Consider the following 54,333-nt stretch of genomic DNA (forward strand, 5'->3'; position numbering starts at 1 on the left):
GCGCGGTGGCGGCGCAGGGCGGGGCGGCGCTCGATCACTCGGCGCTGGTCAAGGCGCTCGAGCTGCTCGCCGGCCATGCCGTCGCGCCGGATGCGTGAGGCGCGTCACTGCCGGCGGCGCAGAACCGCCGCCGGCAGTCTCGTCGGTTTCTACAGACCCAGCCGCTTGGCGTGCCAGGCGATGTGGTCGGCCATGAAGGTCGAGATGAAGTAGTAGGAGTGGTCGTAGCCCTCGCGCAGGTTCAGCGCGAGCGGAATGCCGGCCGCCTTGCAGGCATCGGCAAGGATCTCCGGACGCAGGCCGGTCTTGAGGAACGGGTCAGCGGCGCCCTGGTCGACCAGCAGCTCCGGGAAGCGCTTGCCGTCCTCGATCAGCGCCACAGCGTCATAGCTGCGCCAGGCCAGCTCGTCCTTGCCGAGATATTTCTCCAGCGCCGGCCGCGACCAGTCCGCCGTCGAGGGCTGCACGATCGGCGCGAAGGCCGAGCAGCTCTTGAAGCGGTCTGGGTGCTTCAGCGCGATGGTCAGCGCGCCGTGCCCGCCCATGGAATGGCCGAAAATGCCCTGCCGGGCCATGTCGGCGGGAAACTCGGCGGCGATCAGCGCCGTCAGCTCCTCGACGATGTAGGAATACATCTTGTAGTTCGCGGCATAGGGCTCCTGCGTCGCGTCGACATAGAAGCCGGCGCCGGAGCCGAACTGCCAGTTGTCCGGCTCGTCCGGCACGGTCTCGCCGCGCGGGCTGGTGTCGGGCGCGACGATGATGACGCCGTGCCGGGCGGCGGCGGCGCGGTACTCACCCTTTTCCATGACATTGGCATGGGTGCAGGTGAGGCCGGACAGATACCACAGCACCGGCACCGGGCCACTGGCCGCCTGCGGCGGCACGAACACCGCGAAGGTCATCGGCGTGCCCGTGATCTTGGAATCGTGCCGGTAGACCCCCTGCACGCCGCCATGCGACTTCGCCTTGGAGACGGTCTCCATCGCCCCGGCCATCAGTAGATCACCACCGAGCGGATCGACTTGCCCTCATGCATCAGGTCGAAGGCGGTGTTGATCTCGTCGAGCGGCATGGTGTGGGTGATCAGGTCGTCGATGTTGATCTTGCCCTCCATGTACCAGTCGACGATCTTCGGCACGTCGGTGCGCCCGCGCGCGCCGCCGAACGCCGAGCCGCGCCAGTTGCGGCCGGTGACCAGCTGGAACGGGCGGGTGGAGATTTCCGCCCCGGCCGGCGCCACGCCGATGACGATGGAGGTGCCCCAGCCGCGATGGCAGGCTTCCAGCGCCTGGCGCATCACGTTGACGTTGCCGGTGCAGTCGAAGGTGAAGTCGGCGCCGCCATCGGTGAGGTCCTGGATCGCCTGCACCACCTTGTCGTTGCCGACCTCGAGCGGGTTGATGAAGTCGGTCATGCCGAACTTCCTGGCCATCTCGACCTTGGCCGGATTGATGTCGACGCCGATGATCTTGTCGGCGCCGACCATGCGGGCGCCCTGGATCACGTTCAGCCCGATGCCGCCGAGGCCGAACACCACGACATTGGCGCCCGGCCACACCTTGCCGGTGTAGACCACCGCGCCGATGCCGGTGGTGACGCCGCAGCCGATGTAGCAGATCTTGTCGAAGGGCGCGTCCTCGCGCACCTTGGCGAGCGCGATCTCCGGCAGCACGGTGAAGTTCGAGAAGGTCGAGCAGCCCATATAGTGGAAGATCTCGCCGCCTTGGCCGCCTGTCCGCTCGCAGGAGAAGCGCGTGGTGCGGTCGGGCATCAGGCCCTGGCCCTGGGTGGCGCGGATCGAGGTGCACAGGTTCGAGCGCTGCGACAGGCAGGTTTTGCACTGCCGGCATTCCGGCGTGTAGAGCGGGATGACGTGGTCGCCGACCTTCAGCGAGGTGACGCCGGCGCCGACCTCGCGCACGATGCCTGCGCCCTCATGGCCGAGGATCGCCGGGAACTTGCCCTCCGAATCGAGCCCGTCCAGCGTGTAGGCGTCGGTGTGGCACACACCTGTCGCCATGATCTCGACCAGCACCTCGCCGGGCTTGGGGCCGCCGATCTCGATGGTCTCGATGGTGAGCGGCTTCTTGGCTTCCCAGGCGACGGCGGCGCGCGACTTCATGGAGCGGTTTCTTTCTCTTCGCGATGGCAGGGCGACATATGTCGATCAACGCCCCTTGATAGGGGATGTCGGCCCCATCATCCATCCCCGACGCGCGGCCCGCCCACATGCCGAAGGTGCGCCATGTCCGCGCGGTCGGGAGGCGCGGCCGGAAGCCCGGATGCCGGCACTTAAACCGTTCGAGGTCGTCCGCAGACCTCCGATCGTCGGCTGACAGGCCTTCCGCACCGGTGGCCGGACTTCCGAGGAGAAGCTACAGATCAGAATAATTATAAAATAGCGTCCGCAGGCACTTTTTATAGCCGTTACAACGTTTGTCCGGCGATCTTACTTCGGGTTTCCTCCCATGTTAGAGGTCGATCCCATACGTATTCGTGATGCGGATGGCGGGTGCCGATTTCATGCAGCCAGACCTGTCGCTCGTCTTCTCTGCGCATGGGACCGAGCTGAGGCGCTACCTCAATCGCCGGCTGGGCGATCAGCACATGGCGAGTGACCTCGTGCAGGACACATTCGTCCGTGTCATCGAGCGGCCGGAGACCCGCGTCCAGGATTTCCGCGCCTATCTCTATACCGTCGCGCGCAATCTGCTGCTCAACCACCTGAAGCAGGAAGCCCGCCGGCGCACCGACGTCGTCGCGCCGGAGGCGTTCGGCGAGATCGCCGCCGACCAGCCGACCCCCGAGGACGCCGTCGATTCCCGTCTGCAGCTCGAGCGCATCCACCTGCTGGTGCAGGAGATGCCGCGCCGCACGCAGCAGATCTTCGTGCTGAACCGCATCGACGGTCTCACCCATGCCGAGGTCGCCCAGCGCCTCGGCCTCTCGGAAAGCGCGGTGCAGAAGCATCTCGCCATGGCCATCGCCCATATGACGCGGCGCCTGCGGGCCCGCTGAGGCGATTTTTACGGTCGTACCCCCATTCGGTTGTCGTATAGGGCGGGTGCGACATGTCATGGAACGAGCCGTGAGCGAGAGCGGGCAATATGCGGAGGATGTCGAGCAGCGGGCTGCCGAATGGGTGGCACGGCTGGATGGCTCGCCGCTGAGCGATGGGGAGAAGGGAGCCCTGCGCGCCTGGCTCGGCGCAGACCCCGAGCATCGCGCCGCCTTCGAGGAGGCGAGCGCCACCTGGCGCGAGCTCGGCGCCCTGCGGCACGATCCCGGTCCGCTGCGGACGGTGCTGACGCCGCCGCGGCAGGCCTCCGCCGCGCGCAAGGCGGTGCGGATCGGCGCGCTGGTCGGGCTATTGGTGCTCGCCGCCGGCGCGGCCCGCTTCCAGTTCGGCGATCCCTGGCTGATGCTGGCGGCCGACTACCGCACCGCGCCGGGCGAATTGCGCACGATTTCGCTGCCGGACGGCAGCACGGTCGAACTCGGTCCCTCCAGCGCCATCGCGCTCGCCTATGGCGAGGACGAGCGCCGGGTGCGGCTGCTGGTGGGAGAGGCGTTCTTCACCGTCGCGCCGCGTGCCGGCGACGAATCCCGCCCCTTCGTCGCCGAGGCTGCCGGCGGTACCACTACCGCGCTCGGCACCAAATTCGTGATCGAGGAGAGCGGCGACGCTGCCGACGTGCTGGCCGTCGAGCATCAGGTGGAGGTCGCCTCCGGCGCCGCGACGCGCGACGGCGTCGTGCTGTCACCCGGTCAGGAGGTGCGCTACCGCAGCGACGGGCGCATCGGCCGCATCCGTACCCGCGACATCGCGACGGCGACGGCGTGGCGGCGGGGGATGCTGGTGTTCAATGGCGCCCGGCTCGGCCATGTGGTGGAGACGCTCAATCGCTACCGCCGCGGCCGTATCGTCATTCTTGAAACCGAACTGGCGCAGCGCCGGGTCAGCGGCGTGTTCCCGACCAGCGACCTCGACGACGCGATCGACACCATCACCACCGAGCTGGGCATCGGGTCGCGTTCGATTTATCCATTGATCACAGTGCTTTACTGAAAAAGTTCAGAAATCGTGAACTTTTTTTACGGTCACGGGTCCGTGAGTTGTCTTCCTTCCTGCGAGCCCGCGCGAGCGGGCGGCCGTGCCCTGCGCACGATCTGGGATGTGAGGAAGGACGATCCATGAGGCTCGGGGTGACTAGCGACGCGCGGCGTCTGCGGCGGCATTATCTTGGCGGTACGGCGTGTCAGGCCCTGGCCCTCGGCCTCGTGGCGACCGCGCTTGGCGTATCGATGTCGCCGGCCCTCGCTCAGGCCCAGACCCAGCCGGCGGCGAGCGTCGCTCCGGCCCGCATCGCCTTCGACATTCCCGCGCAGGACCTCAACGGCGCCGTTCTTTCCTTCGCGCAGAAGGCCGGCGTGCGGGTGTTCTTCGATACCGCGAAGTTCGGCGGCCGGCGCTCCTCGGCCGTCTCGGGCAGCATGAGCCCGCCGCAGGCGCTGGAGGCGCTGCTGCGCGGCACCGGCCTGACCTATCGCTTCACCGCGCCGAACCGCGTCACCATCGTCGATCCGGCCGCCACGACGGCGACCTCCGGCGAGACGGTCGGCATCGAGCTCGATACCATCGCGGTGCAGGGCTCGGGCGACGGCACGGTCGGCTATGTCGCCACCCGCAGCACCGCCGGCACCAAGACCGACACGCCGCTCCTCGAGACGCCGCAATCGGTTTCGGTCGTCACCCGCCAGGAACTCGACGACCGCAACGTGCAGTCGCTGACCCAGGCGGTGGCCTACACCCCCGGCGTGCGCACCGGCCAGAGCGGCTACGACCCGCGCTTCGACGTGTTCACCATTCGCGGCTTCGACACCACCTATAACGGCATCTATCGCGACGGCCTGCGCTGGCCGGGCGCCAACATGTCGGTGTTCAAGATCGAGCCCTATGGCGTCGAGGACATCACCGTGCTGCGCGGCCCGTCTTCGGCGCTTTACGGTCTCGGTTCGCCCGGTGGCCTCGTCGATGTCACCTCCAAGCGCCCGACCGAGCAGGCCTTCGGCGAGGTCGAGGTGCAGGGCGGCAATTACGACTGGTGGCAGGGCCAGTTCGACATTGGCGGCCCGCTCGACAAGGACGGCACGCTGCTCTACCGCCTCACCGGCCTGTTGCGCGATGCTGGCTCGCCGAACACGCTCGGCGGCGGCGTCAACGACATGACCTATATCGCTCCGGCGCTGACCTGGAAGCCGAACGACCAGACCAAGATCACCTTCCTCGGTGAGTACCAGAAGTCCGAGACCCCGGCCTCGCTGCCCTTCTATGGCTGGGACGGCACCGGCACGGAGACCTTCAGCCGCGCGCCCGGCGACTATAACAGCCAGCCGCAGGAGCAGTGGCGCGTCGGCTATTCGGCCGAGCACGAGTTCAACGACGTCTTCACCTTCCGGCAGAACCTGCGCTACGGCAACGCCGATACCACGGTGCGCTACACCAGCCTGTACGGCATCGACCCGGACACCAATATCGGCACGCGCGGCACCGGCTATGTGCACGATATCCTCGACAGCTTCGCCGTCGACAACCAGGTGCAGGCCGACTTCGTCACCGGCGCGATCGCGCACAAGGTGCTGTTCGGCCTCGACTACACCTATCTGTCGCTGGATGGCGGCATCGGCTTCGGTACGGCGGCCGATTTCGACTTCAACACCGGGCAGCCGCTGGGCCCGACCTACGATCCCGGATTCAATTACTCCCGCTACAAGCAGACGCAGAACCAGACCGGCCTCTATATTCAGGAGCAGGCGAAGTTCGACCGCTGGATCCTGACCCTGACCGGCCGGCAGGACTGGGTCGACAGCAAGGATGACGACCTGCTGAACGACACGTCGGAAGACAATGACGACAGCGAGTTCACCGGCCGCGTCGGTCTGACCTATGTGTTCGACAACGGCATCGCGCCCTACGTCACCTATTCGACCTCCTTCGCGCCCAATCTCGGCGTCGACATCAACGGCGACGCCTTCTCTCCGACCACCTCCAAGCAGATCGAGGCGGGCGTGAAATACGCGCCCACCGGCTTCGACGGCTACTTCACCGCCGCGGTGTTCCAGATCAACCAGGAGAACGGGCTGGTCACCGACGACACCAACCCGCTCTTTCAGGTGCAGACCGCCGAGGTGCGCGCCCGCGGCTTCGAGCTCGAGGCGGTCGCCAATCTCGGCGCCGGCCTCAGGCTGCGCGGCGCTTACACCTATCTCGACCTGACCAATGTCGCCGGCGACCCGACGACGATCGGTCTGGCCCCCTCCGGCCAGCCGCAGAACGCCTTCTCGCTGTGGGCCGACTACCAGTTCCAGTCCGGTTCGAAGCTCGCCGGTCTCGGGATCGGTGCCGGCGTGCGCTACACCGGCGCCACCTGGGGTGACTCGCTCAACACCTTCGAGAACGACGCCTACACCCTCGTCGACGCCAAGCTGAGCTACGACTTCGAGTTCCTCAACCCGAAGCTCAAGGGCTGGAGCGCGCAGATCAACGCCCAGAACCTGCTCGACGAGGAATACGTCACCTGCGACGCCGGCTACTGCTATCTCGGTGCCCCGCGCACCGTGCTCGCCGGTCTGAAGTATCGCTGGTGACCGTGCCTGCGCTTGTCTCCCGCCGGGCCGTGCTGCGCGGCGGGTTCTGTCTCGGTGCGCTCGCCCACCCGCTGCTGCCGGGTGCCGGGCGCGCCGAAACGCCGGCTCGACCGCCGCACAGGATCGTTTCGCTGGATTTTGGCCTCGCCGAGACCCTGATCGAAATGGGCCTGCCGCCCATTGCGCTACCCAACCCCGGTACGTGGGCGGACTGGGTGGTCGAGCCGGCATTGCCGGCCGGCATCGTCAATCTCGGCACCGATCGCGAGCCGAATCTGGAACTGCTCGCCTCCCTGCGGCCGGATCTCATCATCACCACGCCCTATCTCGCCGGCATCCGCCGCCTGCTCGAAGGGGTGGCGCCGACCCGCGAGTTTTCCATCTACGCCCCGCCGGTCGGCCATCCCTATGACCGCAGCGTGACTGCCACCCGCGAGCTCGCCGCCATCCTCGGGCGGGAGCGGGAAGGGGAGGCGCTGATCGCCCGCGCCGAGACGACCATGGCGGCGACACGTGAGCTCCTCGTCGCGCGCGGCGTCGCGGCCCAGCCGATCATGGTGGTGAGCTTCCTCGATACTCGCCATGTCCGCGTCTACACGGCAGGTGGCCTGTTCGGCGACGTGATGGAGCGCTGCGGCCTGACCAATGGCTGGACGCGGCCGGGCAATTACTGGGGCTTCAGCACCGTCGGCATCGAGGCGCTGGCGGAAAGCCCCGCCAGCCGGCTCGTCTATCTCGAGCCGATCTCCGCCGACACGCTGGACACGCTGGCGGCGAGCCCGCTGTGGAACAGTCTGCCCTTCGCGCGGGCCGGGCAGGTCTACCGCCTGCCGGCCGTGCTGATGTTCGGCATGCTGCCCTCCGCCATGCGCTTTGCCGACCAGATGGCCCGTCTGTTCACCGGGGAGGCGGCCAATGGCTGATGTCGCCCTCGTCCAATCGCCCGTCGTCGGCGGCCTGCGTCGTCTCGGTCCAACTGGCCTCATCGTACTTCTCATCGTACTCGCCGGCTGCGCGACGATCGGCAATCTCGCCGACCAGTTGCCGGTGTCGGCGTGGTGGGCTGCGCTGGTGTCGCCGGACGTCGATTCGCCGGCGCAGATGCTGGTCGCCTACAGCTTCGCGCCCCGCCTGACGGTGAGCCTGCTCGCCGGGGCGGCGCTGGGGCTCGCCGGTGCGCTGCTGCAGCAGGTGCTGCGCAACCCCATCGCCTCTCCCACCACGCTCGGCATCGAGGCCGGCGCCAATCTCGCCTTGGCAGCGGGCCTCGTCTGGGCCCCGGCGCTGATCGGCTTCGGCCGCGAATGGGTGGCGCTCGGCGGCGGCCTTCTCGCTATCGGCCTGGTGTTGCTGCTCTCCCGGCGCAGCCATTTCGCGCCGCTGGTGGTGATCCTCGCCGGCATGGTGACCAGCCTCTATAGCGGAGCGCTCGCCGCCCTTATCTCATTGTTCAATAGTCATTATCTCGCCGGCCTGTTCCTGTGGGGAGCCGGCTCGCTGAGCCAGCAGGACTGGTCGGAGCCGGCTTTCCTCGCCCCGCGCCTCGCCGTGGCCGGCCTCGCCGCTGCCCTGTTGGTGCGGCCGCTGACGTTGCTGGGTCTCGACGATGCCAGCGCCCGCAGCCTCGGCCTGTCGCTCGCCGCCGCCCGGTTTGGCGCGCTGGTTGTGGCGGTGGCGCTTACCGCCTGCGTGGTCGCGGCGGTCGGTTGCATCGGCTTCGTCGGGCTCGCCGCGCCGGCGCTGGCCCGCATCAGCGGCGCGCGCCGGGCAGGGGGACAGATGTTCGCCTCCGCTCTCCTCGGCGCCGCGCTACTATGGGCGACCGACCAGGCGGTGCAGCTCGTCGGCGACGTCTCCGACGAGCTGCTGCCGACCGGCGCGGCCACCGCGCTGCTCGGCGCGCCGCTGCTGCTGTGGCTGGTGCCGCGCCTGCGCCTGCCGCCGCATGCGGGCGCCGGACTGCTGCCGGCGAGCGCCGATGCCGGCCGCGCCCATCCGCATAATCGACTGGTTCTACTCGGTTTTTTTGTGATTCTTGCGGTCCTCGTCTCGGGAGGCATCGGGCCCGGCCTCGACGGTTGGTCGGTGACGTGGCCCGGCGATCCGGCATCGGTTGGGGACGCATCGGTCTGGGAGATGCGGCTGGCCCGCGCGTTCGCCGCGCTGGCGGGAGGGTCGCTGCTCGCCGTGGCCGGTTGCGTGCTGCAGCGTATGACCGGCAATCCGATGGCCAGCCCCGAAGTGCTGGGGGTGAGTGCCGGTGCCGCCTGCGGGCTCACCGTGGCGCTATTCCTGCTGGCGGATTTCGGCCGGGTCGAGCAGGCGGTCGCGGCCTCGCTCGGCGCCTTTCTCGCACTGCTCGTGCTGCTGGCGCTCGGCCGCGCCTCGCGAGGGGCGCCGGAACGGGTGATCCTAGTCGGTATCGCCGTCGGCGCGTTGCTCGATGCGCTGGTGAGCGTGCTGATGGCGAGTGGCGATCCGCGCGCGGTGCTGCTGTTCAACTGGATGACCGGCTCGACCTACGGCATGACGGCGGCAACCGCCACGGCAAGCCTCGTAGCGGCCGGGCTGGTGCTGGCCCTGCTGCCCTTGCTGGCCCGCTGGCTCGACATGCTGCCGCTCGGCGAGGCGGCGGTTCGCGCCCTCGGCGTGCCGCCGGCGCTCAGCCGGACGCTGCTGCTCGTGCTCGCGGCGGTGGCGACGGCGATGGCGACGTTGCTGATCGGCCCGCTCTCCTTCGTCGGGCTGATGGCGCCGCATCTGGCGCGCCTCCTCGGCTTGCGCCGGCCCCTCGCGGAGCTTTACGGAGCCGCGCTGATTGGCGCGCTGATCATGGTGCTGGCTGATTTCACCGGCCGCGTGGTCGCCTTTCCCTGGCAGATGCCGGCGGGCCTCGTCGCCTCGATGATCGGCGCGCCGGTCTTCCTCTGGCTCCTGTCCCGCAAGCAGAGTGCGTCATGAACCCCACCTCCATTCCCGATACCGTCACCTTCGACATCGCCCCGGCGGCGGGCGGCGAACCCTGGCGCATCTTCCTCTATCGCCCGCCCGGCGAGGCGCCGGAGGGCGGCTGGCCGGTGATGTACTATCTCGACGCCAATGCGGTCGCCGGCACGGCGGCGGATATCATGCGGGTGCAGGCGGCCTGGCCGCTCGCCACCGGCCTCGACTGGGGCGTGATGGTCGGCATCGGTTATCCCGTCGAGGGGCCTTATGACGGCATCAGGCGCTCCTGGGATTTGGCGCCGCCGCCCGGCCAGGCCTACCCGCCGTTCACGCCGGACGGGCCGGAAGTGCGCACCGGCGGCGCCGATCACTTCCTTGCCTTCATCGAGGACGAGTTGAAGCCGGAGATCGCCCGTCGTGTCCCGGTCGATTCGGCCCGGCAGGCGATCCTCGGCCATTCCTTCGGCGGTCTGTTCGTGCTGCACACCCTGTTCCGCAAGCCGGAGGCGTTCTCCCGCTGGATCGCGGCTAGTCCCGCCGTGTGGTGGGAGGGGGGCGGCGTCGTGAAGGCCGCCGAGACCTTCATCGCCGAAGGCCGTGAGGCGAACGGGCGGGCGCTGCTGATCGTCGGCGAATACGAGCAGGCGCTCGCGCCGTTCCAGGTCGGGGCGGAGGACGAGGCGAAGCGTGTCGCCGCCTTCGAGGACAGCCGCATCGTCGACAATACCCGGCTGATGGCCGAGCGCCTCGCGGAGGTGAAGGGGGTCGGCGCCGACTATGTGCTGCTGCCGGGCGAGACGCACATGTCCGTGCTGCCCGCCAGCCTCAACCTCGGCATCCGCTTCGCCTTCGGCCGGGGATGATGTGCGGGGGGACGGGGCGGCCCGGAACGCGTGCCGCCCCGACGACCGCTCGGCTCAATGGCTGGCGCTGCGGATGCGGCGCTCGATCCGCAGGCTGAGCAGCGACATGGCATAGCAGCAGATGAAGAAGACCAGCGCGGCGAAGGCGTAGCCCTCCCGGCCGAGGCCGAGCCAGTTCGGGTCCTTGATCGACTGGCCGACCACGCCGAGCAGATCGAACAGGCCGATGATCGACACCAGCGTGGTGTCCTTGAACAGGTCGATCACCGTGTTGACGATGCCGGGCACCACCAGCCGGAACGCCTGCGGCAGCACGATTAGCCGGTGCGCGCCCCAGAAGCCGAGGCCGATCGCCGCCGCCGCCTCGTACTGGCCCTTGGGGATGCCCTGCAGGCCGGCGCGGATGATCTCGGCGAAATAGGCGGCGACGAACAGCGACAGGCCGATGATCGCCCGCACCAGCCGGTCGAAGGTGACGCCCTCCGGCAGGAACATCGGCAGCATCACCATCGCCATGAACAGCACGGTGAGCAGCGGCACGCCGCGCAGCACCTCGATGAAGGCGGTGCAACTCCAACGGATCACCGACAGCTGCGAGCGCCGGCCCATGGCGAGCACGACGCCGAGCGGCAAGGCCAGCACCACCGTGGCGAAGGTGAGGATGATGTTGAGCGACAGTCCGCCCCACTGGTCGGTCGGCACGAAGGGCAGGCCGAACACGCCGCCGATCAGCAGCACGGTGGCGATGGCCGGGCACAGCGTGACCAGAAGCAGCACCGACAGCGCCCGGTGCGGATTGCGCGACCACAGCGACAGCGCCGCGAAGCCGGCGAGGAGCGCCAGTGCGATGTCGACCCGCCAGCGCTCGGCCGGCGTGTAGCGGCCATAGGCGAACTGTTCCAGCCGGTCGGCGATGAAGGCCCAGCAGGCCCCAGCGCCGCAGACGCTGCGATTGGAGCCGTCGAAAACGGCGTCGAGAAACGCCCAACGGAACAAAGGCGGCAAAGCGAAGCCGAGCAGCAGCAAGGTGAGCACGCTGAGCGTGCCCATCAGCGGCGATGAGAACAGATTGGTGCGCAGCCAGCGGCGCGTCCTCGCTGTGGCGGTCGCGCGGCGCTTGGCTACTGCGCTCGCCTCTCTGTTCGCGGCCGCATTGGAAGTGATCGCGCCGTTCAGGGGCGCATCGACGAGGGGCGAACTCTCGATCGTGCTGGTGCCGGCGACAGCGATCTTCTCGGTCATGGCTCAGCGCTCCTTCAGCGCGACGCGCTCGTTCAGCTGCGCGAGAGCGGCGGAGGCGGCGAGGTTGATGATCAGGAACACGCCCATCACGATCACCATCACCTCGATGGCGCGGCCGGACTGGTTGAGCACCGTGCCGGCGAAGATCTGCACGATCTCGGGATAGGCGATGGCGGCGCCGAGCGAGGAGCTCTTGATCAGGTTGAGATATTGGTTGGTCAGCTGCGGGATCATCAGCCGCAGTGCCTGTGGCAGCACCACCAGGCGCAGCGTCAGCCAGGAGCTCAGCCCGAGGCTGTTCGCCGCCTCGACCTGTCCCTTGCCGATGGCTTCCACCGAGGCCCGCACGATCTCGGCGACGAAGGCGGCGGTGTAGAGCGACAGGCCCGCCCAAAGCGCCACCAGCTCCGGCGGCAGCACCATGCCGCCGGCAAAGTTGAAGCCCTTCAGAGCCGGCAGGCTCCAGCCCTTCAGGCTGAAGGCAAGGGCGATGAGCAGCACCGGCGGGACCAGCCAGAGCAGGCTGCTCCGGCGCGGGTGCAACGGAAGGTAGCGGCGGGCCAGAGGTGCCAGCGCGAGGCTGAGAAAGAAGGTAATGAGGAGCAGGCTGCTCCACGAACCGCCGATCGGCGCCGGCAGGAACAGGCCGCGAATGTTGAGAAAGGCGACGTCGCCGAAGGACAGGCTCTGGCGGGCTTGCGGCAACACTTGCAGCACGCCGACATACCAGAACACGATCTGCAGCAGCTGCGGCGTGTTGCGCACCAGCTCGACGATGGCGCCGGAAACGGTGGACAGCAGCCAGTTCTGCGAAAGCCGCATCACCCCGAGCCCGAGGCCGACGACGGTGGAGGTGACGACGCCCATGGCCGAGACCAGCAGCGTGTTGGCGAAGGCGGTCACCAGCGCCATGAAATAGGTATCGGTCGGGCCGAAGGACAGGATCTGGAACGGCATGCTGAAGCCGGCCGGGCTTCCGAGGAAGCCGAAGTCGAGCTGCATGCTGCGGCGGGCGAGATTGCTGGCGGCGTTCTGCGCGAACCAGGCGATGACGAGCCCCCCGATAAGGAGAGCCACGCCCTGCATCAGCAGGGCGTGGGAGGCTTTCATCGGCCAGAGCGAAGAGCCGCCCTTACGCGACTTTCCGGCCATGCGCGGATCTCAACGGAACGGCAGCGGGTAGTGCAGGCCGCCCTGGTTCCAGAGATTGTTGATGCCGCGCGGCAGGCCGAGCGCCTTGGGGCCGAAATAGGCGTCGTAGATCTGGCCGTAATTGCCGACCGACTTGATCGCCCGATAGAACGCCTCGTTGTCGAGGCCGAGCTTTTTGCCGAAATCGCCTTCAAGGCCGAGCAGGCGGCGCACGAAGGGATCGCTCGAGCTCTTCTTCTCGTCGACATTCTCCTTGGTGATGCCGAATTCCTCGGCGGTCTTCAGGCCGGCATCGACCCAGAAGACGATGTCCGACCAGCGATAATCGCCGTCGCGGGTGTGGAGGCCGAGCGGTTCCTTGGAGATCACGTCCGGCAGGATCACCCAATCGTCCGGCACCTTCATGGTCGAGCGGGCGGCGGCGAGCGAGCCGGTATCGTCGGAATAGCCGTCGCAGCGTCCGCTCTCGGCGGCGGCGAAGGCTTCCTCGGACTTCTCGAACAGCAGCGAGTTGATGGTGGTGCCCTTGGAGCGGGCGAAGTCGGCGATGTTGAGCTCCAGTGTCGCGCCGGTGAGCATGCACATGGTGGCGCCGTTGAGCTCGGCCGCCGAGTTCACGCCGAGGCTCTTGCGCACCATGAAGCCCTGGCCGGCATAGAAGTTCACCGCCACCTCGGTGAGGCCGAGATCGATGTCGCGGGCGAAGGTGAGGGTAGAATCGCGCACCAGCACGTCGATTTCGCCGGATTGCAGCACGGTGAAGCGTACCTTGGCGGTGGTGCCGACATATTTCACCTTGGCCGGATCACCCAGCACCGCCGCTGCCAGCGCCTTGCAATAGTCGACGTCGAAGCCTTTCCAGACGCCGCTGGCGTCCTGGAAGGCAAAGCCGGGAATGCCGGCATCGACGCCGCAATTCAGCTCGCCGCGCTTCTTGATCGCCTCGACGGTGGGGCCGGGGGCCGGGATGCTCTGGGCCATCGCGGAGGCGCTGACCAGAACGCTGCCGGCGAATAATGCCAGGGTCTTGAGAAGAGTACGGCGGGCTTTCGTCACGGCGACAATCCTCTGGAAGGTTGGAAAGGTCTTGTTTCTTGGGAAGGTTCCTTGAAAGGCGTTCTTGAGGGCGTGGTTCCGGCTCGGTGCCGGGAGATCAGACCGTGGTGTAATCGACCGGCTCGCCGTGCCAGCCGGCCTTGCGCTTCTCCCAATAGGTCTCGCGCAGCTTCTGGGTGAGCGGGCCGGGACGGTCGTTGTTGAGGATGCGCCCGTCGAGCCGGCTGACGCCGATCGGGCCGCCGGCGGTGGAGGACACCAGGATCTCGTCGGCGTCGCGCAGTTCCTCGAGGCTGACGTCGCGCACCTCGCAGGGCAGGCCGAGTTCGGCACAGAGTTCGATCACCGACATCCGAGTGATGCCGCCGAGCACGTTGCGGTCGGGCGTAGCGACCACGCCGTTGGTGATGCAGAAAACGTTGTAGCCCGGCCCCTCGGTGACGTTGCCGGCGGCGTCGAGCAGGATCGGGTTGTCGGCGCCCTGCGCATCCGCCTCGAACAGCGCCGCGGTCATGTCGGCCCAGTGGAAGTTCTTCGCCCGGGCATTGACCGAGGCCTCGGGAATGCGCGGCGTCGAGGCGATGACCATGTGGGCACCGCGCTCGATGATCTCCGGCTTCATCAGCCAGATGAACGGGATGGCATAGGCGATGAGATAGGGGCGGGCGTTCTTCGGGTGATATTGCGTGCCCGGCGCCGGGCGCCCGCGCACGCAGTCCATCGCCACATAGGCTTCGCGCAGGCCGGCGAGGGCCACCAGCTTGTGCAGGATAGCGCGGATCTCGTCGTCGCTCTCGGTCGGGATGAGGTGCGAGAACTCCATCGAGGCGCGGAAGCGCTTCAGATGGTCGTCGAGGCGGAAGAACGTCCCGTCCCAGACGCTCACCACGTCATAGACCACGTCCGAGCGGCGATAGCCCCAGTCGGTGACTGGGATGCGCGCCTCGCTCAGCGGCATGAACGCGCCATCCATATAGGCGGCGCCGGCGGCGAAGGCGGAGGTGTCGGAGACCGTCGGGGACTGGATCGGGAGGTTCATGTCGCGGTCCGTTTCGCACGAGGGTTGACGTCGCCGGCCCGGACGCCACGCGACATCGCGGGCGCCGTTGCCCGGCGGCAGCAGCGGAAAATGCGGGAGCTTTGGCGCAATCCCTATGTGATCACAGGGGCAGCGAGGGAAACTATAGGGCTGCTCAAAACGGTGTCAATTACTGCGTATGACCATAAAATATGCGATTAAGGATGCAAAGCTGAGCATGCATCTCTCTGGTTGTGTGCGGAGTAGGGCGGTGAGGCGTCTTGTGTGATCACATTCGGCCCGCGACATCGGGCCGGCCATTCCGGCAGCAAAATCCGTGATATAGCGGCAATGGCCGATGATGCGGCTGCCGAGATGGTCGGGGAGTGGGCAATGGTGGATCTGGAGGCGAGCAGGGCGGGGCACACTCTCTCCGGGCAGATCGCCGACGCTCTGCGTCACCGGTTGCTGATGGGCGAGTTTCTGCCGGGTGCGAAGCTGTCGCTGCGTTCGCTGGCGGCCAGCTACGGCACCAGCATGCAGCCGGTGCGCGATGCGTTCTCGTCTCTCGTTGCCGAGGATGCGCTGGAGATCACGCCGACGCGGGTGATCCAGGTTCCCGAACTCAGCCGTCAGAACTGCGATGACATCTTCCGCATGCGTGCGCTCATCGAGGGCGACGCTGCGGCGCTGTTCGTGCGGCGCGCGAGCGAACAGGAGTTCGCCGATTTGCAGGCGCTGTCGGAGGCCGTGCGGCCGGCGCAACTCGGCATGGCCTTCACCGACCACATGCGGGCGCACATAAGGGGCTTCAACGACTGGTCGTTCTTCGTTGGCGACCGTTGTGGCTCGCCGTTGATGATGACGCTGATCCATCGTCTGCGGGTACGAATGGCGCCGGCGGTGGCGCTCGCGCTGTGCCGCGATGCCGATGAGGACTACTCCTTCCTCGAATTCTCCACCCACATCATGATGGAAATGGCCTGGGCGGCGCGCTCGCGTGATGGCGAGCGGATGCGCGACCTGCGCCGGTCCGACATCCTCACCTACCAGCGCTATCTCTACCGGCGCCTCGGCTGGTCGCTTGAAGGTGCGTCGCTCTAGTCGGGGTCATTCGTGATCACAGGCGCGCGCCGGGCGCTATGGTGTGGCGCGCGAGTGGCGTCTCGGTGCGTTTCTATTCTTTCGAATACTCGCGACGACATTCCCGCTTGACCACCGTCGCGCTGCGCCCTTAGCCTTGCGCCATCTGTGATCACACAAAGCGAGAGGCGCGACGATGAACGTCCTGGCGCGGGGCACCAATCTCCCCGGCAATTCGGCTCTGCTGCCGTTCTCCAACCTGCAGAAGCTGCGGGAGGAGCGCCCGCTGATGTTCGTGCGGGGTCAGGGCATCTACACCTTCGACGAGCAGGGCAAGGACTACATCGAGGCGGTCTCGACCTTCTATTGCGTCAATCTCGGCTTCAGCGACGAGGAGCTGATCGAGGCGGCGGTCGAGCAGCTGCGCGCCCTGCCGATGTATCCGTCGGGCATTCACCGGACGGTGCCGGTGGTGCTGGAGCTGGCCGAGCGGCTGGCAGCGGTCGCCCCGGTGCGCGGCGGCCATGTGATGTTCGCCACCACCGGCTCGGAAGCGAACGACCAGCTGGTCAAGTTCACCTGGTACGCCAACCGCGTCGCCGGCGAACCGAAGCGCCGCAAGATCATCTCGCGCCGCGCCAGCTATCACGGCGGCACCATCGCCACCACGGCGCTGGGCGGCAGCGCCGGGCTGCAGGAGGCGTTCGGCATCCCGACCGGCGACAGCCTGTTCGTCTCGCATCCGACCTGGCCGATCGGCGCGCTGCCGGGCGAGACCGAGGTCGCCTACGCCGATCGCCTGGTCGAGGAGCTGCGGCAGACCATCGAGGACGCCGGGCCGGAGACCGTCGCTGCCTTCATCGCCGAGCCGGTTTCGGTGTCGTCGGGCATGTTCCCGCCGCCGGTCGGTTACTTCGCCAAGATCAAGGCGCTGCTGGATGGCTACGGCATCCGCCTCTATGCCGACGAGGTGGTGACCGGCTTCGGTCGCACCGGCAAGATGTGGGGCAGTGAGACGCTCGGCATCGAGCCCGATTGCATCAGCTGCGCCAAGGGACTGTCCGGCGCCTATCAGCCGATCTCGGCGGTGGTGATGTCGGACGATTTCTATCGTCATCTCGAGGAGGGCGCCAACGCGGCCGGCATCTTCAACCATGGCGGCACCTATGGCGGCCATCCGGTGTCCGCCGCCGTGGCCCTCAAGGTGCTCGACATCTATGAGCGGCGCAACATTCTCGGCCATGTGCAGTCGGTGATGCCGGCCTGGCAGAAGGCGCTGGCGAGCCTTGAGGACCACCCGCTGGTCACCGCCACCCGCTGCTTCGGCATGGCCGGCGCCGTGCAGATCGCACTACCGGGCGAGGGCGGCCCGGCCGCCGCCTCGCCCTCGCTGGCGCCGGGCGGGCTCAGCCAGCAACTCTATATGGCCGGTCTGGCGGCCGGCGTGGTGGTGCGTCCGCTGCAGGGCTGCGTGGTGCTGTCGCCGCCGCTGATCATCACCGAAGCGGAGATCGGCGAGCTGGCCCGCCGCCTGCGCCTTGCCCTCGACGCGACGCTCGCCGCGCTGCCGCGCTGAACCGCCGTCATCCGCGCCTGCCAAGGGGGCGGCGATGGTCGCCCCCGGGTCCGAGTTCCGACATGTCCCTGACCGACAAGCTTCTGGCCGCGGCGGTGGTCGCCTGCTGGTCCGCCAATCTCGTGCTGGTGAAGCTCGGGGTGGCGGAAATTCCGCCGCTCCTGATGAGCCTGCTTCGCTTCATGCTCGTGGCGGCGCTGCTGGTACCGTTCCGGCCCATCTCGCGCCAGCAGCTGCCATGGATCCTGCTGGTGTCCATCACCTTCGGCGCCATGCATTTCGGCTTTCTCTTCATAGCCCTCGGCCTCACGGAGGCCGGCACCAGCGCGGTGCTGGTGCAACTCGGCGCGCCGATCGCCAGCCTGCTCGCCTGCCTGGTCTTTCGCGAGCCGCTTGGCGTCGTGCGCGCGGCGGGGCTCTTCATGACGGTCGTCGGCGTGGTGGTGCTGGCGCTCGGTCCCACCTTTCCTGGTCCGCTGGTGCTCGGCCTGCTGGTCGCCAGTGCCATCGGCTGGGCGATCACCAATCTGGTGGTGAAGCTGATGCCGCCCATCGACGCGATGGCGCTGACGGGCTGGTCGGCGCTGTTCGCCATTCCGCAAATGGCGCTCGCCACCGCGCTGTTCGAGGATCACGCCTGGGCCAGTCTTTCTGGCGCCGGCTGGCACGGCTGGATCGCTGTTGTCTACAGCGCGCTGATCTCCTCGGTGCTGGCCTATGGCATCTGGTACCGGCTCCTGGCGCGCAACGCTGTGAATGCCGTCGTGCCCTATTCCATGCTGAATCCGGTATTCGCCATCGGCCTCGGCGCCCTCGTCTTCGGCGAGACCGTGCCGGCGTTGAAGCTGGTCGGTACGTTACTCATCCTCTCCGGCGTGGTGCTCGTGCTGTTGCCACGCCGAATCGCCGTCGATGCCGGCTGATGAGGATAACGGAGCGATGGGACCTCTCTTAGTGGCAGTCTGCGAATAGCGGCGAATACGCCGCCGCATCGCGAACCTTCGGCGTGCTGACGGAGCTCGACCGCCAACTCGTTCAGGGCATTACGGTGCCGCAGTTCGGGTCGAGGGTCTGGCCCGTGAAGGCATCTCCATCGGCGGAAGCGAGAAACACCACCGAGCGGCCGACATCGCGCGGATGCCCCCAGCGCTTGAGCGGGATCTTCTCGCGTACCGCGTCCGTGTATTCCGGCCCGGCGCGGAAGCGGCCGGTAGCCGTCGGCCCCGGCGCCACGCAGTTGACGGTGATCTCGGGGGCCAGCGCGAGGGCGAGCGACTTCGACATTGCGATCACCCCCGCCTTGGCCGCCGCGTAGTGCGGCAGATGCGGGTCGCCGATATAGGCCTGCTCGGAGGCGATGTTGACGATGCGCCCGCCGCCGCGCGCCCGCAGATGCGGGATCGCCGCCTGCGCGAGGAAGAACGGACCGCGCAGGTTCAAGTCCAGCATCTCGTCGTAATCCGCCTCGGTGATGTCGAGCAGCGGCTTGTGGCGCGAATAGCCGGCATTGTTTACCAGGAGGTCGAGACCCCCCAGCGCCCGCACGGCCTCTTCCATGAGGCGCCGGCAGTCGGCGACCACCGAAACATCCCCCGCCACCGGAAAGGCGCGCCGGCCCAGCCGCTCGATCTCACCGACGACCTCGAGACTTTCCTCCGGCCGGTTGAAGTCGGCGACGGCGACATCGGCACCTTCCTCCGCGAGGCAGATGGCGATCGCCCGGCCGATGCTTTCGCGGCGTCCGGCGCCGGTCACCAGCGCGAGCTTTCCCTCAAGCCGTCCCATCGATCATCCTCCAAGCTGCGTTACGACGCAGTGCCGCCAATCGCCGCCGGCTTCAGGGCGAAAGGTCCGCCCCAGCGGGTCAGCCCGGCCGGATCCTGTCCTGCCAGCACGAGGCATTTCCACAAAGTGACCGAAATGGAGTCCAGCACGGCGATGCGGAGCTCGCGCTCGAGCGTCGGCGCGATCGCCGAGCCCTTGAGATTGGTACAGACGATGGCGACGACGTCGCAGCCTTCCCGCGCCACCTCGCGCGCCATGCGGGCGATCTCGTCCTCGTCGACCTCGCCGAAGGCAAAATTGTCGCTGAGGTCGAGGTGGCGCTCCGCCGTGACGGCAAAGCCGGCTGCTCCCCAGTTCGCCTGGATCCGCGCCTGCACATCGGCGGTGTAGGGCGTGACCAGCCCGATGCGGCGGAAGCCGCCGAGGCGGAACAGGTCGCGGAAGGCGAGCACCGCCGTGCAAGCCTCGATGCCGGTGCGCTCCCGGATCGCCGCGCACAGCGCCTCGTCGCGCTCGAAACCGAGCCAGGCGGCGGAGGTGCCGTTCCAACCGATGACGTCGACCTTGGCGTCGGCCAGCAGGTCGGCGGCGGCGAGAATGCCCTCGGGGGCGAACTGGCCGAGGGCGGCCGGGGACAGGCCGATCTCGGTGACGCGAAAGCGTGAGAAATGCGCGCTCGCATTGTCGAGGTCGGCGAGCATGGCCGAGGTCAGCGGCTCCAGCACCGTGTTGGACGATGGTGTCAGCATGCCGAGCCGTGCGACGGGGCTCAGGGGAGAAGGTGTTGTCACGACAGTCTCGCTGGGAAGGTCGAAGCATCGATCGGATGGCAGGCGCAGCGCGCCCGGATGCGCCGGAGGGCGGGCTCCATGCGGGCCACTTCGGCCTCGGCACGGTCGTAGAACGGCGCGAGCGAACGGAATTCCTCGCGCGCCTCGGCGAGCAGGGCGGGCTCGTCGAGGCGGGTCAGCCTTCCCCCGCGCATGACGATCGCGCCGTCGACCACGACCGTGTCGATGGATTGGCCGCGCTCGGCGTGAACCAGTTGCTGGAGCAGGTTGTTGGCTGGTGTGAAGCCGACGCCGTCGAGACGGTACAGGACGAGGTCGGCCGTGGCACCGACCTCGACTGTCCCGAGATCCTCGCCGCGGCCGAGCGCGATGGCCCCGCCGCGTGTCGCCGCCCGCCAGGCCTCCTCGGCACCGACCCAGTCTTCGGGTTCCTCGCCGCGCAGGGTGTGCAGTGCGGTGGCCAGTCCGACCGAATTGAGCATGTTGGCGGTATCGGTGGAGGCGCAGCCGTCGGTGGCGAGGCTGACATTGACGCCGGCATCGAGGAGGGCACGCAGGGGGGCGATGCCGGAGCCGAGGCGCAGATTGCTCCACGGATTGTGCTGCACGGTGGCGCCGCTGCGCGCGATCAGCTCGATATCGCGCGGCATCAGCCACACGCAGTGGATCAGCGTCGTCTTCGGCCGCAGCAGGCCGAGGCGGTCGAGATACTCGACATAGGTGCAGCCGTGCTCCAACTGCGCGGTGACCACCTGCAACCGGGTCTCCTGCACGTGGATGATCAGCGGCAGGTCGTGGCGGTTGGCGAGCTCGCGGCAGCGCCGCAGGAACGCTTCCGAGCAGCGCTGCGGCGCCGACGGCGCGACGACGAAGCCGACGCGGGAACGCGCCGGGTGCCGCTCGGCCGCCAGTTGCTCGGCCAGCGCGAGCAGGTCCTCGCCCGAAGCGCGGGGCGCGGCGCGCAGCTCGTCGAGGAGGGCGAGCTCGAATTCCTCCTGCACGAAGGGCAGCGCCTCGAAGAAGGGCTTGTCCATCATGCTCAGCCCGACGAGGGCGCGGATGCCGATATCCTCGTAAGCCTGGTGAACCGCCGCCAGATGCTCGCGGTTCAATGCCGCCCCGAGATTGAGATCGTCGACGAGGGTGGTGGCGCCCGACCGCAACGTCTCGATGGCGCCGATCAGCGTGCGCAGATAGACCTGCCGCGCGGTGAGCGGGACGGGCTGCGGCGGTCGCACGAAATTCATCCACAGTTCCAGCGGCAGGTTGCGGAAGCGCCCCTTCTGGAAATGCTCGTGCGAATGGACGTGGCCGTTGATCATGCCGGGCGCGAGCAGCCCGCCAGCGCCGTCCACGAGATTGCCGCCATAGTGGCCAGGATCCAGGCTGCCGGCCGGGCCGATGGCGGCGATGCGCCCGGCTGCCACGGCGAGGTCGGCAGGCTCACTGACGCTGCTGTCCCCGAGAATCCGGCAGTTCTGGATGAGAAACGGGTTCAATCGTGGCCACCTGCTGTCCCCAAGAGGCTTAGTCCCGAGGCGTCGCAACTGTCAATATTGAATGCAATCTATGTGTGTTGAATTCATATGCATGATATCGAATTTTGTTCAAAAATCATGCACGCAAAATCAATGAGATGGAGGCAAGTGGCGGGAGTGGTAGACGAAACAATGGTAGCATGTATTTTCCTGCCAGAGATTCGAGCAGCCCTTCCCCTTCAGAGGTAACTTCGCCGATGGCCACGCTTCTGAATCGCCGGGATCCGGGACAGGGCAGCGCTTCCGAGCGCTCTCCGCTCCATGATGATGTCGTTGATCAGCTGCGGCAGATGATCATCCGTTGCGAACTCGTGCCGGGCGAGAGGTTTACCGAGCAGAAACTGGTCGAGAAGTTCGGCGTCTCGCGCACGCCGCTGCGCGAAGCCTTGAAGATCCTGGCATCCGAAGGGCTGGTGGAGATGCGCCCGCATCGGGGCAGCTCGGTGTCTCCCATTTCCATCGAGGAGATATCGGAGACTTTCGCCGTGCTCGGGACGCTGGAGGAAATGGCCGGCCCGCTGGTCTGCGATCGGGTCTCGAATGTCGATATTGCAAGGCTCGAGCGCATCAAGGACGAGATGAGCAGCAAGCGCGACGCGACCGATCGCAACAGCTATTTCGAGCTCAACGTCGCCTTCCATCAGTCGATGATCGCGCTCAGCGGCAATGCGGTGCTGTCCGCCACCTATAACCAGCTGTTCGGCAAGCTTCAGCGCGCCCGCTATCTGGTGAATGACGACCAGAACCGCTGGAGCGAGTCCGCGCGCGAGCACTCCTGGATCATGGAAGCGCTGCGCCAGCGCGACGGCGCCGAACTCTCCAAGCGGTTGAGGGAGCACAATTCCCGCACCGCGCAGGCCGTGCTCGACAAGCTGCGCGGCTGACCCGCCGCGCCGGATCGGGCGGCGCTGGCATCCTCCTTGCTGAGAAGGGCAGGGCCCAGAGGCGGCGCGCCGGTCGCGTCCGTCCATGGCTCCCCGCCTGCATCGCCCTGCCTCTCGGGGCATGCCCCCGCATTCGGTGACGCGAGCGCCCCGTTGCCCGCGCGAAGGACGATCCATGTCTCAGCCTATGTCTCAGCCGACGCCTAAGCCCTTGCATCTTCATATTGATAACCGATCCGCGCTCGGCCCTGTCTTCCAGGCGACGCCCGAGCGCGTCGAGGCGGCGCTGGCCAAGCGCCCGGACCTGCGGGCGCAGCTGAACATCACCATCGGGACGGACGGGGCGGAGTTCAAGCGCGCCATGCAGACCGCCGACATCCTGTTCGGCTGGCAGTTCGACCGCGAGCTGATCGCGCGCGGCGAGGCGCCCCGGCTGCGCTGGGTCCACGCCCATGGCGCCGGCATCAACCATTTGCTGCCGCTCGATTGGCTGCCCAAGCGTGCCGTGCTGACCAACAGCCGCGGCATCCACGCCGAAAAGGCCGACGAATACACGGTCATGGCGCTGCTGATGCTCAACAACCGCCTGCCGGAAAGCGCCACCCACCAGCGCGCCGCGCACTGGGAGCAGGTGTTCTCCTCCTCCATCGTCGGCAAGACCGTGTTGATCATCGGTGTCGGCCATATCGGTGCCGGCGCGGCGCGCTGGGCCAAGCGCTTCGGCCTGCATGTGGTGGGTATCCGCCGCAGCGGCCGGCGCCATCCGCACGTCCACGAAATGCACACGCCCGACGCGCTGCACGCCCTGCTGCCGCGGGCGGATTTCGTGCTGGTGACCGCGCCGCACACCGACGAGACCACCCACCTGATCGGCGCTGCCGAGCTCGCGCTGATGAAGGACGGCGCGGGGCTGGTGAACTATAGCCGCGCCAATCTCGTCGACTATGACGCGCTGCGCGCCGAGCTGGAGGCGGGACGGCTGAGCGCCGTGCTCGACGTCTTCGATCCCGAGCCGCTGCCGGCCTCCTCGCCGCTCTGGCAGACGCCCAACCTGATCATGACGCCGCATTGCTCGTCCGACGATACCGAGCTCTACACGCCGAAGACGCTCGATCTCGTGCTGCGCAACGTCGAGCGCTTCATCGCCGGCAAGCCGTTGCTGAACAAGGTCAATCCCGCCCGCCAGTATTGACGGACCGCTCTGGGGGAGGCGTTGAAATTTAATTCAGCGCCTTCCGTTTGGGGACAAGGCACACCTCTTGCATTCATTTCTGGCTGACGCAGGCGGCCCCGTCCAACCCCGCCCGCTGGAGGATATACGGATGACAGGTTTCAAGCTTCTGGCTCGTCGGTGGGTGCTCGCAGCGCTGGCGCTGACGGCCGCCGGAACGGTGGTCGGCACGCCCGCCCGTGCCGCCACGCTGGAGGAGATCAAGGCCCGGGGCTACATGGTCGTGGCCACCGAGGACGACTACAAGCCGTTCGAATTCCTCGAGGACGGCAAGCCGACCGGCTTCGACAACGAGCTGCTGGTCGAGCTGCGCAAGTTCGTTCCCTTCGAGATCCGCCAGGAGATCATTCCGTGGTCGGGCATCCTCGCCGGCGTCGCCAGCGGCAAGTACGACATGGCGCTGACCGCGGTGATCATCACCAAGCCGCGCATGGAAACGCTGGCCTTCACCACGCCGATCGCCGACGCGACGCATTTCTACGTCAAGCGCAAGGACGACGCCTCGATCAAGGAGATCAAGGACCTTGCCGGCAAGAAGGTCGGCGTGCAGACCGGCAGCGCCCAGCTCGACAAGCTGCCCGAGCTTCAGGTCATGCTCGACAAGACCGGCGGCAAGCTCGGCGAAGTGGTCCAGTACGGCTCCTATCCCGAGGCCTATCAGGATCTCGCCCTCGGGCGTCTCGACTATGTGGTGAACACCATCATCAACCTGCGCTCGCTGGTGAAGGACAAGCCGGAGGTGTTCGAGCTCGGTCAGGCGGTCTCTGGCCGCACCGTTCCGGCCTGGGCGATCAAGAAGGGCAACACCGAGCTCGTCGAGCTGATCAACGCCTTCCTCGCCGAGCAGAAGAAGAACGGCAACCTCGCCAAGCTGCAGGAGAAATGGTTCGGCCAGTCCTTCCCGGACCTGCCGGTTCACTTCGAGCCCTGACGTTCCCCGCCGGTCGCCTCGCGCGGCCGGCGGCCTGGTGTTCCTCTTGCCGGCCGCCTTGGGTGGCCGGCGGCCTGATGTTTCCGGTGCCGGCTGCCTCAAACGGCCGGCGGATGGCCGCTCATGACATTAAACGCCTTTCTCTCGCTGCTGCACGGCGCCGGCGTGACGATCTCGGTCTCCATGGCCGGGATCGCGCTGGGCGTCCCGTTCGGCCTGGCGCTGGCGCTGCTGCGCTGGCAGCGCGTGCCGCTGCTGGCGCCGCTCGCCACCGTCTATGTCAGCCTGCTGCGCTCGACGCCGGCGGTGACGCTGTGCCTGCTGATCTTCTTCGCGCTGCCGGTGATCGGCATCGAGATCGACGCGCTGAGCGCGGCGGTGGCGACGCTCGCCCTCAACACGGCGGCGTTCAATTGCGAGATCTGGCGCTCCGGGCTGATGAATTTCTCGCGTGACCAGATCGAGGCGGCGCGCACCTTCGGCATGAGCGGGCCGCTCACCTTCCGGCGCATCATCTTCCCCCAGCTCTGGCGAACCTGCCTGCCGAGCCTCGTCAACGAGATGACGCTGCTCATCAAGTCGAGCACCGCCATCGCGGTGATCGGCGTGGCCGAGATCACCCGCGCCGCCATCCGCATCGGCGCGCAGACCTATGATCCGCTGCCGCCCATGCTGGTGGCGACCGGCATCTACATCGTGCTGGTGCTGGTGTTCGTCGGGCTCCAGCGCTTCACCGAGCGCGTCTACGGGCACGCGGGAGGTGCGGCATGATCCGCGACTTCTCCCTGATCTGGCAGAGCGCCGACCGCCTGCTCGACGGATTGATCAACACCGTCCTGCTCAGCCTCGTCGGCGCCGTGCTGGCGCTGGCGCTCGGGGCGCTGCTGGCGATCCCGCTGATGGCGTCGAACCCGGTGCTGCGGCTGGTCAGCCGCGGCTTCGTCGACCTGATGCGCTGCGTGCCGTTCCTCATGCTGACCTATCTCGTCTATTACGGCCTGCCGCGGCTGGGGCTGCGCTTCGACAACTGGACGGCCGGCCTCGTCGCCATCGTCGTCTACAACACCGCCTACATGGCCGAGATCATTCGCGGCATCTGGAGCCGGCTGGAGCGCGAGACCATCGAGGCGGCGGTCGCCTTCGGCTTCCATGGCTGGCGACTGGTCTCGCGCATCATCCTGCCGCAGATCGTGCTCGCCGCCGGGCCGATGATCGGCAATCAGCTGATCCAGATCATCAAGGATACGGCGTTCCTGACGATCATCGCGGTGCCCGAACTGACCCACGCCGCCAACAGCATCCAGGCGCAGTATTTCATCCCCTTCGCGACCTTCATCACCGCGGTGCTGCTGTACTGGGCGCTGTGCATGCTGGTGGAGGTCGGGGTCTATGCCGTCGAACGTATCGCGGAGAAGCGACGCTGATGACTGACACTGCTTCCGAAACCCGCGACGCCCCGGTGCTCGCTCCGGTGCTGGAGATCGGCGGGCTCACCAAGACCTTCGACGACAAGGTCGTGCTCGACGGCGTCTCGCTGACCGTCGCGCGCGGGCAGACCGTCTGCCTGCTCGGGCCGAGCGGCTCGGGCAAGTCGACGCTGCTGCGCTGCGTGAACTGGCTGGAGAAGCCCGACCAGGGCACCGTGCTGCTCTGCGGCGAGCGCATCGGCATGCGTCCGGGCGGCGTGGTGCCGATGGGCAATGCCGAGCTCGCCAAACTGCGCATGCGCATGGGCACGGTGTTCCAGCATTTCAATCTCTGGCCCCACCTGACGGTGTTGCAGAACATCATCGAGGCGCCGGTTTATGTGCAGAAGCGGCGGCGCGACGAGGTGATCGCCGAGGCGGAGGCGCTGTTGGAGAATGTCGGCCTCGCCGACAAGCGCGACGCCTTTCCCAGCCGGCTGTCGGGCGGGCAGAAGCAGCGCGTCGGCATCGCCCGCGCGCTGGCGATGAAGCCCGAGCTGCTCTTGTTCGACGAGCCGACCTCGGCGCTCGACCCCGAGCTGGTGGGCGAGGTGGTGGCGGTGATGAAGAGCCTGTCGCAGGCCGGCAGCACCATGCTCGTCGTCACCCATGAGATGGGCTTCGCCCGCGAGACCGCCGACAAGGTGGTGCTGATGGATGGCGGCCGCGTCGTCGAGGAAGGTGGGCCGGAGGAGTTCTTCGGCAATCCGCGCACCGAGCGCGCCCGCCAGTTCCTGCAACGCTATGTGAGCGCCTGACGGCTTCAGGAGGATCGAATGAACGAGACTACGACAGCCGCTGCGGCCGGGCTCGACGGCGTGGTCTATGACTTCGTGGTGCCGGCGCGCCAGCCATGGAGCCGTGTGATCAAGGCCGGCGAGATCCTGCGCATCATCGACCTCGAAGGCCAGCAGGCGGTGGACTTCCTCTGCTACAACGCCGCCGATCCGGGCGACCGCTACAGCTCGATGAACACCATCAAGGTGCAGGGCAACTCCTATATCGGCAAGGGAACGGTGCTCTACAGCGACGCCGGCGTGCCGCTGTTCACCGTGACCGAGGACACGCTCGGGCGGCACGACACCGTCTATGGCTGTTGCAGCATCCCCAACAACTTTCTGCGCTACGGGGTGAAGACGACCGAGAGCTGCTACTCGAACTTCCTGAGCGAGCTGGCGACGCACGGCATGGACCGCAGCGCCATCGTCTCCAACGTCAATTTCTTCATGCAGGTGCCGATCCTCGACGACGGCAGCGCCGGCGTCGCGGCCGACGTGTCCCCGCCGGGCGGCTTCGTCGATCTGCGGGCGGAGACCGACGTGCTCGCGGTGATCTCGAACTGCCCGCAAATGCACAATCCCTGCAACGCCTACAACCCGACGCCGATCCGCGTCATCGTCCGCACGGCGGACTGAAGAAGCGCCCTCGTGACGGCGCTCGGAGGAGGTCGAGGTGGTTCGCGGCAGTCCAAGCGGTAGGGCGGTCGACCCGCTCACATGACAGACGGCGGCGGAGCAAAGGGCGTGTGACGGGTCATCGAACGTCCCGAGCCCGATCCTGGCGTCCCAAGATTTGCCTTAGCTGGGTTTCCGCATCAAACGCCGACCCGTGGCCGGCTCGTCCATACAGAAACTCATCGAGGTCGGCGGTTTCCCGTCCGCTCAACGGCAGGCCCAGCTCGCGCCGACGACGCAGATAGGGTTCGGCCGCGCGGCGGAGCGCGAGCGGATCCTCGGTCCGGACGGCTCGCTTCAGGGCGCGGCGCGACGGATCGAAGGGGGATAGCTGTCGCAGATTTCGCAGCATGTCCGCTTTCCGACGCCGAGACATCCCGGCGAAGGCCGCGCCGAGGCCAGCCAGCGTGCCGGCTGCGAAGGTGAAGAACGCGGCGCCTGCCTGCCCGGCGGTCAGGTGTTCGGTGCCGCTGCGGTTGTCGCCGAAGCTCGCATAGCCGAACGGAATGGCGGGGATCTCGGCGACACGCATCTGTCGAGTGACGGTATCGAACCAGGGGAGGGCGACGGCCGGGAGCACGCCGGGTTCTCCGGTCTTGGGACGAAGATGCCAATCCCAGGTGACGGTCGTCACCGGCCCCTCGGGTGTCAGCCGCAACTCGCGCTGTTCCGGCGCCGCAAAACTGATCAGCCACGGTTCACGCATGGCCGGGCGAGGCGGCAGCAAATGCGGAAGTGTTCCATCTGCCGTCACCGTGACCCGTCGGACCAGGGTTTCGCCATCGCGCAGTGCGCCGGGTGCGGTCGACAGCGTATCCTCGACGGCAAGGTGGCGGGCGGAGAGCGGCGTAGCCGGGCCCGGGAAGGGCGCTACCGGCAGCGAGATCGGCGGAGCCGTCACGTCCAGCGGCTCGCGCAGATTGTTCGCGCCGACCACGGTCAGATGATGGGTGACAGGTCCGATGGCGAGGGGGCCGGAGTGCCGGGGGAAGACGGCAAGGCGGCGCTCGAACACACGAACGGTCCGGCCGCCGATCTGTTCGTCTCGCCACTGGTCTCGCGCAAGCTGTACCCAGTCATAGGTGTCCGAGCCGGGAAAGGTCAGCGTCTCCAACGTGATCTGACGCGTGTATTCGCCCCTGAGGGTCACCGGGATCATCTCGCCGACGACCGGCTGCATCTCGGGTACGACGAGACGCAGGCTGTCGGCACGGGCACTGCCGGCCAGCAGGATGAGAAGAATGGCAAGCCGGATCACCATCTGTCGCCCTCGTCCGGTCTGATGGTGCCGAGACCGGCTCGGCGTTCATATTCCTTGTGGAGCCGCAGGCGCAGAAACTCGCCGGGATCGTCGGAAAGCGTATCCAGCCAAGCATCCGAGGCCGTGAACCCGCGCGCCTCGATCGGCTTTTTCCAGGCTGGATCCGGCGTGCTGTCCATCGTCTGGCCACTCGACTCGCCCGATGGTGCAAGGCCGCCATGACCGGGCAGCCGTCCCGGTGCGACGCCGTCGCCGCGCGTCTTCGGAACCATCGTGTCAATGAGATCGCGCAACTGCCGGGCCTCGGCATCCCCCGGATTGGCGAACAGCACGGCGTCGAGATAGGCGACCGATAGCGCGTGCCGCCCGGTTGCCGCCAGCGTCAGTGCCCGGTTGAAGGTCTGGCTCCGGCCGGCGTCGGCAAGGGCTGCATCGGCGGCGTCGTAGGCCCGATCGCGGTAGAGGGCGAGGCCCCGCGCCGCGTCGTCGTCGAGAAGCATGGCCGCTCCGGGCAGGCCGGTCCAAAGCGCCAGACGCCCCCATGCGGCGGGACCGGCGAGGAGCATGCAGGCCAGGCCTATCGTCGCCGTGAGCGCGGTGCGAATCATGCGCGCCTCCGGAACAGGCCGAGCACGGGAATGCCCGCCAGTGCGACGAGGAGGGGCCCGAGGTCGTAAAATTCCAGCGCGGCGAGGGCCGGATCCGTCTGCCAGGCGTCGCTCCACCTCGACAGGCGGCGAAGCACGGCGTCGGGCGAGCGGGCAGGGGCGGAGGGCGCACCGAGCGTGTCGAGGACGGCCTCGGGAGGTTTTCCACCTGCCGTACCCGTCAGGGCCAGGATGGACAGGCGGATGCCGTCGCCATCGAGGCGCTGGGCTTCCGCACGCGTCGTATCGTCGACGCCGCCGCCATCGGAGATCAGCACGAGATCGGCGTCTTCGGCGCCCTGGAGCATCTGCCGCGCCAAGGCCAGCGCCGCGGCAGGGCGGCTGCCCGCGCCCGGCATGGTATCGGCGCGGAGGACCGCTATCTGGCTCTCCAGCGTGGCGGGGTCGGCGCTGGGCGCGGCCACATCATAGGCCTCGCCCGAATAGAGCAGGAGGCCCACGGGGCGCCCGTCGGCAGCCGCCAGGATGGCGGCCGCCGCGGCCTGCGCGTCGGCGAGGGCCGGGCTTTCGGCAACCGAAGGCGACATGTCGATGGCGATCAGGATCGCGCCTTTTCCCGCGAGCAGGGGGGCATCCGCGCGGGGCACGGCCGGGCCGCAGAGACCGAGGCCGATCAGTCCGGCCGCCGCCAGCGCGGCGAGGCCGGGCCGGCGGGCCATGCCGTTCAGATGGCCCAGCGCCCGCATGGCGGCGAGCATGGCGGGGGGCATCACGCGTTCCCAGCCGCCGGCGGCGGGGCCCCGCCACCATTGCCACAATGCGACGGCGGCGAGGAGCGGCAGGATGGCGAGCCACCAGGGGCGCAACAGGACGAGGGTGCTCATGTCCGCCTCCGAACGGCGAGGAGCACGGCCAGCACCATGGCCGCGCCGGCCGGCCACACCCACAAAGGACGCCAGTAGTGCAGCGGCGGGCGCTTCATCGGATTGGGCTCGAGCTGGTCCAGGGTCGCGGCCATGGCCACGAGATCGTCCATGCTCCGGACCCGGAAGCTGACGCCGCCACCGGCGTCGGCCATGGCGCGCAGCGCGGCGGCATCGACGGCGTCGCGCGACTCCGGCTCGCTCTCCATATCCTCCGGTCCGAGCGCGATCGTGTGGACACGCATCCCATGGCTGGCGGCGAGCCGGGCCGCGTCGCTTGCCGGCACCTTGCCGGATGTATCGACGCCATCCGACAGCAGCACGATGACCTTGCTTCGGGCGTCGCTTTGCAGGAGTCGTCGCGTGGCCAGGCCCAGCCCGTCGGAAATCGCCGTGGAGCGGCCGGAGATGCCGATCTGGGCGATATCGATAGCGTGGGCCACCGAGGCCACGTCGAAGGTGGGCGGCTGCGCGACATAGGCTCGATCGCCGAAGATCACCAGGCCGATCCGATCCCCCCGGCGAGCGGCAACGAAGCGGGCGGCGACGCGCTTGACGGCATCGAGCCGCGATAGCGGCTTGCCGTCCAGCACGAAATCCTCCTTGAGCATGCTGCCGGACAGGTCCAGCGCCAGCACGATCTCGCGTCCGGAGGCGGTCACGACGTCCTTCGCGGCGGGGATTTGCGGGCCGGCGAGCGCCAGCACCAGCGCCGCCCAGGCGGCGATGATCAGCGCGCTGCCCAGACGATCGCCCCGACCTCGGCCAGGAACGGCGGCGGCAAAGGCGCCGGGCGCGACGCGCAGCGAGGCGTTCGCCGGAGCGCCGGCGGCCGGAAGAAGCCGGATCAGCAGGGGCAGCGGCAGCAACAGGAGCGCAAGGGGAAAGGCGAAATTCATCGGGAGGCGCGCCTCGCCTTCAGCGCAATGCGCTCGATCGCGGCGTCGCCAAGTGGCGGCGCGGCCCCATAGGTCATGTCGCGCAGCTCATGCGGCAGGTATCCAAGAACGCGCGCGATGGCGAGGGACCGCTCTTCCGGCGTCATTCCGCGTGTGGCGCGGATCAGCGCACGTCGCGAGGGCCGGCGCTCGACGAAAGGGGCCGCACACCCGTACAGCAGGGCGGCCAGCAGCAATCCGGCGCCGAAGAGCAACACGTAATCCATGGCGTGAAGCTGCATGAGGGCAGGCGGCAACCGCCCTTCCGGCAGCACGGCGATCAGCTCAGCCTGCGTCATCGGCGATGATCTCGAGGTTCACATTCAGCGCGCGCAGGCGCTGGGACAGCGAGGCGGGATCGAAGGGGCGCAGCCGCGCGGATCGGCTCAGCGTACCGGCGTGAATGGGGAGGGTCTGCGGCGGCGGACCGGTGTCGAGCGGGTCGAGCGGCAGGACCAGGCGCACCCGTCGCCGGCGTGCGAGCCGGGCGAGGGACAGTTCGTCCGAGGGGCCGATGCCTTCCGCATCGGTCGCGATGAGTATCTCGGCGCCCGGAGGGGCCAACCGTCCGGCGCGGGCGAGCACATCGGCGAGGGAGCGGTCTCCACTTCCCGCCTCCAGGGCGTGCCGGTGTCGATCGGCCAGCATATGGCTGATCCGGCTCATCTGCGGCACGCCGCCGCCGAGCGGAACAATGGCCGCACCGGCGGCATCGACTCCGATGGCCGCCAGCGATGCGCCTCGCGCGATCGCCTGCCAGCCCCGCCGGGCGAGTATTCGCGCCGCACGGACGGAACGCAGCGACGTCCCGGTGCCCCAGAGCATGGGCGGACGGAAATCGGCGATCAGCAGCACCGTGTCGTCGCGATCCTCGTGGAAGCTGCGGATATGCGGGGTGCCGGTGCGAGCGGTGGCGGCGTGGTCGATCCGCCGGATATCGTCGCCCTCCGTGAAGGCACGGATCTCCCGTAGATCCATGCCTGCGCCGGTTGGCGGGGCGGGAAGCGCGCCAGGCCGACGTGAGGCGGGGCGGTGGCGACCGGTCCTGAGGTGGCCTTCTCTTAGCGACAGCAGCTCTGCGGCATGAAGCCGGATGCCTGGCGAGTCGAATGCGGCGCTCACCATGGCTCGACCTTGCGCAAGATATCCGCGACGAGGCTGCGCCCGGTGCGCCCCTCGCCGAGGGCGGTCCAACTGGGGATCAGCCGGTGAGCGAGTGCATCGGCCGCAAGCGCGGTGACATCCTCGGGCAGGACGTAGTCGCGCCCTCTCAGCCAGGCGCGCGCCTGCGCGGCCACGGCAAGTGCCAGGGTGCCGCGCGGGGAAATGGGATGCTCGACCCATTCGGCGACGGCGCCGCCGGCGCGCGAGGCCATGACCAGCCGGACGATGAAGTCCTTGAGCGCGGGAGCGAGATGCACCCTCGCGACCTCTGCCTTCGCCTCATGCAGCTTTTCGACCGAAAGCGGAATCGAGGCCAGGGACGGCGGCGCGATCCGCTCGGCCGTCACCAGATCGAGGATCGCCCGTTCCTGCTCGGCCAGAGGCAGGCTGAGGGAGAGATGCAGCAGGAAGCGGTCCATCTGCGCCTCCGGCAATGGAAACGTGCCCTCGTGTTCGATCGGGTTCTGGGTGGCGACGACCATGAAGGGATCGGGCAGGGGGCGGGTCACGCCCGAGGTGGTGACCTGACCTTCCGCCATGGCCTCCAGCAGCGCCGACTGGACCTTCGGCGGGGCCCGGTTGATCTCGTCCACCAGCACCAGCGCGTGGAAGAGCGGACCGGGCATGAAATCGAAGCCGCCGGTTTCCGGGCGGAAAACCTGCGTGCCGGTGAGGTCCGACGGCAGCAGGTCCGGCGTGCACTGGATGCGCGCGTGGCTGCCGGGGAGATGGGCGGCGAGGCGCTTGACGGCGCGGGTCTTGGCGATGCCCGGCGGCCCCTCGATCAGCACATGCCCGCCGGCGAGCAGCGCGATCAGCAGCCGCTCGACCATTTCCTCATGTCCGATCAGGCCTACGGCCACTTCGGCACCGAGGCGGGTGATCGGATGGCTCATGTCGTTCATGCAGGAAGCCTCCCTGTGTCCGCGGAGGATGCGCGCGGGCACCCACGGCCGCCAGAGAGGCTTTCCCGACCGACCCGGGAAGATCGCCCGGGTCAGCGCGGCAGTCGGGCCAGCGCGCGCATGCCGCCCTCGACCGGGGCCAGAGAGAAACTGCCCCCCAGGGCGTCGACCCGCTCCCGGATGCCGAGCAGGCCATAGCCATCCCCAATCGAGCCGTCATGGCGGGGCGAGCCGTCATCCGTGGCGGTAAGGACGATGTCGGCGGCGACCTCGATCCGAAGCGAGACCATCTTCGGCGCGCCATGACGTATGGCGTTGGTCACGCATTCCTGGGCGATGCGGTAGAGGCTGAGCGCCAGTTCGTCCGGCACGGCGTCGATGTCGCCGGTAAGCTCAAGCCCGAAGCGCACGGCCGGTACGCGGCTGCGCCAGTCCGCCACCAGCCGCTCCAGAGCCGGGCGCAACCCCAGATCGTCGAGGTCCGGCGGTCGCAGCCGGGAGAGTTCCGCCCGCAGGCTGTCCATCATCTGGCCGGTTATTTCGGCGATGCGCGCGCCGTCTTCGGCCGTGGATTCTCCGGATTGGGTGATCGCCGCGGCCAAAGCCCGGGTGGCCGTCAGGCACTGGCCGAACTCGTCGTGAAGTTCGCGCGCCAGCGCCCGCCTTTCGCTTTCCTGCACGGTGAACAGCCGTCGGGTGAGATCGGTTCGTTGCGCCTGCGCGTCCTGCAGCGTCGCGGCGGTGTCATTCAACGCGGAACTCAGCTGGTCGAATTCCGCGACGTGCAGATGGGGCAGGCGGGTGGCGAAGTCGCCGCGCCGCAATCGCTCGATCCCGCGCAATATGGTGCGGAACGGTGCCAGCAGGCGGACCACGAGAAGCCCGGTCAGGACGGCGCCGCCGATCGCCATGCCCACCGCGACGCGCATCAGATCGCCCGTGCGGGCCCAGGCCCGCGTGATGATGACGCCCGGATCGGCGATGGCGGTCACATAGGCGTCGGAGACGTACCGTGTCCGGACGGGCACGGCGATCGGCTCGGGTACCAGGCCGACGTGCCGTGCCAGCCACACGAACCATTCCGGAGGCACGGCGGCCGCCAGATAGGGACCGCAGCGCCGTTGTACCGGTTGATCCCGGGGGCCGAGCTCGACGCATATTCCCGGCGCGATCAGGCTCCAGGCTGGAAATTGCTGCCAATCGCGAAACACCGGCATCGGTGCCACGCCACCGAAGGCGAGGCCCTCGAAGCTCGGCCGGGCGGCGATGGCATCGGAAACCAGCGTGGCGGTGGTCTGTGTATCCCGTCGGGCGGCGTTTGCCGTATCCCAGAGCACCCAGCCGGCGGCAGTCAGCACGGTCAGCAGCCCTGCCGCCAATACCCGCAACACCAGCTGGGGCAGCAGTCCGCGCATCATATCGCCGGGACGAGGCCGGCGCGCTGGGCCTTCAGCATGAGCTCGGCATCGCCGGAAGCGCCGAGTTTGGCGCGGATCTGTGACAGGTTGTTCTGCACCGTCTTGGACGAGAGGCCGAGGCTATGGGCGATGGTCCGTCCGTTCATGCCGCGCACCAGGAGAAGAAGGATGTCGCGCTCGCGCGGCGTCAGCCCGGCGAAATCGTCGTTTTCGATGGAGGTGCGTGCGAACTCCTGGGCCATATCGGCCGAGAGCACGCGCCGCCCCGATATCACCGTGGTGATGGCCCGGACGAGTTCGTCCGGCGGACTGCTCTTGGAAACGAAGCCCCGCGCTCCGGCGGCCATGGCCTTCTGCGCGAAGATGGCCCCCTGGTGCATGGAGACGATGATGATGTGGGCTTGCGGGTCGTGCTGGAGGATCGCCTCGACCGCCGCGAAACCGCCGCCTCCCGGCATGGAAAGGTCCATCAGCACGATGTCGGGTCTGTGCTCGGTGAAGGCCGTCAGCGCCGCATCGCCATCGCCGGCTTCGGCCACGACCGAAAAACCGGGCTGGCGTCCCAGCAGCCGGCGGTAGCCTTCGCGCACGATGGGATGATCGTCGACCAGGAGGATGCGGATCGGATCCATGGCGAGAGGATATCGCGAGCCGGCTTCGGGACAAATGGCGATATGGTCGCGGCTGAGCCGAAGAGGCCGCCGCGTATTGTCCGCCGCGCCAGGGCGCGACGGCCGGGGCATGAGCCTCGGCGCTCGCTGTCCGGGACAAGGGATCCGGCTACGCGTTTAGTCCCGCCGGATGGAAGGCGCGTGGCCCGCGGGCCTCGAACGTTGCAGCTACGTCCGCACCACCTTGCCCGGGTTCATGATGCCCGCTGGATCGAGCGCGGCCTTGATGGCACGCATCATGTGGAGCTTCGCCGGATCGCCGTAGCGGTCCAGCAGGTCGAGCTTCACGACGCCGATGCCGTATTCCGCACCGAAGGAGCCCCCCATCGCCACGGCCAGATCGTAGACGCGCGGAGAGACCTCGCGCTCGAGCCAGGACTTGTAGCTGCCCGGCTCCGCTTCGACCGGCGCAACCACGTTGAAATGGACGTTGCCGTCGCCGACATGGCCGTAGATCGACAGGCGTCCGCCCGCGCCGTGGGTCGCCACGATGGCGGAGGCCTCGGTGATGAAGGCGGGCAGAACGGAGGTCGGCACGGAGACGTCGTGCTTCACCGAGCCACCATTCGCCACCTCGGCCTCGGGAATATGTTCGCGCAGATACCACAGCCGGTCGCGCTGCTGCTCGCCGGCGGCAAGCGTGCCGTCGGTAACCAGGCCCTCGCCCATCAGTTCTTCCAGCAGCTGCGCGACGGCTTCCTCCATGGCGAACACCGGCGAACAGGTTTGCGCTTCCAGCAGCACGTAATGGGCAGAGGGTGCCGACAGGGGATGGCGCAGGCTGTCCTGTGCGGCGAGCAGCAGCGCGAGCGAGTGATGGGAGATGTATTCGAACGAGGTGATGTTCTCACCGGTGAACTGCTGGGCTCGCGCGAGGATGGTGGTGAGCGCGTCGATGTCCTCGATGGCGAGGAAGGCGGTGACCGTCTGCGCGGCTTTCCGCGCCAGCTTCAGCGACACGGCGGTGATGACGCCGAGCGTGCCCTCGGCGCCCAGCAGGATCTGCTTCACGTCATAGCCGGTATTGTTCTTGCGCAGCGGCTGCAGGACGTCGAGCAGCTGCCCGTCCGGCAGCACGGCCTCGAGGCCCAGCACCAGGTCGCGGGCCATGCCGTGCTTCAGGACGGAGATGCCGCCCGCATTGGTGGAGAGGTTGCCGCCGATCTGGCAGGACTGACGCGAGCCGAGGTCCAGCGGCAGCATCAGGCCGGCATCGTTCGCGGCTTCCTGCAGGACGCTCAGCACGCAGCCTGCCTCCGCGGTCAGCGAGAGGTTGGCCGCGTCGATGCCGCGCACGGCGTTCAGGCGTTCGAGGCTCAGCACCAGCTCGTCGCCCTGCGTGGAGGGGGTGGCGGCGGCGCAATAGGAGGTGTTGCCGCCCTGCGGTACCAGCGGCACGCCATGCGCCGCGCAGCTGGCAACGATGCGCTGCACCTCCGCCGTGGTGCGCGGCCGCAGGACGGCGCGCGAGCGGCCCGTTCGGAAGCGGCGGAAATCCGTGAGGTATCTAGAAACCACGTCCGGATCGGTGATGTAGAGATCCGCCGGCAGATCGCCGAGAACACTGTCGATTCTATCCATACCCACCTCCGCTTTTGATGCCTCGATTAGCAGGTCGGCCGGGAAGAGTGCTCGGTCAGAAGGGGCTGCGGCAAAATATTCTGTGCTCTCCGCTGACCGACACCATGCCGGAGGGCCCCCTCGCCGGGGATCCCGGCCCTTGAGGTTCTGCGCGTTTCGCCCCGTTTCCAGCCGCTGAAACCGATCGTTGGTATCCGACCGCGCGAGGTGTTCTCGGCGACGGCGCACGGGAGACGCCCTGTAACCCGCTGCCCGGAATCCAGGCGAGGTTGCGGTCGGCCGATCTGGCGCTCTCCGTGGTCGATAGCTCAGGGTGGGCGGCTCGGGGGTGCTCTCGAATCCGGGGCGGGTGGCGGCAGCTGGCACGGACTGGGGCAGAGCCCCCGGTGGACACTCCCGGACGCCACTCATGAATTCACAACATAGGCTTATGCGACGCCGCCGATCTAATCGAGGCCGCCCGCTCACGTTAGGTTAGCGGTGGTCATGCGCGACGGAGGAAAGGTCAGAGGCGTGTCGCGCGGGCTCGCCATGCGATGGGAGCCTGATGCCGTCCCCAGCAAACAGCAGCCTTTGCAGCGCACCTATTGCAACGACTGACGGAAACGGAATGATTTCGAGATTCATTGCCCTCTCTCCTGCTTTTATCCTGACCGCCGCGCTGATGCCGGGCCCGGCTTTCGCCCAGGACGCCGCCGCCGGCGAGCGCCTGTTCCGCCAGCGCTGCGCCTCCTGCCATACCGTCCAGCCGGGGCAGAACCGCATCGGCCCGACCTTGTCCGGCCTTGTCGGCCGCAAGGCGGGCAGCGTCGAGGGCGCCCGCTATTCGCCCAAGATGCGTGAACTCGACGTCACCTGGGACGCGGCGCGGATCGACAGCTTCATCGCCAATCCGCGCGCCATGGTGCCGGGCACCACGATGACGGTGTCGGTCGCCAATGCCGCCGACCGGGCGAACATCACCGCCTATCTCGCGGGACTGGCGGCCGCGAACTGACCGAACCTTCATCCTCAAGCCGGGAGCGCGAGATGACGAAACTCAACGTCAACGGGAAAGTGGTCGAGGTCGATGTCGAGGACGACACGCCTCTTCTTTGGGTCATACGCGAGCATGTCGGCCTGACCGGCACCAAATACGGCTGCGGCGTCGCCCAGTGCGGCGCCTGCACTGTGCATCTCGACGGGGTGGCGACGCGCTCCTGCGCGCTGCCGGTCAGTGCGGTGACCGAGGAGAACAGGATCGTCACCATCGAGGGGCTCGGGGCCGAGACGCCGCACCCGGTGCAGCAGGCCTGGGCCGAGCTCGACGTCGCCCAATGCGGCTACTGCCAGGTTGGCATGATCATGGCCGCCTCCTCGCTGCTGGCGCAGAACCCCAATCCCAGCGACGACGACATCCGTGCCGAGATCACCAACATCTGTCGCTGCGGAACCTATCCGCGAGTGCTGGCCGGCGTGAAGCTCGCCGCCGAGCGCATGACCAATCGCGGTTGAGGGAGGCGTCGATGACCATGCAGGAACGGATCCATTCGCAGAGCGCCGCCGGCCGGCTCTCCCGTCGCGGCTTCCTCACCGGCGCCGGTGCCGCCGCAGGTGCCTTCAGCTTCGGCTTTTCCTTTCCGCTGCCAGCCCGCGCCGTGGCGCAACAGGCGGCCGGGGAGGCGGTCAAGGAAGTTAATGCCTGGGTAGTGATCCAGCCGGACGAGACCGTGATCGTCCGCATCGCCCGCACTGAGATGGGGCAGGGCTCGCTGACCGGCCTCGCCCAGCTGGTCGCCGAGGAACTCGACTGCGACTGGGACAAGGTGCGCTTCGAACTCGTGAAGCCGGGCGAGAACCGGCGGCGCGAGCGGGTGTGGCGCGACCAGTCCACCGGCGGCTCGCGCGCCATTCGCGGCTCGCAGGAATATGTCCGCATGGGGGGCGCCACCGCGCGGGCCATGCTGGTGCAGGCGGCGGCGCAGCAATGGGGCGTGCCCGCGGCGCAATGCAGCGTCGCCAAGGGCGTCATCACCCATCAGGCGAGCGGGCGTTCGACTACTTATGGCGCGGTCGCGGCCGCCGCCAACGGCATCGCGCCGCCGACCGGCCTCACGCTGAAGGACCCGAAGGACTGGACCATTGCCGGCCAGCCGGTGAAGCGGCTCGACACGCTCGACAAGCTGAACGGTTCGCTGGTCTACGGCATGGACATCTCCATGCCCGGCATGCTGGTCGCCATTCCCAAGGCCTGCCCGGTGCATGGTGGCAAGCTGAAGAGCTTTGATGCCTCCGCCGTGGCGAACATGCGCGGCGTGAAGCACGTGCTGCGCGTCGACGACGAGACGGTGGCGGTGGTGGCCGACACCTTCTGGCGCGCCAAGACCGCGCTCGATTCCCTGCCCATCGAATGGGACAACGGGCCGAACGCCAATGTCTCCAGCGAGACCATCGCCGCGATGCTGCGCGAGGGCCTGACCGCCGAGACCGAGTTCGTCGGCAACCGCGTCGGCGACGCCAAGGCGGTGCTGGCCAGCGCCGGCCGGGTGATCGAGGCGGATTACGGCTTTCCCTACCAGAACCATGCGCCGATGGAGGTGATCAACGCCACGGTGCGCTGGACGCCGGAGCGTTGCGAGATGTGGGGCCCGACGCAAGTGGCCGAGGCGGCGCTCGACGCGCTGGCCGCCGCGGCCGAGTTGCCGGTCGAGGCCTGCGAGGTACATGTCGTGCGCATCGGCGGCAGTTTTGGCCGCCGGCTGACCACGGAATACGTCACCATGGCGGCCCGCATCGCCAAGCAGGTTCCGGGCACGCCGGTGAAGATGATGTGGACCCGCGAGGAGGACATGGTGCAGGGGCGCTACCACCCCGTCACCCAGTGCCGCCTGCGCGGCGCTGTGGATGCGGATGGCAATCTCGACGCGCTGCACATGCGCATTTCCGGCCAGTCGATCATGGCCTATATGCGCCCCTCGATCATGACCGCCAATGGCGACCCCGTCACCTTCCAGGGCCTGATGCCCGGCGGGGCGGAGATGGCGATCGGCTACACCATCCCCAACCTGCTCATCGACCACGCGATGCGCAACCCGCATATCCGGCCCGGCGCCTGGCGCGGCGTCAACCTCAACCAGAACGCCGTCTATCTCGAGTGCTTCATCGACGAACTGGCGCAGGCGGCGAAGGTCGATCCGCTGGCGTTCCGCCGCAAGCTGATGGCGAACCATCCCAAGCACCTCGCCGTGCTGGAAGCCGCCGCGAAGGGCATCGGCTGGGAGACCACCAAGCCGCCGGAGGGCGTGCATCGCGGCCTCGCCCAGGTGATGGGCTTCGGCAGCTATGTGGCGGCGGCGGCCGAGGTCTCGGTCAAGGATGGCCGGCTGAAGATCCACCGCATCGTTGCCGCCACCGACCCCGGCTATGTCGTCAATCCGCAGCAGGTGGAGGCGCAGATCGCCGGCTCCTTCGTCTACGGCCTGTCCGCCATGCTCTATGGCGAGTGCACGGTGAAGGACGGGCGGATCGTCGAGGAGAACTTCGACACCTACAACGTCATGCGGCTCGACGAGATGCCGGTGGTGGAGGTGATCACCGTGCCGTCGGGCGGCTTCTGGGGTGGCGTCGGCGAGCCGACCATCGCGGTCGCCGCGCCGGCGGTGCTCAATGCGCTGTTCGCTGCCACCGGCAAGCGCGTGCGCCAGCTGCCGCTGAAGAACATCGACCTCAATCTGAGCTGAGGTGCCCGCGCCGGGTCTGCCACCGCAGGTCCGGCGCATCCTCATCCGTCGCCGTTCAACGCCGCCGGTGTCCCGGTCGGCGAACCGCCGGGCTGTCGCCGGTCTCGGCCAAGGAGATGCCCCATGAAGAAGATCGCAGCTGGGATCGTGCTCTCGGCGCTCGCCGCCACTGGCGCGGACGCCGAGGAGACCAAGCGCAGCCGCGTCGCGCCGCCGGCGGTGTACGACGTCGCGCCCGGCCTCGGCCATTTCACCGACGACGTGCTGTTCGGCGATGTCTGGCTGCGCACGGAGCTCGCGCCGCGCGACCGTAGCCTGATCACCGTCGCCACGCTGATCTCCACCGGCAAGACGGCGCAGATCGGCGGGCATGTCCGGCGGGCGCTCGACAATGGCGTGAAGCCCGGCGAAATCGGCGAGACGATCACCCAGCTGGCCTTCTATTCCGGCTGGCCGAATGCGATCTCCGCCGTCGCCGAGGTGAAGAAGGTGTTCGACGAGCGCGGCATCGGCCCGGTGACGGACAGTGCCGCCGCGCCCATCGAGCTGGAGCCCGCCGCCGAGGCGGCGCGGACGGCGGCGGTGAACAACGGCGTGGCGCCGACCGCGCCGGCGCTCGCCGCATTGACCAACCGCGTGCTGTTCGGCGATCTCTGGCGCCGGCCGGAGCTGGCGCCGCGCGACCGCAGCCTCGTCACCATGGCGGCGCTGATCGCCATCGGCCAGCCCGAGCAGCTTCCCTTCCACGCCAACCGCGCCATGGATAACGGCCTGACACGCACCGAGGCGGCGGAGGTGCCGACGCATCTCGGCTTCTACGCCGGCTGGCCACGAGCGATGTCGGCGGTGCCGGTGCTCGAACGGGTGTTCGCCAGCCGCGAGGCGAGCGCGCAGCCGGCCGCCGCCCAGCCGGTCTCCGCCTCCGCCAATACCGAGCTGCGGATCGTCCGCGCCGATCCGGAGGCGGGCACTCCCGGCCCGGCCGACCGCTTCAGCGGCGAGGTGCGGGTCTCCGGCCCCTATCGCGGCGACGCGCCCGCCCGCATTGGCGGGGCGACGGTTGCCTTCGCCGCCGGCGCCCGCACCGCATGGCACACCCATCCGCTCGGCCAGACGCTGTTCATCGTCTCCGGTCGCGGCTGGGTGCAGAGGGAGGGGAGCCCGCGCGAGGAGGTGGGCCCCGGCGACGTCGTCTGGATCCCGCCGAATGTGCGCCACTGGCACGGCGCGACCGCCGATCAGCCGATGACGCATTTCGCCATCGCCGAGGCGCTGGACGGCAGCGTGGTGACCTGGATGGAGCTGGTCCCGGACGAGGTCTATCGCACCGGCGCGCGCTGAGCCGCATCCTGACCCCGTCACGCCGATCCGATGGAGTGGCGTGACGGGGGATGGTCAGGGATGTCAGGCGGGCGGCTTTGGCGGGCCGGGAACCCTCTCGGCCACATATTTCACGCCATCGGCGGTCGGACGCATCCGGACGCGGAAGCTGTCTTCCGTGCTCATGCGGCCAAGCGGGATTGCCTGATAGCCGATGATCAGCGTCGCCTCGTCATGCACGAACACCAGCACATGCGCGCCCCTTGGCAGCAACTGCCGTGCCCAGCGCGCGAGGTCGCCGCGATAGGGCTGACGCGACCAGGCCCGCGGGTGGCCGGGGTCGACCTGCACATAGAGGAAGCCGTTGCCCGGGAACCGCGTCACCACCATCTTCGAGCGGGTCGGCTTCCAATGGTCGGGGAAGCGCGGCGCGGCGAGCCACTCGCAGTGGAAGGCGCGGCAATAGTCCGGGCGGCTGGCGTAGATGCCGCAGCCCCGGCCCGGCGTGCAGTGCGGGCACCATTGTCCTTCCGGCTTGTCGAGGACCGGGATCGTGTAGACCTTGCAGCACAGGGTGCAGTCGCCGCAGGCGCGCGGCGGCGACGCGAATGGAGGGTCGGAAGGCGCGGCGATGTCCATCGATGAGGTCAGACTCCGTCAGGCCGGGGCCGGGACCACTCTGCTGGCGACCACGTCCCGGCTCAGAGGCGGAGCAGGGTCTTGATGGCGCGGCGCTCGTCCATCGCGCGGTAACCCTCGGCGACGTCGGCGAGCGGCACTTCCAGATCGAACACCTTGCCGGGATCGATCTGGCGCGACAGCACCAGGTCCATCAGATGCGGCAGGAACCGGCGCACCGGCGCGGGGCCGCCCAGCATGCCGACCTGCGAGAAGAACAGCGACTGGCCGTCGAACTCGACGCCATGCGGCACGCCGACATAGCCGATCATCGAGCCGGGGCGCGCGCATTGCAGCGCCTGCGCCATCGATTCCTTGGTGCCGACGCACTCCAGTACCGAGTCCGCCCCGACACCGCGGGTAAGTTCCTTGATCCGCGCCACGCCGGCCTCGCCGCGTTCGGAGACGATGTCGGTGGCGCCATATTCCAGGGCGAAATCCTGCCGGCGCTTGTGTCGGCTCATCGCGATGATGCGTGCCGCGCCCATCTGCTTGGCGGCCAGCACGCCCATCAGCCCGACCGCGCCGTCACCCACCACCACGACGGTCGAGCCCGGCTGCACGCGCGCCGCGTCGGCGGCGTACCAGCCGGTGCCCAGCACGTCGGAGGTGGCGAGCAGGCTCGGGATCAGGTCGTCCGCCGGCAATTCGGGCGTGGCGACCAGCGTGCCGTCGGCCAAGGGTACGCGCGCCAGCGGCGCCTGCGCCCCGCTCATGAACTCGCGTTGCTCGCAGGAGGACGGAAAGCCGAACCGGCAATGCGGGCAGGTATTGTCGGACAGGCAGAACGAGCCGACGACGAACTGGCCCGGCTTGACGTTGCGCACCGCGCTGCCGACCTCGACGACGACGCCGCAATATTCGTGGCCCATCGCCAGCGGCGCGGTGACCTCGTTCAGGCCGCGGAACGGCCACAGATCGGAGCCGCAGATGCAGCTTGCCGACAGGCGGATGATGGCATCGGTCGGACGCTGGATCTCGGGTTCGGCGACCTCCTCGCAACGCACGTCGCCCGGACCGTGCAGAATGGTTCCCAACATGATCCGCTGTCCTTCGTGATCGGAGCCGGCACGCCAGCGCTGAGCCGGCCTGGCGCCTTCCCCTTCTTGCCAAGTGCCGGGAGTATAGGCGGGCTCACGGGCCGCCCATTAGGTGCCGGAAGGCGCATGAACCTATGATCCCGGTTCATGAGTGGCCCTCGTTCGTGAGGGCCGGGACACTGCGGGGCCTTGCCGAGTGCGGACATCTCGTCGATATGAAAGGGACGCCTCGCGGGAAAGCGGGTGAGGCGCTTTCGTGTGCCTCCGTCTACACTACCGCGTCGAGCAGCTGGAAAACACGGCCCGGTCCCGCGCAGATCGCGTGCGCAGGGCACAGGTACTGAACTGAATAATGATGAACTATCAATCGTTTAGGTTTTCCGTCGCGCCCATGATGGACTGGTCCGATCGCCACTGTCGGGCATTCCACCGTACCCTGTCGGCACGCGCGTTGCTCTACACCGAAATGGTCACCGCCAATGCGGTGATCCATGGCGACCGGGAGCGGCTGATCGGTTTCTCTCCCGTCGAACACCCGGTGGCGTTGCAGCTGGGCGGCTCCGATTCCGAGGCTCTGGCCAAGGCCGCCGCCATCGCCGCCGAGTGGGGCTATGACGAGATCAACCTCAATGTCGGCTGTCCCTCCGACCGCGTGCAGGGCGGCAATTTCGGCGCCTGCCTGATGCGCGATCCCGCGCTCGTCGCCGCCTGCGTCGCGGCGATGAAGGCCGAGGTCGGCATTCCCGTCACCGTCAAGTGCCGCATCGGCGTCGACGAGCAGGACCCGGAAGTGGCGCTCGACGCGCTGGCCGACGCCGTGCTGGCGGCAGGGGCGGATACGCTCACCGTGCATGCGCGCAAGGCGTGGCTGCAAGGGCTGTCGCCGAAGGAGAACCGGGACATCCCGCCGCTCGACTATGACCGGGTGTACCGGCTGAAGCAGCGCCTGCCGCGCGTGCCGGTCATCATCAATGGCGGCATCGGCTCGCTGGAGGAGGCGGAGGCGCATCTCCTCCATGTCGACGGCGTCATGCTGGGACGCGCCGCCTATCAGCAGCCGGAACTGCTGCTCGGCGTCGATTCGCGTCTGTTCGGCGCGGAAGATCCGCATGCCGATGCGTTCTCCGCCGTCGCCGCCTTCGAGCCCTATATCGCCGCGCATCTCGAGGCCGGCGGTAGGCTGCACGACATCACCCGCCACATGCTCGGCCTGTTCACCGGCCGTCCCGGCGCGCGGGCCTATCGCCGCCGGCTCGCCATCGAGGGCGTGAAGTCGGGGGCCGGCCTCGACGTGTTGCAGGCGGCGGTCGACGAGGTGCGCCGCGCCGAGGAACGGCGGGCATTGGTGGCATGATGATCGCGTCGCTTCCCCTCGACCAGATCCTGTGGCTGGTCGGTATTCTACTCGCCGCCGGTTTCGCCACCGGCATCCTCGCCGGCCTGTTCGGCATTGGTGGCGGCGCCATCATCGTGCCGGTGCTCTATGAGGTGTTTGGCGTCGTCGGTGTGCCGGACGCGCTGCGCATGCATCTCGCGGTCGGCTCGGCGCTCGCCATCATCCTGCCGACGGCGCTGCGCTCCTTCTTCGCCCATCGCTCGCGCACCAAGATCAACACCGGCGTGCTGCGGCAATGGGTGGTGCCGATCGTCATCGGCGTGCTGGCCGGCACGGCGCTGGCGGCGGTGTCGCCGGACCGGGTGCTGCAACTGGCTTTCGTCGTGTTCGCGGTGCTGATGTCGATCCGCCTGCTGTTCGCACGCGACAGCTGGGTGCTGGCCGACGACCTGCCGGGTCCGTGGCCGATGCGGCTCTACGGGGCGTTCATCGGCGTGATAGCCTCGCTGGTCGGCATCAGCGGTGGCGGCATCGCGGTCGCTATCCTGTCGCTCTACCGGGTGCCGATTCACCAGGCCATCGCCACGTCCTCCGGCCTCGGGGCGCTGATCGCGGTGCCCGGCGTGATCGGCTACGTGCTCGGCGGCTGGCCGCATCTGGCGGAGCTGCCGCCGCTGTCGCTCGGCTTCATCTCGCTTCCCGGCGCCGTGCTCGTCGGCTCGGTGGCGGTGCTGGCGGCACCGCTCGGCGCGAAGCTGGCGCATCGCTTCAGCAAGCGTCAGCTGGAGGTCGGATTCGGCCTCTATCTCGCCTTGATGGGGCTGCGCTTTCTGGTGGCGCTGGTTTCCGGCTGAGGGCAGTCGCCCTCAGCGATCCCGCGCCTTTCAGCGATCCAGTGCCTTGGCGCGCATCACCAGCTTCTCGCCGCGGATCTCGAAGCTGTCGAGGCGGGACAGGAAGGTCATGCCGAGCAGGCTGTGCTTGAGCGTACCGGGGCTGGCAATCAGAGCCGGCACCTGACGCTCCTCGATGCTGCCGGCGATCGACACCCGGTCGAGCACGACGGCGGCGGCGCGGCCGCGGCCATTGGCGGTGTCGATCGGGATGTCGTAGCGCAGCAACTCCATCGGCAGGCCGGCGGCCACCGCGTCTTCTGGGGTGAGCACGACGCTGGAGGCGCCGGTATCGACCAGCATCGGAATGCGGTTGCCGTTGATCTCGACGCGGATGTTGAAATCGCCGTCGCGGGCGCGGGCGACCTCGATCGCCGGGCCGGTGTCATGGCCGACCGGCACGGCGTAGCCGGGGGCGAGCTCGGCGAGCACGCGGTAGGCGACGCTATGGATTTCAAAGCGATAGGTATAGCCGACGCCCAGCACGGCGAAGATGACCAGCCACAGCGCGGCGGCGCGCAAGGCATCGCCGAGGCGGCCGGCAAAGGTCGCCACCGCGCCGGCGCCGACCACCAGCGCCAGAGCCGACAGGGCGACCAGGCGGGTGAGCTGGTTGGTGGTGAGCCCGGCGACGCCCCCGGCCTCGGCATTCCACAGGATCAGCCCGATGCCGGCGGCAAGGCCGATCACCACCACCCACATGAAGCGGTCGGCATTCATCGCGCGGACTCGCGGTGCCGGGGAGCGCGACTCTGGGACTCGCGACTCGGGGACTCGCGGCGGCTCTGGCGGGCGAGGCGGTTCATGATCGCGCGGCGCGCGGTTTCGTCGAGGCTGGGCCAGGCACCGATCTCCTCGAGCGTGCGCCCGCAGCCGACACAATGGCGACCAGCGGCATCGAGTGCGCACACTCCGACACAGGGGGTAGAAACGCGTTTGGACATGGGAATCGGGCGGTTCATCCGATCGACCGCGCGAAGATAAGCGCCCCCAGAAGGAACGCAATCTCGACAGTCAGCGCCGCCGCACCGGCGACATCCCCCGTTTGCCCGCCAAATTTGGCCGACGCAAGGCGGATGATGCCGCTCCACGCCAATAAGGCGATGAGAAGGCCGCTGAGGAATGCTGTCCAACCCATTGTTGTCACAACGGAAACGATGGAGATGGCGACAGCGGCGATCCCCGCCTTCCACAGTGTGGCGCGCGAGGGGCGGCCGGCGCGGCCGGCGAGTCCATCCGGGCGGGCGGAGGGCAGCGCCGCGATCAGGCCGAGCGCCGCCAGCCGGGACAGGGCGGCGGCGGCGAGCAGGGCGCCGGCGGCCCCGGCCCATGAAAACGTGGCCAATCCTTCGAGGGCGCCGATGCGCAGCAGCGTCGCCAGCAGCAGCGCCACCGCGCCAAAGGTGCCGAGCCGGCTGTCGCGCATGATGGCGAGGCGCCTCTCACGCGTCATGCCGCCGAGCCCGTCGGCGGTGTCGGAGAAACCGTCCTCATGCAGTGCCCCGGTGGCGAGCACCATCACGCCGACCGCCAGCGTCGCGGCGATAAAACCGGGCAGGATGGTGAGTGCGGTGAGGTGGACAATGAGGCCGATCAGGCCGATGAGGGCACCGGCCAGCGGGAAGCAGGGGCCGAGCCGGTCGAGGTCGGGCGGGCCGTCCTCCGGCTCCCATGAGAAGCGCGGCACCGGCAGCCGGGTGAGGAAGCGCAGCGTCGTCGGAAGGTATATGAGTATGGTTGGCGGCAAGGTCATGGGATGCGGCTTCGCTCAGCGCTCCAGGAGGACGTCGCCGGGCGGCAGGCGGTGCTCCCAGCCGGCGCGCTCCAGCTCCGGGATGTCGGAGGGCGCGCGCGGATAGCCTATGCACAGATGGGCGATGAGCCGCCAGTGCCCGGGCACCTCAAGCGCCGTCGCCACCGCCGACGCGTCGAGGATCGACACCCAGCCGAGCCCGATCCTCCGCGCCGCCGCCGCCAGCCACAGCGTGTGCACGGCGAGCACGGCGGAATAGCCGAGGGTCTCCGGCATGGTGGCGCGGCCGAGGCCATGGCCGATCTGCGTCTCGGTATCCACGAAGACGGCGACCTGCTCGGGCGCGTCGTCGAGCCCGGCGAGCTTTAGCCGGGCATAGAGGCCGGCGCGCTCTTCCTTCTGCGCGGCGAGCGCCTCGGCGTTGCAGGTCTCGAAGATGGCGCGGATCCGCGCCCGCCGTGCCGCCGAGGCGACCCGCACGAAGCGCCAGGGCTGGCTGAGCCCGACGCTCGGCGCCTGATGGGCCTGGCGGAGCAGGGTGTCGAGCAGCCCTTCCGGCAGTGGGCGGGTCTCAAAATGCCGGACATCCCGCCGCCAGAGGAACAGCTGGTCGAGTTCGCTGCAGAAGGTGGGAGACAGGGCGATCATGCCGCTTCCCGTAGCAGAAATCGCCGCGGGGCGTCAGCCGGCGTCCCGGTCCGGGTGCGTCGCGCCGCGGATCAGGCCGCGCTGTCGAGCGGCCGGATGTTCGTGACGTCGGCGGCCGCCCGCTCGGCCTGGACGAGGTCGTGGGCGGCCTGAAGGTTCATCCAGAATTCCGGCCCGGTGCCGAACAGGCGGCCGAGCCGCAGGGCGGTGTCGGCGGTGACCGGCGTTTCCTCGCGCGCCAGCCGCTCGATCCGGGTGCGCGGCACATGCACCGCCTTGGCCACCGCATAGGGGCTGAGGTTCAGCGGCCGCAGGAACTCCTCGCGGAGGATCTCGCCGGGATGGATGGGGGGCAGGGGGCCGTGCATGGGGCTGTCCTCAGTGATAGTCGACGATCTCGACATCATGGGCGTGTCCGTCACGCCAGACGAAGCAGATGCGGAATTGATCGTTGATGCGAAGAGAATGCTGACCGGCGCGGTCGCCCTTCAGTTGCTCCAGACGGTTGGCCGGCGGTGCCCGCAGGGCTTCAAGGGTGACGACGGCATTCAGCATGGCCAGCTTGCGCTGGGCGACGCGGATCAGATCAGCAGGAAAACCCTTGCCGCTCGTGCCGTTCCAGACCGCCTGAGCCTGCTTACCCTTGAAGCTCTGGATCATGGGTGGCCCGCATCCTCACGCGATACATGTATCTTATGGTGATACAAATCGCAATAATCTGTATCTCGTGATGATACGTTTTTCCTCGACCTGACGAGGGGGCCATCGTGGAGCGCCTTCGGTCGCTTCCGGGGTGCTTCTGCCCACTCCCGATTTATCGGTTGCCACCCGGCTTGCGAGGGGCTACCCCGCGCCTCGCCGAGCCGCGCCCTTCGCGGCTGCCGGTTTCAAGACCCGAACCTTCGAGAGACCCATGCAGCGCACCGCCACCGGGCTTCCCTTCGACGACATCCGCAACCTGTTCCTCTCCCTGCCGGCGATCAATGCCGAGGCGGAGGCGGCGGCGCGGGCGCGGCAGGGGCAACTGGTCAAGCCGCCGGGTGCGCTCGGGCGGCTCGAGGAGATCGCCATCAAGCTCGCCGGCTGGCAGGGGCGCGAGATCCCGCGCATCGACCGCCCGACGGTCGCGGTGTTCGCCGGTACCCATGGCGTCGCGCGGCGCGGCGTCTCGCCCTATCCGCCGGAGGTGACCAAGCAGATGGTCGCCACCTTCACCGACGGCAAGGCGGCGGTGAACCAGATCTGCGGCGTGTTCGGGGCCGGTCTCCGGGTGTTCGACCTCGCGCTGGACATCCCGACCCGCGACATCGTGGAAGAGGACGCGCTCACCGAGGCCGAATGCGCCGCCACCATGGCCTTCGGCATGGAGGCGCTGGCCGGCGAGCCGGACCTGCTCTGCCTTGGCGAGATGGGCATCGGCAACACCACGGTGGCGGCGGCGATCTTCCACGGACTTTATGGCGGCAGCGCCACCGAATGGGTGGGGCCGGGCACCGGCGCCACCGGCGCGGTGCTGGCGGCCAAGATCGCCGCTGTCGAGGCGGCGGTGGCGCGCTGCCGGGGCCATCTCGACGACCCCCTGGAAGTGCTGCGCCGGCTCGGCGGGCGCGAGCTCGCCGCCATGGCCGGCGCCATCCTCGCCGCCCGCATGCAGCGCGTGCCGGTGGTGCTGGACGGCTATGTGGTGACCGCCGCCGCCGCCGTGCTGCACGCGCTCGACCCCTCGGCGCTCGACCATTGCTTCGCCGGCCATGTCTCGGCCGAGCCCGCCCATGCCCGGGTGCTGGAGCAGCTGGGGATGAAGCCGCTGCTCGACCTCGGTATGCGGCTCGGCGAAGGCTCGGGGGCGGCGCTGTCGATCGGCGTGATCAAGGCGGCGGTCGCCTGCCATGGCGGCATGGCGACCTTCGCAGAAGCCGGCGTCGCGGACGCCTGAGAAGGTGCGAACTCCGGGCGGCCGCTGGCGCGCGCCTCGCCGGTTTCCGGCGGGAGGCCGGGCGCCGCGCCGGGGCTGGCGTGCCTCCACCTGGTGGGCGGTGCTGGTGGCGCTGGCGATGATCATCGCGGCGCTGGTGATCGAGCGATTCGTACCGCCGCTCGACGGCGCCATGCGGGTTGCCGATGGCGACAGTTTCGAGCTCGGCGGCACGCGGGTGCGGCTGGAAGGCATCGACGCGCCGGAACTGCACCAGAGCTGCGGCGCGCCGGACGCGCTGTGGCCCTGCGGGCAGCGGGCCAAGCAGGCGATGCAGCAGGCGGTTGCGGCGGCCGGCAAGGACGGCGTGACGTGCCGGCCGGTCGATGGCGACCGCTACGGGCGCTCGGTGTCGATCTGCCAGGCCGGCGGGCGCGACCTCGGGGCGCTGATGGTCGAACAGGGCTGGGCGGTGGCGACCTCCTTCGCCTATCGCGGCGAGCAGGCGGCGGCGCGGGCCGCCGGGCGCGGCATCTGGGCCGGCCCCTTCGAGATGCCGGCGGATTTTCGCGCCCGGCAGCGGTGACATGAACGGCTCCCGCGACCATCTAGGGGCGATGGACGCCCCGCTTTCCCCGCTCGATACCGTGCTTGCCGAAATCCGCGCCTGTCGCGCCTGCGTGGAGGCGCCGCGCGGCAAGCCGCTGCCGCACGCGCCGCGCCCGGTGCTGCATGTCGGCGCGTCGGCGCGGCTGCTGATCGCCTCGCAGGCGCCGGGCACCAAGGTGCATGCCTCCGGCCGCTCCTTCGACGACGCCTCCGGCGACCGGCTGCGGGACTGGCTCGGGCTCGACCGTGACCGGTTCTATGACGAGACGCGGGTCGCCATCGCCGCCATGGGGTTCTGCTTTCCCGGCCAGGATGCCAAGGGCGGCGACCTGCCTCCGCGCCGGGAATGCGCCGCGCTGTGGCACGACCGGCTGTTCGCGGCGCGCCCGGCATTCGAGCTGGTCGTCGCCGTGGGGGCGAGCGCGCAGGCCTATCACCTGAAGCGGCTGGGGCTGGCGGAATTCACGGCGCTCGGCCTCACCGAGCGGGTGACGCGCTGGCGGGAGATCTTCGAGGCGCGGCAGGCGCCACGGGTCATCCCGCTGCCGCATCCCTCCTGGCGCAATACCGGCTGGCTGAAGCGGCACCCGTGGTTCGAGGCTGAGCTGGTGCCGGTGCTGCGCGCCGAGGTGGCGCGGCTGGCGGGGTGAGGGACCTCACCGCGACACGGCGACGTGGCGGTTGAGGCGGCGCTCCAGCACGTCCCACACTCGGCGCACGATCTCCACCATCAGCAGGTACAAAACGGCGGCCCACAGATAGACCTCCATGTCGTAGGAGCGCGAGAAGGCGAGGCGGGTGACGCCCATCAGGTCGTAGACCGTCACCACCGAGGCGATGGCGCTCGACTTGATCATCAGCACCACCTCGTTGCCGAGCGGGCGCAGCCCGACCGCATAGGCCTGCGGCAGCAGCACGGTGCGGTAGATCTGGTAGCGTGTGAGGCCGAGCGACTTGCCGCCCTCGTTCTGGCCGACCGGCAGGCTCTGCAATCCGCCGCGCAGGATCTCCGCCTGATAGGCGGCGGTGTTGAGCGTGAAGGTGAACACCGCGCAGTTGAAGGCGTCGCGGAAGAACCACCACAGGCCGATATCGGTAAAGAACTCGCGGAACTGGCCGGCGCCGTAATAGACGAGGAATGTCTGGGCCAGCAGCGGCGTGCCGCGGAAGAAATAGGAATAGCCGAAGGCGAGGCGCGAGGTGATCTTGCCGCCCTCGACGCGGGCAATGGCCAGCGGCAAAGCGAGGATGGCACCGAAGATCATCGACAGCCCGACCAGCTCGACGGTGACCCACACGCCCTGCAGGAAGCGCAGGCCGTAGCGGTCCATCAGATCGGCGTTGAGGCCGATAAAGCCGGCCACCGCGAGGAAGCCCTGGCCGATGGGGGTGAGGAGCGCGTCCAGCATCATTTCGCTCCCGCCCGCTTGAGGCCGCGGCTGGCCCTCGCCTCGGCGCGGGTCAGCACCAGGCTGGAGAGGATGGAGAAGGCGAGATAGATGAGGCACGCCACCAGATAGAAGAAGAAGGGCTGCTTGGTGACGCCCACCGCGATGGCGGTCTGCCGCATCAAATCGTTGATGGCGATGACGGAGACCAGCGAGGTGTCCTTCATCAGCACCATCCAGTTGTTGGACAGGCCGGGTAGGGCGACGCGCCACAGCTGCGGGAACACGACGAGGCGGAACGCCTGCCATTTCGGCAGGCCGAGCGCGGCGGCGGCTTCCTTCTGCCCGCGCGGCACCGCTTTCAGCGCGGCGTAGAATACCTCGGAGGAGAAGGCGGCGAGCACCAGGCCGAGGGCGACGACGCCGGCGAGGAACTGGTTCACCTCGACATTGGCGCCGGGCCAGAAATAGCCGGCGAGGCGGGTAAGCAGCATCTGCCCGCCATAATAGACGATGAACAGCGTCAGCAGTTCCGGCAGGCCGCGGAACACGGTGGTGAACACGGTGGCCGCCGACCGGACGACCGGCGAGGGCGCGTCCTTGCCGAGCGCGACCAGAAGCCCCAGCGCGAGGCCGAAGGGCAGGGTGGCGAGGGCCAGCTCGACGGTGAGCAGGGCACCGCGGGCGATCTCGTCGCCCCAGCCGCCCGGACCGAAGGAAAGCAGGGTCAGGAATTCCATCCCGGGAACGGCGCTCCGCTTGCGGCCAGGACGGGCTCGGCGGCCCGGAAGCACTCAGATTCGGTAGATGCGAGCATGGGCCGGCCCCGACGGGGGTTCAAGCGGGACACGGCAGGCTCGGGCGGCAGTTCGGGCGGCGGATCACGACAGGCGAGGGGGGCCAGCAGGGGAAGCGGCCGGCCCCTCGCCCGGCGATCAGTAGACGCTGAACGGGAAGTACTTGGCGTTGATGGTCTTGTAGGTGCCGTCGGCGAGGATCTCGTCGATCGCCTTGTTGAACATCGCCACCAGCTCGGGATCGGTCTTGCGGATGCCGACGCCGACGCCGTCGCCGAAATATTTCGGATCGGTGTATTCGGCGCCGGTGAACTTGCAGCAGGCGCCGTCCTTGGTGGCCAGCCACTCCATCAGCACCACCTTGTCGGCGAGGATGGCGTCGAGGCGGCCATTGGCGAGGTCGAGATTGGCCTCGTCCTGCTTGCCGTACAGCTTCACCTCGGCGCCGGCCTTGCCGTAGACGTCCTCGAGATAGTTGGAGTGGATGGTCGAGGCCTGGGCGCCGAGCACCTTGCCCTTCAGCGCCGCCGGCGAGGTCTCGGTGACGGGAGAATCCTTGCGCACCGCGAAGGTGGCGGGGGTCTTGTAGTACTTCTTCGAGAAGTCGATCTGCTTCTTGCGTTCCTCGGTGATCGACATCGAGGCGACGATGGCGTCGTACTTGCCGGCCTGCAGCGCCGGGATGATGCCGTCCCAGTCCTGGGCGACGAAGGTGCACTCGACCTTCATCTTGGCGCACAGCGCCTTGCCGATGTCGATGTCGAAACCCTTGAGCTCGTTGTTCTCGACATAGTTGAAGGGCGGATAGGCACCCTCCGTGCCGATGCGGACGGTTTTCCATTCCTTGGCGGAGGCGCCGCTCAACGCGGCCGCGACCATCACGGCGGCGGCCGCGAAACGGGTGACGAGGCTCATGCTGTTCCCCTTTGGAAGATTGCCCTGGGCCGGTATTTTTTTGTTCCGGCGGCGGCGATGCTGGCATTTTTCCGGGGGATTGCGCAACCGGGGGTGATGCATTCTTGGTCACTGGCCACAGGTGACCGCGAATTGCGCATTCTCGGGCGATGCGCGCGGGTGTCCGGGCGGCGGCGCGAGACCGGC

At 68.3% G+C, this 54,333-nt stretch carries 55 protein-coding genes and 1 pseudogene; 26 read left to right on the forward strand and 30 right to left on the reverse strand.

Features of this window, described 5'->3' with window-relative positions:
* Positions 1–98 (forward strand): annotated as a pseudogene (locus tag LGR54_RS25970) (2-hydroxy-3-oxopropionate reductase); the annotation flags it as partial.
* Positions 99–149: 51 nt separating this feature from the next.
* On the opposite strand, the gene fghA reads toward LGR54_RS25970, so the two are convergent.
* Both fghA and LGR54_RS04650 read right to left on the reverse strand, forming a co-directional pair.
* Positions 150–986 carry an S-formylglutathione hydrolase gene (gene fghA / locus LGR54_RS04645; RefSeq protein WP_230361467.1) on the reverse strand — a complete coding sequence of 279 codons (837 nt, stop codon included), beginning with the start codon at positions 984–986 and terminating at the stop codon, positions 150–152.
* A gap of 11 nt (positions 987–997) precedes the next feature.
* Entirely contained in the window at positions 998–2,125 is a 1,128-nt protein-coding gene (locus LGR54_RS04650) for an S-(hydroxymethyl)glutathione dehydrogenase/class III alcohol dehydrogenase (RefSeq protein WP_230360814.1), read from the reverse strand.
* Between the two features lie 383 nt (positions 2,126–2,508).
* Here LGR54_RS04650 and LGR54_RS04655 point away from each other — a divergent pair, with 383 nt between their 5' ends.
* The 6 genes from LGR54_RS04655 to LGR54_RS04680 all read left to right on the forward strand — a co-directional run bounded on the left by LGR54_RS04655 (position 2,509) and on the right by LGR54_RS04680 (position 10,460).
* On the forward strand, positions 2,509–3,021 hold the full coding sequence (locus LGR54_RS04655) for an RNA polymerase sigma factor (protein ID WP_230360815.1): 513 nt from the start codon (positions 2,509–2,511) through the stop codon (positions 3,019–3,021).
* Positions 3,022–3,079: 58 nt separating this feature from the next.
* Positions 3,080–4,072, forward strand: coding sequence for a FecR family protein (locus tag LGR54_RS04660; protein ID WP_230360816.1), 993 nt, complete (start codon positions 3,080–3,082; stop codon positions 4,070–4,072).
* A 125-nt stretch (positions 4,073–4,197) separates the two neighbouring features.
* Positions 4,198–6,651 carry a TonB-dependent siderophore receptor gene (locus LGR54_RS04665; RefSeq protein WP_230360817.1) on the forward strand — a complete coding sequence of 818 codons (2,454 nt, stop codon included), beginning with the start codon at positions 4,198–4,200 and terminating at the stop codon, positions 6,649–6,651.
* Entirely contained in the window at positions 6,648–7,574 is a 927-nt protein-coding gene (locus tag LGR54_RS04670) for an iron-siderophore ABC transporter substrate-binding protein (RefSeq protein WP_230360818.1), read from the forward strand. The genes LGR54_RS04665 and LGR54_RS04670 overlap by 4 nt, the downstream gene beginning before the upstream one ends.
* Positions 7,567–9,612 carry a Fe(3+)-hydroxamate ABC transporter permease FhuB gene (fhuB, locus tag LGR54_RS04675; protein ID WP_230360819.1) on the forward strand — a complete coding sequence of 682 codons (2,046 nt, stop codon included), beginning with the start codon at positions 7,567–7,569 and terminating at the stop codon, positions 9,610–9,612. Before LGR54_RS04670 ends, fhuB begins: the two co-directional genes overlap by 8 nt.
* On the forward strand, positions 9,609–10,460 hold the full coding sequence (locus tag LGR54_RS04680) for an alpha/beta hydrolase (RefSeq protein WP_230360820.1): 852 nt from the start codon (positions 9,609–9,611) through the stop codon (positions 10,458–10,460). Before fhuB ends, LGR54_RS04680 begins: the two co-directional genes overlap by 4 nt.
* A gap of 54 nt (positions 10,461–10,514) precedes the next feature.
* Here the strand turns inward: LGR54_RS04680 and LGR54_RS04685 are convergent, their stop codons facing one another.
* From LGR54_RS04685 to LGR54_RS04700, 4 genes are all read right to left on the reverse strand, one after another.
* Positions 10,515–11,702 carry an amino acid ABC transporter permease gene (locus LGR54_RS04685; protein WP_230360821.1) on the reverse strand — a complete coding sequence of 396 codons (1,188 nt, stop codon included), beginning with the start codon at positions 11,700–11,702 and terminating at the stop codon, positions 10,515–10,517.
* A gap of 3 nt (positions 11,703–11,705) precedes the next feature.
* Complete coding sequence (locus LGR54_RS04690; protein WP_230360822.1) at positions 11,706–12,854, reverse strand: amino acid ABC transporter permease; 1,149 nt, start codon at positions 12,852–12,854, stop codon at positions 11,706–11,708.
* A 9-nt stretch (positions 12,855–12,863) separates the two neighbouring features.
* The gene (locus LGR54_RS04695) at positions 12,864–13,910 is read right to left on the reverse strand and encodes an amino acid ABC transporter substrate-binding protein (protein WP_230360823.1); all 1,047 of its coding nucleotides are present in this window, start codon (positions 13,908–13,910) and stop codon (positions 12,864–12,866) included.
* Between the two features lie 97 nt (positions 13,911–14,007).
* Complete coding sequence (locus tag LGR54_RS04700; protein ID WP_230360824.1) at positions 14,008–14,949, reverse strand: aminotransferase class IV; 942 nt, start codon at positions 14,947–14,949, stop codon at positions 14,008–14,010.
* Between the two features lie 330 nt (positions 14,950–15,279).
* On the opposite strand from LGR54_RS04700, the gene LGR54_RS04705 reads away from it, so the two are divergent.
* The 3 genes from LGR54_RS04705 (at position 15,280) to LGR54_RS04715 (ending at position 18,510) form a co-directional block, all read left to right on the forward strand.
* Positions 15,280–16,032 (forward strand): GntR family transcriptional regulator, encoded by a 753-nt coding sequence (locus tag LGR54_RS04705; RefSeq protein WP_230360825.1) that lies wholly within the window; start codon positions 15,280–15,282, stop codon positions 16,030–16,032.
* Between the two features lie 175 nt (positions 16,033–16,207).
* Entirely contained in the window at positions 16,208–17,587 is a 1,380-nt protein-coding gene (locus LGR54_RS04710) for an aminotransferase class III-fold pyridoxal phosphate-dependent enzyme (protein WP_230360826.1), read from the forward strand.
* Between the two features lie 62 nt (positions 17,588–17,649).
* Positions 17,650–18,510, forward strand: coding sequence for a DMT family transporter (locus LGR54_RS04715; RefSeq protein ID WP_230360827.1), 861 nt, complete (start codon positions 17,650–17,652; stop codon positions 18,508–18,510).
* 112 nt (positions 18,511–18,622) lie between these two features.
* Here LGR54_RS04715 and LGR54_RS04720 read toward each other — a convergent pair whose 3' ends face one another.
* From LGR54_RS04720 to LGR54_RS04730, 3 genes are read right to left on the reverse strand one after another with little or no spacing between them, the layout of a single operon-like run.
* The gene (locus LGR54_RS04720; RefSeq protein ID WP_230360828.1) at positions 18,623–19,372 is read right to left on the reverse strand and encodes an SDR family NAD(P)-dependent oxidoreductase; all 750 of its coding nucleotides are present in this window, start codon (positions 19,370–19,372) and stop codon (positions 18,623–18,625) included.
* A 20-nt stretch (positions 19,373–19,392) separates the two neighbouring features.
* The gene (locus LGR54_RS04725; RefSeq protein ID WP_230360829.1) at positions 19,393–20,121 is read right to left on the reverse strand and encodes an aspartate/glutamate racemase family protein; all 729 of its coding nucleotides are present in this window, start codon (positions 20,119–20,121) and stop codon (positions 19,393–19,395) included.
* Between the two features lie 38 nt (positions 20,122–20,159).
* Positions 20,160–21,662: an amidohydrolase family protein gene (locus tag LGR54_RS04730; RefSeq protein ID WP_230360830.1), complete on the reverse strand. Its 1,503-nt coding sequence runs from the start codon at positions 21,660–21,662 to the stop codon at positions 20,160–20,162.
* Positions 21,663–21,841: 179 nt separating this feature from the next.
* Here LGR54_RS04730 and LGR54_RS04735 point away from each other — a divergent pair, with 179 nt between their 5' ends.
* From LGR54_RS04735 to LGR54_RS04765, 7 genes are all read left to right on the forward strand, one after another.
* A complete protein-coding gene (locus LGR54_RS04735; protein WP_230360831.1) occupies positions 21,842–22,585 on the forward strand; it encodes a GntR family transcriptional regulator in 744 nt (247 codons plus the stop codon).
* Positions 22,586–22,796: 211 nt separating this feature from the next.
* Entirely contained in the window at positions 22,797–23,777 is a 981-nt protein-coding gene (locus LGR54_RS04740) for a D-2-hydroxyacid dehydrogenase (protein WP_230360832.1), read from the forward strand.
* Positions 23,778–23,907: 130 nt separating this feature from the next.
* Positions 23,908–24,747, forward strand: a complete 840-nt coding sequence (locus LGR54_RS04745) for a transporter substrate-binding domain-containing protein (RefSeq protein WP_230360833.1) — start codon at positions 23,908–23,910, stop codon at positions 24,745–24,747.
* 123 nt (positions 24,748–24,870) lie between these two features.
* Complete coding sequence (locus LGR54_RS04750; protein WP_230360834.1) at positions 24,871–25,518, forward strand: amino acid ABC transporter permease; 648 nt, start codon at positions 24,871–24,873, stop codon at positions 25,516–25,518.
* Entirely contained in the window at positions 25,515–26,171 is a 657-nt protein-coding gene (locus tag LGR54_RS04755) for an amino acid ABC transporter permease (RefSeq protein ID WP_214008881.1), read from the forward strand. The genes LGR54_RS04750 and LGR54_RS04755 overlap by 4 nt, the downstream gene beginning before the upstream one ends.
* Entirely contained in the window at positions 26,171–26,971 is an 801-nt protein-coding gene (locus LGR54_RS04760) for an amino acid ABC transporter ATP-binding protein (RefSeq protein ID WP_255607270.1), read from the forward strand. Before LGR54_RS04755 ends, LGR54_RS04760 begins: the two co-directional genes overlap by 1 nt.
* An 18-nt stretch (positions 26,972–26,989) precedes the next feature.
* A complete protein-coding gene (locus LGR54_RS04765) occupies positions 26,990–27,628 on the forward strand; it encodes a DUF1989 domain-containing protein (protein ID WP_230360835.1) in 639 nt (212 codons plus the stop codon).
* 118 nt (positions 27,629–27,746) lie between these two features.
* On the opposite strand, the gene LGR54_RS04770 is transcribed toward LGR54_RS04765, so the two are convergent.
* The 10 genes from LGR54_RS04770 to LGR54_RS04815 form a co-directional block, all read right to left on the reverse strand.
* Positions 27,747–28,928: a hypothetical protein gene (locus LGR54_RS04770; RefSeq protein WP_230360836.1), complete on the reverse strand. Its 1,182-nt coding sequence runs from the start codon at positions 28,926–28,928 to the stop codon at positions 27,747–27,749.
* Positions 28,922–29,536 (reverse strand): hypothetical protein, encoded by a 615-nt coding sequence (locus LGR54_RS04775; protein ID WP_230360837.1) that lies wholly within the window; start codon positions 29,534–29,536, stop codon positions 28,922–28,924. The genes LGR54_RS04770 and LGR54_RS04775 overlap by 7 nt, the downstream gene beginning before the upstream one ends.
* Complete coding sequence (locus LGR54_RS04780) at positions 29,533–30,420, reverse strand: VWA domain-containing protein (protein ID WP_230360838.1); 888 nt, start codon at positions 30,418–30,420, stop codon at positions 29,533–29,535. Before LGR54_RS04780 ends, LGR54_RS04775 begins: the two co-directional genes overlap by 4 nt.
* The gene (locus LGR54_RS04785) at positions 30,417–31,358 is read right to left on the reverse strand and encodes a VWA domain-containing protein (protein ID WP_230360839.1); all 942 of its coding nucleotides are present in this window, start codon (positions 31,356–31,358) and stop codon (positions 30,417–30,419) included. The genes LGR54_RS04780 and LGR54_RS04785 overlap by 4 nt, the downstream gene beginning before the upstream one ends.
* The gene (locus LGR54_RS04790; RefSeq protein ID WP_230360840.1) at positions 31,355–31,696 is read right to left on the reverse strand and encodes a hypothetical protein; all 342 of its coding nucleotides are present in this window, start codon (positions 31,694–31,696) and stop codon (positions 31,355–31,357) included. The genes LGR54_RS04785 and LGR54_RS04790 overlap by 4 nt, the downstream gene beginning before the upstream one ends.
* On the reverse strand, positions 31,683–32,522 hold the full coding sequence (locus tag LGR54_RS04795) for a DUF58 domain-containing protein (RefSeq protein ID WP_230360841.1): 840 nt from the start codon (positions 32,520–32,522) through the stop codon (positions 31,683–31,685). Before LGR54_RS04795 ends, LGR54_RS04790 begins: the two co-directional genes overlap by 14 nt.
* Positions 32,516–33,466: a MoxR family ATPase gene (locus tag LGR54_RS04800; protein WP_230360842.1), complete on the reverse strand. Its 951-nt coding sequence runs from the start codon at positions 33,464–33,466 to the stop codon at positions 32,516–32,518. The genes LGR54_RS04795 and LGR54_RS04800 overlap by 7 nt, the downstream gene beginning before the upstream one ends.
* 92 nt (positions 33,467–33,558) lie before the next feature.
* Entirely contained in the window at positions 33,559–34,881 is a 1,323-nt protein-coding gene (locus LGR54_RS04805; RefSeq protein ID WP_230360843.1) for a histidine kinase, read from the reverse strand.
* Entirely contained in the window at positions 34,881–35,516 is a 636-nt protein-coding gene (locus tag LGR54_RS04810; RefSeq protein ID WP_230360844.1) for a response regulator transcription factor, read from the reverse strand. Before LGR54_RS04810 ends, LGR54_RS04805 begins: the two co-directional genes overlap by 1 nt.
* 207 nt (positions 35,517–35,723) lie before the next feature.
* Positions 35,724–37,136 (reverse strand): FAD-binding oxidoreductase, encoded by a 1,413-nt coding sequence (locus LGR54_RS04815; RefSeq protein WP_230360845.1) that lies wholly within the window; start codon positions 37,134–37,136, stop codon positions 35,724–35,726.
* A gap of 610 nt (positions 37,137–37,746) precedes the next feature.
* On the opposite strand from LGR54_RS04815, the gene LGR54_RS04820 reads away from it, so the two are divergent.
* The 4 genes from LGR54_RS04820 to LGR54_RS04835 all read left to right on the forward strand — a co-directional run bounded on the left by LGR54_RS04820 (position 37,747) and on the right by LGR54_RS04835 (position 42,196).
* Positions 37,747–38,133 (forward strand): cytochrome c family protein, encoded by a 387-nt coding sequence (locus tag LGR54_RS04820; RefSeq protein ID WP_230360846.1) that lies wholly within the window; start codon positions 37,747–37,749, stop codon positions 38,131–38,133.
* A gap of 32 nt (positions 38,134–38,165) precedes the next feature.
* Entirely contained in the window at positions 38,166–38,630 is a 465-nt protein-coding gene (locus LGR54_RS04825) for a (2Fe-2S)-binding protein (RefSeq protein ID WP_230360847.1), read from the forward strand.
* Between the two features lie 11 nt (positions 38,631–38,641).
* Positions 38,642–40,855, forward strand: coding sequence for a xanthine dehydrogenase family protein molybdopterin-binding subunit (locus LGR54_RS04830; protein WP_230360848.1), 2,214 nt, complete (start codon positions 38,642–38,644; stop codon positions 40,853–40,855).
* Positions 40,856–40,978: 123 nt separating this feature from the next.
* Positions 40,979–42,196 carry a carboxymuconolactone decarboxylase family protein gene (locus LGR54_RS04835; RefSeq protein ID WP_230360849.1) on the forward strand — a complete coding sequence of 406 codons (1,218 nt, stop codon included), beginning with the start codon at positions 40,979–40,981 and terminating at the stop codon, positions 42,194–42,196.
* A gap of 63 nt (positions 42,197–42,259) precedes the next feature.
* Here the strand turns inward: LGR54_RS04835 and LGR54_RS04840 are convergent, their stop codons facing one another.
* Complete coding sequence (locus tag LGR54_RS04840) at positions 42,260–42,814, reverse strand: YkgJ family cysteine cluster protein (protein ID WP_230360850.1); 555 nt, start codon at positions 42,812–42,814, stop codon at positions 42,260–42,262.
* A gap of 62 nt (positions 42,815–42,876) precedes the next feature.
* Positions 42,877–43,893 carry a zinc-dependent alcohol dehydrogenase family protein gene (locus tag LGR54_RS04845; protein WP_230360851.1) on the reverse strand — a complete coding sequence of 339 codons (1,017 nt, stop codon included), beginning with the start codon at positions 43,891–43,893 and terminating at the stop codon, positions 42,877–42,879.
* Between the two features lie 352 nt (positions 43,894–44,245).
* On the opposite strand from LGR54_RS04845, the gene dusA reads away from it, so the two are divergent.
* Both dusA and LGR54_RS04855 read left to right on the forward strand, forming a co-directional pair.
* Entirely contained in the window at positions 44,246–45,247 is a 1,002-nt protein-coding gene (gene dusA, locus LGR54_RS04850; protein WP_255607273.1) for a tRNA dihydrouridine(20/20a) synthase DusA, read from the forward strand.
* Complete coding sequence (locus LGR54_RS04855) at positions 45,244–46,083, forward strand: sulfite exporter TauE/SafE family protein (protein WP_370638138.1); 840 nt, start codon at positions 45,244–45,246, stop codon at positions 46,081–46,083. Before dusA ends, LGR54_RS04855 begins: the two co-directional genes overlap by 4 nt.
* A gap of 30 nt (positions 46,084–46,113) precedes the next feature.
* On the opposite strand, the gene LGR54_RS04860 is transcribed toward LGR54_RS04855, so the two are convergent.
* The 6 genes from LGR54_RS04860 to LGR54_RS04885 form a co-directional block, all read right to left on the reverse strand.
* Positions 46,114–46,842, reverse strand: a complete 729-nt coding sequence (locus LGR54_RS04860; RefSeq protein ID WP_230360853.1) for a TIGR02281 family clan AA aspartic protease — start codon at positions 46,840–46,842, stop codon at positions 46,114–46,116.
* Entirely contained in the window at positions 46,839–47,084 is a 246-nt protein-coding gene (locus LGR54_RS04865; protein ID WP_370638139.1) for a DUF1289 domain-containing protein, read from the reverse strand. The genes LGR54_RS04860 and LGR54_RS04865 overlap by 4 nt, the downstream gene beginning before the upstream one ends.
* A complete protein-coding gene (gene cobS, locus LGR54_RS04870; protein ID WP_230360854.1) occupies positions 47,081–47,875 on the reverse strand; it encodes an adenosylcobinamide-GDP ribazoletransferase in 795 nt (264 codons plus the stop codon). Before cobS ends, LGR54_RS04865 begins: the two co-directional genes overlap by 4 nt.
* A 15-nt stretch (positions 47,876–47,890) precedes the next feature.
* Positions 47,891–48,523, reverse strand: coding sequence for a 5,6-dimethylbenzimidazole synthase (gene bluB / locus LGR54_RS04875; protein ID WP_230360855.1), 633 nt, complete (start codon positions 48,521–48,523; stop codon positions 47,891–47,893).
* A gap of 71 nt (positions 48,524–48,594) precedes the next feature.
* Complete coding sequence (locus LGR54_RS04880; RefSeq protein ID WP_230360856.1) at positions 48,595–48,891, reverse strand: HigA family addiction module antitoxin; 297 nt, start codon at positions 48,889–48,891, stop codon at positions 48,595–48,597.
* 10 nt (positions 48,892–48,901) lie between these two features.
* Positions 48,902–49,183, reverse strand: coding sequence for a type II toxin-antitoxin system RelE/ParE family toxin (locus tag LGR54_RS04885; RefSeq protein WP_230360857.1), 282 nt, complete (start codon positions 49,181–49,183; stop codon positions 48,902–48,904).
* Between the two features lie 253 nt (positions 49,184–49,436).
* Here LGR54_RS04885 and cobT point away from each other — a divergent pair, with 253 nt between their 5' ends.
* The 3 genes from cobT to LGR54_RS04900 are packed head-to-tail and all read left to right on the forward strand — an operon-like array spanning position 49,437 to position 51,697.
* A complete protein-coding gene (cobT, locus tag LGR54_RS04890) occupies positions 49,437–50,459 on the forward strand; it encodes a nicotinate-nucleotide--dimethylbenzimidazole phosphoribosyltransferase (RefSeq protein ID WP_230360858.1) in 1,023 nt (340 codons plus the stop codon).
* A gap of 4 nt (positions 50,460–50,463) precedes the next feature.
* A complete protein-coding gene (locus LGR54_RS04895) occupies positions 50,464–51,024 on the forward strand; it encodes a thermonuclease family protein (RefSeq protein ID WP_230360859.1) in 561 nt (186 codons plus the stop codon).
* A gap of 1 nt (position 51,025) precedes the next feature.
* Positions 51,026–51,697, forward strand: a complete 672-nt coding sequence (locus tag LGR54_RS04900; RefSeq protein WP_230360860.1) for a uracil-DNA glycosylase family protein — start codon at positions 51,026–51,028, stop codon at positions 51,695–51,697.
* Between the two features lie 6 nt (positions 51,698–51,703).
* Here the strand turns inward: LGR54_RS04900 and LGR54_RS04905 are convergent, their stop codons facing one another.
* The 3 genes from LGR54_RS04905 to LGR54_RS04915 form a co-directional block, all read right to left on the reverse strand.
* On the reverse strand, positions 51,704–52,459 hold the full coding sequence (locus LGR54_RS04905; protein WP_230360861.1) for an ABC transporter permease: 756 nt from the start codon (positions 52,457–52,459) through the stop codon (positions 51,704–51,706).
* The gene (locus LGR54_RS04910; protein WP_230360862.1) at positions 52,456–53,175 is read right to left on the reverse strand and encodes an ABC transporter permease; all 720 of its coding nucleotides are present in this window, start codon (positions 53,173–53,175) and stop codon (positions 52,456–52,458) included. Before LGR54_RS04910 ends, LGR54_RS04905 begins: the two co-directional genes overlap by 4 nt.
* Positions 53,176–53,370: 195 nt before the next feature.
* Positions 53,371–54,147, reverse strand: coding sequence for an ABC transporter substrate-binding protein (locus LGR54_RS04915; RefSeq protein WP_230360863.1), 777 nt, complete (start codon positions 54,145–54,147; stop codon positions 53,371–53,373).
* Positions 54,148–54,333: the final 186 nt, after the last annotated feature.

Origin of the sequence: Ancylobacter sp. Lp-2 (assembly GCF_020523795.1) — a bacterium.
GTDB lineage: Bacteria > Pseudomonadota > Alphaproteobacteria > Rhizobiales > Xanthobacteraceae > Ancylobacter.

What these genes read in the sequence shown, in the direction of transcription:
- LGR54_RS04725 (WP_230360829.1), bottom strand. Translation starts at nt 20,121, where the DNA reads ATGCTGACACCATCGTCCAACACGGTGCTGGAGCCGCTGACCTCGGCC.
- LGR54_RS04795 (WP_230360841.1), bottom strand. Translation starts at nt 32,522, where the DNA reads ATGGTGAGCGCCGCATTCGACTCGCCAGGCATCCGGCTTCATGCCGCA.
- LGR54_RS04840 (WP_230360850.1), bottom strand. Translation starts at nt 42,814, where the DNA reads ATGGACATCGCCGCGCCTTCCGACCCTCCATTCGCGTCGCCGCCGCGC.
- cobT (WP_230360858.1), top strand. Translation starts at nt 49,437, where the DNA reads ATGCAGCGCACCGCCACCGGGCTTCCCTTCGACGACATCCGCAACCTG.
- cobS (WP_230360854.1), bottom strand. Translation starts at nt 47,875, where the DNA reads ATGACCTTGCCGCCAACCATACTCATATACCTTCCGACGACGCTGCGC.
- LGR54_RS04680 (WP_230360820.1), top strand. Translation starts at nt 9,609, where the DNA reads ATGAACCCCACCTCCATTCCCGATACCGTCACCTTCGACATCGCCCCG.
- fghA (WP_230361467.1), bottom strand. Translation starts at nt 986, where the DNA reads ATGGAGACCGTCTCCAAGGCGAAGTCGCATGGCGGCGTGCAGGGGGTC.
- LGR54_RS04720 (WP_230360828.1), bottom strand. Translation starts at nt 19,372, where the DNA reads ATGGGACGGCTTGAGGGAAAGCTCGCGCTGGTGACCGGCGCCGGACGC.
- LGR54_RS04710 (WP_230360826.1), top strand. Translation starts at nt 16,208, where the DNA reads ATGAACGTCCTGGCGCGGGGCACCAATCTCCCCGGCAATTCGGCTCTG.
- bluB (WP_230360855.1), bottom strand. Translation starts at nt 48,523, where the DNA reads ATGATCGCCCTGTCTCCCACCTTCTGCAGCGAACTCGACCAGCTGTTC.
- LGR54_RS04825 (WP_230360847.1), top strand. Translation starts at nt 38,166, where the DNA reads ATGACGAAACTCAACGTCAACGGGAAAGTGGTCGAGGTCGATGTCGAG.
- LGR54_RS04805 (WP_230360843.1), bottom strand. Translation starts at nt 34,881, where the DNA reads ATGCGCGGACTGCTGCCCCAGCTGGTGTTGCGGGTATTGGCGGCAGGG.
- LGR54_RS04750 (WP_230360834.1), top strand. Translation starts at nt 24,871, where the DNA reads ATGACATTAAACGCCTTTCTCTCGCTGCTGCACGGCGCCGGCGTGACG.
- LGR54_RS04815 (WP_230360845.1), bottom strand. Translation starts at nt 37,136, where the DNA reads ATGGATAGAATCGACAGTGTTCTCGGCGATCTGCCGGCGGATCTCTAC.
- LGR54_RS04865 (WP_370638139.1), bottom strand. Translation starts at nt 47,084, where the DNA reads ATGAACCGCCCGATTCCCATGTCCAAACGCGTTTCTACCCCCTGTGTC.
- LGR54_RS04705 (WP_230360825.1), top strand. Translation starts at nt 15,280, where the DNA reads ATGGCCGATGATGCGGCTGCCGAGATGGTCGGGGAGTGGGCAATGGTG.
- LGR54_RS04820 (WP_230360846.1), top strand. Translation starts at nt 37,747, where the DNA reads ATGATTTCGAGATTCATTGCCCTCTCTCCTGCTTTTATCCTGACCGCC.
- LGR54_RS04900 (WP_230360860.1), top strand. Translation starts at nt 51,026, where the DNA reads ATGAACGGCTCCCGCGACCATCTAGGGGCGATGGACGCCCCGCTTTCC.
- LGR54_RS04775 (WP_230360837.1), bottom strand. Translation starts at nt 29,536, where the DNA reads ATGATTCGCACCGCGCTCACGGCGACGATAGGCCTGGCCTGCATGCTC.
- LGR54_RS04860 (WP_230360853.1), bottom strand. Translation starts at nt 46,842, where the DNA reads ATGAATGCCGACCGCTTCATGTGGGTGGTGGTGATCGGCCTTGCCGCC.
- LGR54_RS04715 (WP_230360827.1), top strand. Translation starts at nt 17,650, where the DNA reads ATGTCCCTGACCGACAAGCTTCTGGCCGCGGCGGTGGTCGCCTGCTGG.
- LGR54_RS04910 (WP_230360862.1), bottom strand. Translation starts at nt 53,175, where the DNA reads ATGGAATTCCTGACCCTGCTTTCCTTCGGTCCGGGCGGCTGGGGCGAC.
- LGR54_RS04765 (WP_230360835.1), top strand. Translation starts at nt 26,990, where the DNA reads ATGAACGAGACTACGACAGCCGCTGCGGCCGGGCTCGACGGCGTGGTC.
- LGR54_RS04745 (WP_230360833.1), top strand. Translation starts at nt 23,908, where the DNA reads ATGACAGGTTTCAAGCTTCTGGCTCGTCGGTGGGTGCTCGCAGCGCTG.
- LGR54_RS04800 (WP_230360842.1), bottom strand. Translation starts at nt 33,466, where the DNA reads ATGAACGACATGAGCCATCCGATCACCCGCCTCGGTGCCGAAGTGGCC.
- LGR54_RS04665 (WP_230360817.1), top strand. Translation starts at nt 4,198, where the DNA reads ATGAGGCTCGGGGTGACTAGCGACGCGCGGCGTCTGCGGCGGCATTAT.
- LGR54_RS04880 (WP_230360856.1), bottom strand. Translation starts at nt 48,891, where the DNA reads ATGCACGGCCCCCTGCCCCCCATCCATCCCGGCGAGATCCTCCGCGAG.
- LGR54_RS04845 (WP_230360851.1), bottom strand. Translation starts at nt 43,893, where the DNA reads ATGTTGGGAACCATTCTGCACGGTCCGGGCGACGTGCGTTGCGAGGAG.
- LGR54_RS04685 (WP_230360821.1), bottom strand. Translation starts at nt 11,702, where the DNA reads ATGACCGAGAAGATCGCTGTCGCCGGCACCAGCACGATCGAGAGTTCG.
- LGR54_RS04830 (WP_230360848.1), top strand. Translation starts at nt 38,642, where the DNA reads ATGACCATGCAGGAACGGATCCATTCGCAGAGCGCCGCCGGCCGGCTC.
- LGR54_RS04915 (WP_230360863.1), bottom strand. Translation starts at nt 54,147, where the DNA reads ATGAGCCTCGTCACCCGTTTCGCGGCCGCCGCCGTGATGGTCGCGGCC.
- LGR54_RS04735 (WP_230360831.1), top strand. Translation starts at nt 21,842, where the DNA reads ATGTATTTTCCTGCCAGAGATTCGAGCAGCCCTTCCCCTTCAGAGGTA.
- LGR54_RS04885 (WP_230360857.1), bottom strand. Translation starts at nt 49,183, where the DNA reads ATGATCCAGAGCTTCAAGGGTAAGCAGGCTCAGGCGGTCTGGAACGGC.
- LGR54_RS04780 (WP_230360838.1), bottom strand. Translation starts at nt 30,420, where the DNA reads ATGAGCACCCTCGTCCTGTTGCGCCCCTGGTGGCTCGCCATCCTGCCG.
- LGR54_RS04755 (WP_214008881.1), top strand. Translation starts at nt 25,515, where the DNA reads ATGATCCGCGACTTCTCCCTGATCTGGCAGAGCGCCGACCGCCTGCTC.
- LGR54_RS04905 (WP_230360861.1), bottom strand. Translation starts at nt 52,459, where the DNA reads ATGATGCTGGACGCGCTCCTCACCCCCATCGGCCAGGGCTTCCTCGCG.
- LGR54_RS04760 (WP_255607270.1), top strand. Translation starts at nt 26,171, where the DNA reads ATGACTGACACTGCTTCCGAAACCCGCGACGCCCCGGTGCTCGCTCCG.
- LGR54_RS04655 (WP_230360815.1), top strand. Translation starts at nt 2,509, where the DNA reads ATGGCGGGTGCCGATTTCATGCAGCCAGACCTGTCGCTCGTCTTCTCT.
- LGR54_RS04855 (WP_370638138.1), top strand. Translation starts at nt 45,244, where the DNA reads ATGATGATCGCGTCGCTTCCCCTCGACCAGATCCTGTGGCTGGTCGGT.
- LGR54_RS04810 (WP_230360844.1), bottom strand. Translation starts at nt 35,516, where the DNA reads ATGGATCCGATCCGCATCCTCCTGGTCGACGATCATCCCATCGTGCGC.
- LGR54_RS04650 (WP_230360814.1), bottom strand. Translation starts at nt 2,125, where the DNA reads ATGAAGTCGCGCGCCGCCGTCGCCTGGGAAGCCAAGAAGCCGCTCACC.
- LGR54_RS04835 (WP_230360849.1), top strand. Translation starts at nt 40,979, where the DNA reads ATGAAGAAGATCGCAGCTGGGATCGTGCTCTCGGCGCTCGCCGCCACT.
- fhuB (WP_230360819.1), top strand. Translation starts at nt 7,567, where the DNA reads ATGGCTGATGTCGCCCTCGTCCAATCGCCCGTCGTCGGCGGCCTGCGT.
- LGR54_RS04660 (WP_230360816.1), top strand. Translation starts at nt 3,080, where the DNA reads ATGGAACGAGCCGTGAGCGAGAGCGGGCAATATGCGGAGGATGTCGAG.
- LGR54_RS04690 (WP_230360822.1), bottom strand. Translation starts at nt 12,854, where the DNA reads ATGGCCGGAAAGTCGCGTAAGGGCGGCTCTTCGCTCTGGCCGATGAAA.
- LGR54_RS04785 (WP_230360839.1), bottom strand. Translation starts at nt 31,358, where the DNA reads ATGAATTTCGCCTTTCCCCTTGCGCTCCTGTTGCTGCCGCTGCCCCTG.
- LGR54_RS04700 (WP_230360824.1), bottom strand. Translation starts at nt 14,949, where the DNA reads ATGAACCTCCCGATCCAGTCCCCGACGGTCTCCGACACCTCCGCCTTC.
- LGR54_RS04790 (WP_230360840.1), bottom strand. Translation starts at nt 31,696, where the DNA reads ATGACGCAGGCTGAGCTGATCGCCGTGCTGCCGGAAGGGCGGTTGCCG.
- dusA (WP_255607273.1), top strand. Translation starts at nt 44,246, where the DNA reads ATGATGAACTATCAATCGTTTAGGTTTTCCGTCGCGCCCATGATGGAC.
- LGR54_RS04770 (WP_230360836.1), bottom strand. Translation starts at nt 28,928, where the DNA reads ATGGTGATCCGGCTTGCCATTCTTCTCATCCTGCTGGCCGGCAGTGCC.